At 36.8% G+C, this 57671-nt stretch carries 52 protein-coding genes (1 of these 52 cut by a window edge); 19 read left to right on the forward strand and 33 right to left on the reverse strand.

Features of this window, described 5'->3' with window-relative positions; translation table 11 throughout:
• Positions 1-1138, forward strand: the 3' portion of a protein-coding gene (locus FHT21_RS11945; RefSeq protein WP_167294881.1) for a long-chain fatty acid--CoA ligase. It extends 779 nt beyond the left edge of the window; the window shows 1138 of its 1917 coding nt (coding positions 780-1917); its start codon lies beyond the left edge, outside the window; it ends in the stop codon at positions 1136-1138.
• A 72-nt stretch (positions 1139-1210) separates the two neighbouring features.
• Here FHT21_RS11945 and FHT21_RS11950 read toward each other — a convergent pair whose 3' ends face one another.
• Positions 1211-1900: a DUF2461 domain-containing protein gene (locus tag FHT21_RS11950; RefSeq protein WP_167294882.1), complete on the reverse strand. Its 690-nt coding sequence runs from the start codon at positions 1898-1900 to the stop codon at positions 1211-1213.
• A gap of 223 nt (positions 1901-2123) precedes the next feature.
• Here FHT21_RS11950 and FHT21_RS11955 point away from each other — a divergent pair, with 223 nt between their 5' ends.
• The 3 genes from FHT21_RS11955 to FHT21_RS11965 all read left to right on the forward strand — a co-directional run bounded on the left by FHT21_RS11955 (position 2124) and on the right by FHT21_RS11965 (position 4789).
• Positions 2124-2450, forward strand: a complete 327-nt coding sequence (locus FHT21_RS11955; protein ID WP_167294883.1) for an MGMT family protein — start codon at positions 2124-2126, stop codon at positions 2448-2450.
• Positions 2451-2729: 279 nt separating this feature from the next.
• Positions 2730-4439: a lysine--tRNA ligase gene (lysS, locus tag FHT21_RS11960; RefSeq protein ID WP_167294884.1), complete on the forward strand. Its 1710-nt coding sequence runs from the start codon at positions 2730-2732 to the stop codon at positions 4437-4439.
• 137 nt (positions 4440-4576) lie between these two features.
• Positions 4577-4789: a hypothetical protein gene (locus tag FHT21_RS11965; protein ID WP_029275714.1), complete on the forward strand. Its 213-nt coding sequence runs from the start codon at positions 4577-4579 to the stop codon at positions 4787-4789.
• A gap of 79 nt (positions 4790-4868) precedes the next feature.
• On the opposite strand, the gene FHT21_RS11970 is transcribed toward FHT21_RS11965, so the two are convergent.
• Entirely contained in the window at positions 4869-5423 is a 555-nt protein-coding gene (locus tag FHT21_RS11970; RefSeq protein WP_167294885.1) for a pyridoxamine 5'-phosphate oxidase family protein, read from the reverse strand.
• Between the two features lie 173 nt (positions 5424-5596).
• On the opposite strand from FHT21_RS11970, the gene FHT21_RS11975 reads away from it, so the two are divergent.
• Positions 5597-6094, forward strand: a complete 498-nt coding sequence (locus FHT21_RS11975) for a YdeI/OmpD-associated family protein (protein WP_167294886.1) — start codon at positions 5597-5599, stop codon at positions 6092-6094.
• Between the two features lie 100 nt (positions 6095-6194).
• Here FHT21_RS11975 and FHT21_RS11980 read toward each other — a convergent pair whose 3' ends face one another.
• Both FHT21_RS11980 and FHT21_RS11985 read right to left on the reverse strand, forming a co-directional pair.
• Positions 6195-8213 (reverse strand): M3 family metallopeptidase, encoded by a 2019-nt coding sequence (locus FHT21_RS11980; RefSeq protein WP_167294887.1) that lies wholly within the window; start codon positions 8211-8213, stop codon positions 6195-6197.
• Positions 8214-8340: 127 nt separating this feature from the next.
• Entirely contained in the window at positions 8341-8880 is a 540-nt protein-coding gene (locus FHT21_RS11985) for a hypothetical protein (RefSeq protein WP_090496042.1), read from the reverse strand.
• 115 nt (positions 8881-8995) lie between these two features.
• On the opposite strand from FHT21_RS11985, the gene FHT21_RS11990 reads away from it, so the two are divergent.
• The 4 genes from FHT21_RS11990 (at position 8996) to FHT21_RS12005 (ending at position 11491) form a co-directional block, all read left to right on the forward strand.
• Entirely contained in the window at positions 8996-9514 is a 519-nt protein-coding gene (locus tag FHT21_RS11990; RefSeq protein WP_167294888.1) for a thioredoxin family protein, read from the forward strand.
• A gap of 170 nt (positions 9515-9684) precedes the next feature.
• Entirely contained in the window at positions 9685-10365 is a 681-nt protein-coding gene (ung, locus tag FHT21_RS11995; protein WP_167294889.1) for a uracil-DNA glycosylase, read from the forward strand.
• Positions 10365-11012 carry an alpha/beta hydrolase gene (locus FHT21_RS12000; protein WP_167294890.1) on the forward strand — a complete coding sequence of 216 codons (648 nt, stop codon included), beginning with the start codon at positions 10365-10367 and terminating at the stop codon, positions 11010-11012. Before ung ends, FHT21_RS12000 begins: the two co-directional genes overlap by 1 nt.
• Before the next feature lie 65 nt (positions 11013-11077).
• Positions 11078-11491, forward strand: coding sequence for a GxxExxY protein (locus tag FHT21_RS12005; protein ID WP_167294891.1), 414 nt, complete (start codon positions 11078-11080; stop codon positions 11489-11491).
• A 119-nt stretch (positions 11492-11610) separates the two neighbouring features.
• On the opposite strand, the gene FHT21_RS12010 is transcribed toward FHT21_RS12005, so the two are convergent.
• A complete protein-coding gene (locus tag FHT21_RS12010; RefSeq protein WP_025142637.1) occupies positions 11611-12081 on the reverse strand; it encodes an Lrp/AsnC family transcriptional regulator in 471 nt (156 codons plus the stop codon).
• Positions 12082-12208: 127 nt separating this feature from the next.
• Between FHT21_RS12010 and FHT21_RS12015 the strand changes: the two genes are divergently transcribed.
• On the forward strand, positions 12209-12871 hold the full coding sequence (locus tag FHT21_RS12015; protein ID WP_167294892.1) for a metal-dependent transcriptional regulator: 663 nt from the start codon (positions 12209-12211) through the stop codon (positions 12869-12871).
• Positions 12858-14723, forward strand: a complete 1866-nt coding sequence (locus FHT21_RS12020) for an Nramp family divalent metal transporter (RefSeq protein ID WP_167294893.1) — start codon at positions 12858-12860, stop codon at positions 14721-14723. The genes FHT21_RS12015 and FHT21_RS12020 overlap by 14 nt, the downstream gene beginning before the upstream one ends.
• An 84-nt stretch (positions 14724-14807) precedes the next feature.
• On the opposite strand, the gene FHT21_RS12025 is transcribed toward FHT21_RS12020, so the two are convergent.
• Positions 14808-15287, reverse strand: coding sequence for a redoxin domain-containing protein (locus tag FHT21_RS12025; protein ID WP_167294894.1), 480 nt, complete (start codon positions 15285-15287; stop codon positions 14808-14810).
• 675 nt (positions 15288-15962) lie between these two features.
• Between FHT21_RS12025 and smpB the strand changes: the two genes are divergently transcribed.
• Complete coding sequence (gene smpB / locus FHT21_RS12030) at positions 15963-16412, forward strand: SsrA-binding protein SmpB (protein ID WP_190328978.1); 450 nt, start codon at positions 15963-15965, stop codon at positions 16410-16412.
• A gap of 77 nt (positions 16413-16489) precedes the next feature.
• On the opposite strand, the gene FHT21_RS12035 is transcribed toward smpB, so the two are convergent.
• The 3 genes from FHT21_RS12035 to FHT21_RS12045 all read right to left on the reverse strand — a co-directional run bounded on the left by FHT21_RS12035 (position 16490) and on the right by FHT21_RS12045 (position 20104).
• Positions 16490-17146: a protein-L-isoaspartate(D-aspartate) O-methyltransferase gene (locus tag FHT21_RS12035; protein WP_167294895.1), complete on the reverse strand. Its 657-nt coding sequence runs from the start codon at positions 17144-17146 to the stop codon at positions 16490-16492.
• 91 nt (positions 17147-17237) lie between these two features.
• Positions 17238-19718, reverse strand: coding sequence for a primosomal protein N' (gene priA, locus FHT21_RS12040; protein ID WP_167294896.1), 2481 nt, complete (start codon positions 19716-19718; stop codon positions 17238-17240).
• On the reverse strand, positions 19718-20104 hold the full coding sequence (locus FHT21_RS12045; protein ID WP_167294897.1) for a DUF423 domain-containing protein: 387 nt from the start codon (positions 20102-20104) through the stop codon (positions 19718-19720). Before FHT21_RS12045 ends, priA begins: the two co-directional genes overlap by 1 nt.
• 90 nt (positions 20105-20194) lie before the next feature.
• Here FHT21_RS12045 and FHT21_RS12050 point away from each other — a divergent pair, with 90 nt between their 5' ends.
• Positions 20195-21763, forward strand: coding sequence for a hypothetical protein (locus FHT21_RS12050; RefSeq protein WP_167294898.1), 1569 nt, complete (start codon positions 20195-20197; stop codon positions 21761-21763).
• Between the two features lie 30 nt (positions 21764-21793).
• Entirely contained in the window at positions 21794-23203 is a 1410-nt protein-coding gene (locus tag FHT21_RS12055) for a DUF5723 family protein (RefSeq protein WP_167294899.1), read from the forward strand.
• Positions 23204-23208: 5 nt separating this feature from the next.
• Here FHT21_RS12055 and tsaB read toward each other — a convergent pair whose 3' ends face one another.
• The 8 genes from tsaB to FHT21_RS12095 all read right to left on the reverse strand — a co-directional run bounded on the left by tsaB (position 23209) and on the right by FHT21_RS12095 (position 28287).
• A complete protein-coding gene (gene tsaB / locus FHT21_RS12060) occupies positions 23209-23904 on the reverse strand; it encodes a tRNA (adenosine(37)-N6)-threonylcarbamoyltransferase complex dimerization subunit type 1 TsaB (protein ID WP_167294900.1) in 696 nt (231 codons plus the stop codon).
• A 217-nt stretch (positions 23905-24121) separates the two neighbouring features.
• On the reverse strand, positions 24122-24352 hold the full coding sequence (gene yidD / locus FHT21_RS12065; protein WP_167294901.1) for a membrane protein insertion efficiency factor YidD: 231 nt from the start codon (positions 24350-24352) through the stop codon (positions 24122-24124).
• A complete protein-coding gene (locus FHT21_RS12070) occupies positions 24336-24734 on the reverse strand; it encodes a ribonuclease P protein component (protein ID WP_167294902.1) in 399 nt (132 codons plus the stop codon). The genes yidD and FHT21_RS12070 overlap by 17 nt, the downstream gene beginning before the upstream one ends.
• Positions 24735-24801: 67 nt before the next feature.
• Positions 24802-24960, reverse strand: coding sequence for a 50S ribosomal protein L34 (gene rpmH / locus FHT21_RS12075; RefSeq protein WP_010601723.1), 159 nt, complete (start codon positions 24958-24960; stop codon positions 24802-24804).
• A gap of 428 nt (positions 24961-25388) precedes the next feature.
• Complete coding sequence (locus FHT21_RS12080; protein WP_167294903.1) at positions 25389-26123, reverse strand: response regulator; 735 nt, start codon at positions 26121-26123, stop codon at positions 25389-25391.
• Entirely contained in the window at positions 26101-27162 is a 1062-nt protein-coding gene (locus FHT21_RS12085) for a histidine kinase (protein ID WP_243853976.1), read from the reverse strand. The genes FHT21_RS12080 and FHT21_RS12085 overlap by 23 nt, the downstream gene beginning before the upstream one ends.
• Complete coding sequence (locus FHT21_RS12090; RefSeq protein WP_167294904.1) at positions 27152-27499, reverse strand: DUF4288 domain-containing protein; 348 nt, start codon at positions 27497-27499, stop codon at positions 27152-27154. The genes FHT21_RS12085 and FHT21_RS12090 overlap by 11 nt, the downstream gene beginning before the upstream one ends.
• A 23-nt stretch (positions 27500-27522) precedes the next feature.
• Positions 27523-28287 (reverse strand): LiaF domain-containing protein, encoded by a 765-nt coding sequence (locus tag FHT21_RS12095; RefSeq protein WP_167294905.1) that lies wholly within the window; start codon positions 28285-28287, stop codon positions 27523-27525.
• A 131-nt stretch (positions 28288-28418) separates the two neighbouring features.
• Between FHT21_RS12095 and FHT21_RS12100 the strand changes: the two genes are divergently transcribed.
• Positions 28419-29291 carry a ChaN family lipoprotein gene (locus FHT21_RS12100; RefSeq protein WP_167294906.1) on the forward strand — a complete coding sequence of 291 codons (873 nt, stop codon included), beginning with the start codon at positions 28419-28421 and terminating at the stop codon, positions 29289-29291.
• 43 nt (positions 29292-29334) lie between these two features.
• On the opposite strand, the gene mscL is transcribed toward FHT21_RS12100, so the two are convergent.
• On the reverse strand, positions 29335-29784 hold the full coding sequence (gene mscL, locus FHT21_RS12105) for a large conductance mechanosensitive channel protein MscL (protein ID WP_167294907.1): 450 nt from the start codon (positions 29782-29784) through the stop codon (positions 29335-29337).
• 168 nt (positions 29785-29952) lie between these two features.
• On the opposite strand from mscL, the gene rpoN reads away from it, so the two are divergent.
• Positions 29953-31425, forward strand: a complete 1473-nt coding sequence (gene rpoN, locus FHT21_RS12110; protein ID WP_167294908.1) for an RNA polymerase factor sigma-54 — start codon at positions 29953-29955, stop codon at positions 31423-31425.
• Positions 31426-31858: 433 nt separating this feature from the next.
• Here the strand turns inward: rpoN and FHT21_RS12115 are convergent, their stop codons facing one another.
• The 5 genes from FHT21_RS12115 to FHT21_RS12135 all read right to left on the reverse strand — a co-directional run bounded on the left by FHT21_RS12115 (position 31859) and on the right by FHT21_RS12135 (position 38238).
• Positions 31859-32869, reverse strand: coding sequence for a type IX secretion system membrane protein PorP/SprF (locus FHT21_RS12115; protein ID WP_167294909.1), 1011 nt, complete (start codon positions 32867-32869; stop codon positions 31859-31861).
• 1 nt (position 32870) lies between these two features.
• Complete coding sequence (locus FHT21_RS12120; protein WP_167294910.1) at positions 32871-36347, reverse strand: PKD domain-containing protein; 3477 nt, start codon at positions 36345-36347, stop codon at positions 32871-32873.
• 271 nt (positions 36348-36618) lie between these two features.
• The gene (locus FHT21_RS12125; protein ID WP_167294911.1) at positions 36619-36831 is read right to left on the reverse strand and encodes a hypothetical protein; all 213 of its coding nucleotides are present in this window, start codon (positions 36829-36831) and stop codon (positions 36619-36621) included.
• 58 nt (positions 36832-36889) lie between these two features.
• The gene (locus FHT21_RS12130) at positions 36890-37030 is read right to left on the reverse strand and encodes a twin-arginine translocase TatA/TatE family subunit (protein WP_029280163.1); all 141 of its coding nucleotides are present in this window, start codon (positions 37028-37030) and stop codon (positions 36890-36892) included.
• 353 nt (positions 37031-37383) lie between these two features.
• Positions 37384-38238 carry an HD domain-containing protein gene (locus FHT21_RS12135; protein WP_167294912.1) on the reverse strand — a complete coding sequence of 285 codons (855 nt, stop codon included), beginning with the start codon at positions 38236-38238 and terminating at the stop codon, positions 37384-37386.
• 225 nt (positions 38239-38463) lie between these two features.
• Here FHT21_RS12135 and FHT21_RS12140 point away from each other — a divergent pair, with 225 nt between their 5' ends.
• Both FHT21_RS12140 and FHT21_RS12145 read left to right on the forward strand, forming a co-directional pair.
• Positions 38464-39117 (forward strand): TetR family transcriptional regulator C-terminal domain-containing protein, encoded by a 654-nt coding sequence (locus tag FHT21_RS12140; RefSeq protein WP_167294913.1) that lies wholly within the window; start codon positions 38464-38466, stop codon positions 39115-39117.
• A gap of 7 nt (positions 39118-39124) precedes the next feature.
• Positions 39125-40429, forward strand: coding sequence for an AarF/ABC1/UbiB kinase family protein (locus tag FHT21_RS12145; protein WP_167294914.1), 1305 nt, complete (start codon positions 39125-39127; stop codon positions 40427-40429).
• A gap of 266 nt (positions 40430-40695) precedes the next feature.
• Here FHT21_RS12145 and FHT21_RS12150 read toward each other — a convergent pair whose 3' ends face one another.
• Positions 40696-41052: a response regulator gene (locus FHT21_RS12150; protein ID WP_167294915.1), complete on the reverse strand. Its 357-nt coding sequence runs from the start codon at positions 41050-41052 to the stop codon at positions 40696-40698.
• Positions 41053-41321: 269 nt separating this feature from the next.
• Here FHT21_RS12150 and FHT21_RS12155 point away from each other — a divergent pair, with 269 nt between their 5' ends.
• Positions 41322-41924, forward strand: coding sequence for a DUF2807 domain-containing protein (locus FHT21_RS12155; protein ID WP_167294916.1), 603 nt, complete (start codon positions 41322-41324; stop codon positions 41922-41924).
• Positions 41925-42071: 147 nt separating this feature from the next.
• Here FHT21_RS12155 and FHT21_RS12160 read toward each other — a convergent pair whose 3' ends face one another.
• From FHT21_RS12160 to FHT21_RS12200, 9 genes are all read right to left on the reverse strand, one after another.
• Positions 42072-44501: a GAF domain-containing protein gene (locus tag FHT21_RS12160; RefSeq protein WP_167294917.1), complete on the reverse strand. Its 2430-nt coding sequence runs from the start codon at positions 44499-44501 to the stop codon at positions 42072-42074.
• Between the two features lie 140 nt (positions 44502-44641).
• Positions 44642-48244, reverse strand: coding sequence for a BamA/TamA family outer membrane protein (locus tag FHT21_RS12165; RefSeq protein ID WP_167294918.1), 3603 nt, complete (start codon positions 48242-48244; stop codon positions 44642-44644).
• 163 nt (positions 48245-48407) lie between these two features.
• Positions 48408-49319 (reverse strand): SdiA-regulated domain-containing protein, encoded by a 912-nt coding sequence (locus FHT21_RS12170; protein WP_167294919.1) that lies wholly within the window; start codon positions 49317-49319, stop codon positions 48408-48410.
• 87 nt (positions 49320-49406) lie between these two features.
• Positions 49407-51446 carry a polyphosphate kinase 1 gene (ppk1, locus tag FHT21_RS12175; protein WP_167294920.1) on the reverse strand — a complete coding sequence of 680 codons (2040 nt, stop codon included), beginning with the start codon at positions 51444-51446 and terminating at the stop codon, positions 49407-49409.
• Positions 51446-52690: a Pycsar system effector family protein gene (locus tag FHT21_RS12180; RefSeq protein ID WP_167294921.1), complete on the reverse strand. Its 1245-nt coding sequence runs from the start codon at positions 52688-52690 to the stop codon at positions 51446-51448. The genes ppk1 and FHT21_RS12180 overlap by 1 nt, the downstream gene beginning before the upstream one ends.
• A 693-nt stretch (positions 52691-53383) precedes the next feature.
• Positions 53384-54349: an ROK family protein gene (locus tag FHT21_RS12185; RefSeq protein WP_167294922.1), complete on the reverse strand. Its 966-nt coding sequence runs from the start codon at positions 54347-54349 to the stop codon at positions 53384-53386.
• A 279-nt stretch (positions 54350-54628) separates the two neighbouring features.
• A complete protein-coding gene (locus tag FHT21_RS12190; RefSeq protein ID WP_167294923.1) occupies positions 54629-55555 on the reverse strand; it encodes a sugar phosphate isomerase/epimerase in 927 nt (308 codons plus the stop codon).
• Positions 55556-55776: 221 nt separating this feature from the next.
• The gene (locus tag FHT21_RS12195; protein WP_167294924.1) at positions 55777-56340 is read right to left on the reverse strand and encodes a porin family protein; all 564 of its coding nucleotides are present in this window, start codon (positions 56338-56340) and stop codon (positions 55777-55779) included.
• A gap of 257 nt (positions 56341-56597) precedes the next feature.
• Positions 56598-57566, reverse strand: a complete 969-nt coding sequence (locus FHT21_RS12200; RefSeq protein ID WP_167294925.1) for a helix-turn-helix domain-containing protein — start codon at positions 57564-57566, stop codon at positions 56598-56600.
• Between the last annotated feature and the right edge of the window lie 105 nt (positions 57567-57671).

Raw genomic sequence — 57671 nt, forward strand, 5'->3', positions numbered from 1 at the left:
AATTGCTTTTGCACAAAGTTTAGAGTTATTGGCTAAAAATATGGGAGAAGTTCGTCCTACGGTGATGAGCTGCGTTCCGCGCCTTTTAGAACGCATTCATGATAAAGCCATAAAAGGAGGAACTGCGGGAGGTGGTACAAAAGCAAAAATATTTACCTGGGCGCTGGAAATAGGCAACAAATACCGTGTAGCAAAAGAGGCGGGCAAAAATCCGGGTCTTATTTTATCCGCAAAAAAAGGGATTGCAGAGAAATTGGTTTTTAGCAAAATCAAAGAAAAAACAGGTGGCCGCTTAAAATTTATGATTTCGGGTGGAGCTGCACTTCCTAAAAATGTGGGTGAGTTTTTTGGCGATCTGGGTATTAAAATATTAGAAGGTTTTGGTTTAACAGAAACCTCGCCAGTAATGTCTGTTACAGAATATCACAGGCAGGTATATGGTACGGTTGGGCGTGTAATTCCAGGAATTGAAGTGGGCATACAAGATGTCGAAACTAAAGAAATGCTCAGTATCCAAACACACAATACCTTTAACGAAGAATTTGAATGCGCCGAAGGTGAAGTAATTGTTAGAGGCCATTGCGTAATGAAGGGGTATTTTAACAAACCTGCAGAAACTGCCGAAGCCATAGACAAAGACATGTGGTTCCATACCGGAGACATTGGCCGCTTTTATAAAGGTAATCTTCAGATCACCGATCGTTTAAAAAACATGATCGTAAATGCGTACGGCAAAAATGTTTACCCTACCCCGGTAGAAAATATTTATTTGAAAAGCCCAAAAATTGATCAACTTTTTTTAATTGGAGATAAACGTGAGTTTATTACGGCAATTATTATCCCGAACAGGGAAACTTTAGAAGAAACCTTTAAACTCAAACCATCGTTTTTTGAAGAGGCTGATCCTTTTATCCGCAACCCTGAAATTATTGAATGGATGGAGCAGGACATCAAAAAAATATCTAACGAACTGGCCAAATTTGAGCGCATTAAAAATTTTAAGATCAAACGTAATCCTTTCAATATAGATGAAGGAGAAATTACCCCTACCATGAAAGTTAAACGACGTATTGTAGAAAAGAAATATGCCGAAGCCATTAACGAAATGTATGAGGAAGGTATAGAAGCTGAATCATAATTAAAAAAGGGTCATCATTACAAAAATTAGTAAGATGACCTTTTATTTTTTTGCAGCAATCGTAAAAATCAATTACAGATCCATTCCATTCGCATCGGTTGTTAATATTTCGCTCATATAATCAAAGAAAGGACGCATATTTTTAAATTCCTGATTGCAGTGTCCTATGAATTCTTTACTTAAAACTTCCTGATCGGTAAATCGATGAATTAACAAAAATTGTTTATAGCGTAGCAAATCGATATCCTGATGATCTCCATCAAAGCCCTTTGGAGCTGTTTTCAATTGCTCGCCTTTCAAAGTCTCGAAAGAAGCAATAAAAGTTTTATCATTTAATATTGCTCTCAAAGGCTGGGCATCAAAACTTATATTTTCCCTTATCAATTTTAAATCTTGTGGGGAGGGGCCGAAAAAACCACCGGCTACAAAACTATTACCTGGTTCGATGTGAAAATAGTAACCACCTCTTCTTTGTTTACCTGCCCGTTTAAAACTTCCACTCCAATGTGTTTTATAAGGTGTTTTATCGTTTGAAAAACGGGTATCCCGATAAATCCGGTATAAACTTTTCTTTCCAGATGGTGTTTCAATTACATCATGGGTATTCATAAGATCTAATAAATCCTGTGCAAAAGATGCTATATAGGTATGTTCTTTCTGGTAGGCTATTTTATGGTCATTAAACCATTCACGTTCGTTGTTATTTTTTAATAAACTTAAAAACTCAAAACAAGAAGGTGGTATTTGCTTAATATTGGGCATATTTTTTTTGAATGGCTATTCACATCCAAACAAATATAACATCTGTGAAACACTAAATTCATATCGCTGAAAAATTTACTCGATGAAATACTTAAAAACTTCAGAAAGGTTAACCACCTATTAGACCAATGAAACTATATAAAAGCACTTAATAAAATAAATTCCCAAAGACGAATTATGAAATAGATATATTTAATAGCTTTATATATCATTTTCCAAAACAATGAAACACGATTTATTTTTTGAACAGGTTTGGGATTTAACCAGGGAAATACCCAAGGGAAGGGTAACATCGTACGGAGCAATTGCAAAAGCCATAGGCACGCCTAATCTATCGAGAATGGTTGCCAGAGCCATTGGCGCTTGTGGAGCAGCACAATCTCCTGTGCCCTATTATAGGGTAATCAGCAGTAACGGCTTGCTCAGCGGCGATCCATCATCTACAGCTAAAAGACAGGAACTCCTCGAACGCGAAGGCGTTGAAATTAAAAACCTGAAAGTTCAAAACCTTAAAAAGGTATTCTGGGATCCGTTGATTGATATGGAATAAAGTATCATAGGGTAAGCTTCTGATCATCCATTTTTTATCTCATTGGCTTTAACATGCTAAAATGCATTTTTATATCAAACAAAGCATTTAGTAATTACAATAGCTTTCTTATCTTTGCAACCATCTGTTTTAAGTGGATAGCTAATTGGTACTGAAAATTGAATTTTTTCCAATATTAATTCAAAATTTAATCAGCTAATTATTTCTTTTTCATTAAAGCACCAAAATTTAACAATAACAAAAAATGCAAGAGCATTACTTTTGCAAAAAATACCTGAAATGAGTATAGGATTATCAGAACAAGAAGTATTACGACGTGAGTCGCTAAAACAATTACGCGCATTAGGCATTGAGCCTTATCCTGCAGAAGCGTATGAAGTAAATGCATATGCCGCAGATATATTAGCTAATTATGAAGTAGATAAGACAGCATACAAAACCGTAGTATTAGCAGGTAGAATTATGAGCCGTAATATTATGGGCGCTGCTTCTTTTACAGAGTTACAGGATTCTACCGGCAGAATTCAGATCTACCTAAAGCGTGATGAACTTTGCCCTGGTGATGATAAAACCTTATACAACACGGTATTTAAAAAACTTTTAGATATCGGCGATTTCATTGGGGTTAAAGGATACGTATTTACGACACAAACAGGAGAAATTTCTGTGCATGTTACAGAATTTAAGGTACTTTCTAAGTCGCTACGTCCACTACCAATTGTTAAACGTGATGATGAAGGAAACGTATACGATGGATTTACTAATCCAGAGCTGCGTTACCGTATGCGTTATGTAGATTTAACAGTAAACCCTGATTTTAAACAGATTTTCATCAAACGCAGCAAGGTGATTAACACCATGCGTAATTACTTTGATAACCAGGGCTGGATGGAAGTTGAAACCCCTATCCTGCAGCCTATTCACGGTGGTGCTGCTGCACGTCCATTTGCCACGCATCACAATACTTTAGATATGCCGCTTTATTTACGTATTGCAAATGAGTTATATTTAAAAAGATTAATCGTTGCAGGTTTTGATGGCGTATATGAGTTTGGTAAAATGTTCCGTAATGAAGGGATGGACCGTACGCATAACCCTGAATTTACTTCAATGGAAATTTACGTTGCCTATAAAGATTATATCTGGATGATGGCCATGGTTGAAGAATGTTTAGAAAAAGTAGCTATTGCAACAACTGGTTCAGCTGTAGTTAAAGTTAGTGCCAACGAAATTAACTTTGAAGGACCGTACGAAAAACTAACTATGTACGAATCGATCCAAAAATATACCGGAATTGATGTTTCAGCAATGACCGAGGAAGAAATTGCGCAAACTTGTAAGGATTTAGGTATAGAAATCGATGATACCATGGGTCGTGGTAAATTAATTGATGAAATTTTCGGTGCTAAAGTTGAAGCGAATTTAATTCAGCCAACCTACATTACCGACTACCCTATCGAAATGACACCGCTTGCTAAAAAGCACCGTACCGCTGAAGGTTTGGTAGAGCGTTTTGAGCTATTTGTTAATGGTAAAGAGATTGCAAATGCTTATTCAGAATTAAACGATCCTATTGACCAAAAAGAGCGCTTAGAAGATCAGTTAAAGTTAGCTGCACGTGGAGATGATGAAGCTATGGCCATGGATGATGATTTCGTACGTGCACTAGAATATGGTATGCCACCTACTTCGGGTTTAGGCATTGGTATTGATCGTTTAGTAATGTTAATGACCAACCAAAGTACTATTCAGGAAGTTTTATTCTTCCCGCAGATGCGCCCTGAGAAAAAGAAAATAGAAATGACTCCGGAAGAAACAGAATTATATGCACTGGTTTCGGAAGGTGAGCAACACCTGTTAACTGAAGTAAAAGGGAAACTGACCGATTGGAGCAACAAGAAATGGGATACAACCTTAAAAGCTTTAACAGCAAAAGGAATCTTAAAAGTTGCTAAAACGGATGATGGCTTATTCCTATCGCATAAATAGTTAAATCCGAGTCCTGAAAAAGAGGATTAGGAATTTGATTTTAACACAAACATAACATAAACTTAAAAGGCTTGCTAGCAATTGTTTAGCAAGCCTTTTCTATATTTACGGCAATCGATAAATAAAATCATTGCGATATGAATACGTCAAGTTTAGAAATCAACGAAAGAGAATACTGCATTAAATTGAGCAAAGATGCTTTTGATTTAACGCTCGTACGTCAGTTAATAAAAAGAATCCAGGCCGAAGCTTTGTTCTTCTCAAGGGTACAAGCCGAAGAAGAAGATATCTTAAGCAAAAGAGCTCAAAGAGAAGAATTTGAGGGTTTTGATTATTTAGGAGATAAATAATCAGTTTGCAGTTGGGAATTCTCAGTTGACGGTTAATTGCAACAATTAACCAGTTAACCGATTCCAGTAGTTGCCCTTTTTAATCAACCTCCAAATTTCCCTCCACCGAGTCGTCCATGGTTTTCCCTGTAATTACAGATGCTGCCATTTTTAAAAAGGCTACAGCTGTACCATGTTTCGTATCCCAATAATATCCTTCTGATGGAATTACCTTGATTAAGGTAATGTTTGGGTCGTCTTTTCCACCCTGAAACCAGGTTTTGATAAAGGGACTCCAGAGCTCGTCAATCTTAGCCTGATCTCTACTGATTTCCGAAATTCCATAAATATTTACAAAACCTGCGTGCGCCCCGGCCTGAAACAACAGATGCGTAAAAGGATCAGTAGAAATCTCGTCATTTTTATGACTGTCTTTCATGCTCATAAACCAAATATTTCCCTCGTCATCAACCTGCTGAATGGCCATTGGCCTTACCGATAAAGGTACACCAGTTTTAATATTGGTACAGAAAAAACAGCTTTCAGACTTTTCTGCCAGTGTTCTCAGTTTTTCGATAGCTGCTTTACCACCTAAATCTTTAATGTTATTTTCTTCCTGAGTATTGTTTGTACTCCCTTCTTGTGATGTTGCCATAGTATTAAGTTTTATATAAACTACAATGAAAAATGGAATTTGGTTTTGAGTTTTTGTAGCGCGCGGCTGGCGCAAATCGAAAAGCGTTGGACGAAGCGCAAAGAGAGAAATTATGGTGTTTGATTTATTGGCCAAAATTATGGAGTTTTAATCAAAGACGATATCTTTAATTAATGGATAACAAGAAACCTGTATCATTTACTGCTGAAATTAAGATTATTGGGATTAATCCCTTTGTATTTGTAACAGAAGAAGCATTAAACTATGTTTTTCACCAGGCAGGGAAAGACAAAGGTCAGCTTCCAATTACAATGAAAATTGATGGACATGAGTTCAAGCAAACTTTGGTAAAATATGCGGGTGATTGGCGTTTGTACCTGAATACGCCTATGCGAAAAGCGGCAGGCAAAGATGTTGGAGATACCGCAAGCTTCGAAATTGAATTTGATACTGAAGAACGAACAATAAGGATAAATCCTAAGTTGGAAAAGGCTTTAATAGAAAATAAACAAGCTAAGGATATATTTGATGGCCTTGCCCCCCATTTACAGAAGGAAATTATACGTTATATTGCCAACCTTAAAACGGAAGAATCGGTAAACCGCAATGTAAAAAAGGCTATTCAGTTTCTTTTGGGTAAAGAACGGTTCATCGGCAGAGATGGAATTTAAAGAAAATAGTACCATAACTACAACGTCACTATCCTATACCTCGTTATTAATTATAGAACAAAGGACAATTATTAACGGTCCTTTGTTCTATAATGTTGTTTTACAACAATCCGCGTTTTTTAAGCATCGGTTTAATATCAGGATTATGCCCCCTGAAATTAAAAAACATTTTACCCAGATCTTCGGTATTTCCTTTTGACAGAATCATATCTCTAAAACGCTGGCCATTTGCCCTTGTTAACCCTCCATTTTCCTGAAACCATGAAAAGGCATCATTTTCAAGCATAGATGTCCAACTGTAGGCATAGTAACCTGCAGCATAGCCATTGCTCCAGATATGTAGAAAATAGCTGGAGCGGTAACGTGGTGGCACGTACGATAAATTTAAATTGGTTTTCTTTAAAGCCTCGGCTTCAAATTTGTCTACATCCTGTAAAGGTGAACCCGGTGAAATCGTATGCCACTGCATATCCAGATCCGCGGCTGCCAAAGCTTCTGTAAAAATATAGCCCTGATTAAACGAACTCGCCTTTTTAATCTTATCCAATAAAGCTTGTGGCATTTGTGCTCCTGTTTGATAATGAAGCGCATAATTCTTTAATATTTTTGGATCAGAAGCCCAATGTTCATTAAACTGCGAAGGAAATTCAACATAATCGCGGGCTACACTTGTACCCGAAAGACTGGGATATTGCTGATTGGCAAATAAACCATGTAAACCATGCCCAAACTCATGGAACATAGTTGTAACATCATCAAAACTAATTAACGCCGGTTTTCCCGCTTCGGGTTTCGCAAAATTGCAGACATTATAAATTACCGGTATCGTGCCGAATAGCTTAGATTGGGGAACAAGGTTATCCATCCAGGCACCACCATCTTTATTATCACGTTTATAATAATCACAATAAAACAAGCCTAGCTGTTTTCCATCTTTGTCTATCACATCAAAAACACGAACATCTTCCTGGTAAACTGGTAAATCTTTACGCTCCTTAAAAGTAATGCCGTAAAGTTGTGTTGCAGCATAAAAAACACCGTTAATGAGTACTTTATTTAACTCGAAATAGGGTTTAACCTCGTTTTCATCCAGATCGAATTTTGCCTTACGAACTTGTTCGGCATAAAAGTCCCAATCCCAAGGTTCCAGTTTAAAGCCACCTTTTTGCTGATCGATTACCGCCTGTATATCTGCCGCTTCACTTTTTGCTTTAGCGGTAGCAGCTGGAATAACTTTGCTAAAAAAATCTTCTACTGCTTCGGGCGTTTTAGCCATCTGATTTTGTAATTTCCAGGCTGCGTAATTTTTAAAGCCCAGCAATGCCGCCTGAGCAGAACGAATCTGTGCAATTCTTGAAATTATTTTACGGGTATCATTTGCATCACCCTTTTCTGCCCTGTTCCATGATTTGTTAAAAAGTTCTTCTCTTTTAGCACGATCGGTCATTGACTGCAATTCGGGTTGCTGAGTAGTATTTTTTAAACCTTTACCTGCTGCCTGTAACTGCGCGGTAAATTTTGCACTCAAGGTAGCTTCTTCTTTATTCAGCTCTTTAAGTTTGTCTTTGTCAGCATCAGATAGCTTTGCTCCTGCCAATTCAAATTTTTGGTAATAATACTCCAGTAAACGTAACGATTCGGCATCCAGTTTCAGCTGATCCTTTTGTTTATAAAGGATTTGCACCCGATTAAAAAGTTTGGTATTTAGATAAATGGCATCTGAATTTGCCGTTAATTTAGGTGCTTCCTCTTCTTTAACCTTTTGCAATTCGGGGTTTGTATTGGCTCCAGTAAGCAGATTAAAGACCATAGCTGTACGGCTCAATAATTGTCCGCTTTTTTCAATGGCCAAAATGGTATTTTCAAAACTTGGTGCCTCAGTCTGGTCAGCAATTTTCTGGATTTCATCCATTTGCTGTTTCATCCCTTCTTCCAATGCGGGTTTAAAATCGCTGTTTTTAATTTTGTCGAAGGCAGGAGCCTGAAAGGCAAGTTCGCTTGCTTTAAAAAAAGGATTTACCGATGAAAAGCTTTCGCTTTCTTCAACATTTTTTTTGTTATTGCAAGCACCTAGAATAGCTAAAAAAGCCAGCATGGGTAAATAAGATACTTTTTTCATGAATATTTAAAAGTTAGTTATCCATAAAAATAGTAATTTATAAGCTGCAATTCACAATAAACAAACTGAGCTGAAACAAAAAAGCCATCTCAATTCTGAAATGGCTCTATATATGATACGATTAATGTTATCTATAACGAACTTGCTGCTGTTTGTCCATCATGCCCATCTGATCTTTCATTTGTTTAATCTGATCGGCCAATAATTTATTTTTATCTGCTTTTTTCGCTTCAGCAAGATACATGGTAGCTTCGCGTTTGTTTCGCTTAGCCATTGCAATACCTGCTAAACTTAGCTTGGCCAAAGCAATATTATGGTCCATCTGCATGCCCAATGCAAGCGATTTTTTAAAATACTTCTCACTCTGCATCGGTGCTGTTCTGCTTTCAATTAACCCGATCAATAAGTTATAATAACCATGTTGAACTTTAATCAACTGCGTTTCATAATTGGTAATCCGGTCTAAAAACATTTTGGCTTTAGGCATGTTATCTTTTCTAAGAAACCATTGTGCTAAAAGCATGTTCTCATTAAAGAAATAAGTTACCAGTACAATTATCCCCAATAAAATGGCAATAATACCCCACGGCCAGAAACCGAAAATAAATAAAGCTACTGCGCCACCCAGTAAAGCAAACCCCGCAATTAATCTGATGATATTTGGCATAAATTTTATCCTAATTATTTTTTTTTGCAAATATCGTGTTTAAATGGCAGAAATTAGATTTTAAAACAATAATTTCATTAAAAATTTAAAAGCTCAAAAAAAACATCTCGTAAATATGAAAATCCTCTTATCTATAACCCTAATCGTACTTGCAATGAACGTTTCTGCACAAGAAGTGAATAAAAAAATACATGATCAAGTTCACAATAAAGATATATTAATTAATGCCTGTACACGCGAGGGTATTACCACTTTCCCTGAATTTAAAGAAATGTACGATCCACTTTACGCGGCATATGTTCCGGATGCAGCAACCATGATCGAACTGAAAACACTGGTTAAAAACGAAAAAATAAAAATTGTTTTAGGCACCTGGTGTGGCGACAGTAAAGCAAACGTACCGAACTTCTTTAAAATTTTAGATGCCTTACACTTTAAAGGGAAAAACGTAGAAATTATTGCGGTTGACGGCAACAAAAAGGCTGAAAACGGCATACTGGACGGCTTGGAAATTTTAAGAGTACCTACCTTTATTGTTTACGATAAAAAAGGGAAAGAACTCGGAAGAATTATCGAAGGGCCTAAAACAAGCCTTGAAGGAGATTTACTAGCAATATACAAGAAGAAATCTTAAACTTTTTGAGCGGTTTTTTGGTTTTAGTTTAATGGTTCACAGTTGATAGCCTGTTGGTTTATGCAAAACCATACAAACCATTAAGCATGATCTATCAAACCATTGACTAAAAATTCATTTACTAGACATACTCGAAATCCATTTTACATTATACATCTTACATCAATATTATGTCTGCAGCATTAGAACCAGGTTGGTTAGCCGTTTTAGAAGAAGAATTTGAAAAAGACTACATGAAAAGCCTTAAGTCTTTTTTACAGGAGGAAAAAAACAATGGAGCCACGGTTTACCCAAAAGGCAGTGATATTTTCAATGCATTAAACACCACGCCATTTGACCAGGTAAAGGTTGTGATTTTAGGTCAAGACCCCTATCATGGTGTTGGCCAGGCGCATGGTCTGTCCTTTTCAGTACAACGAGGTGTAGCCATTCCGCCATCGTTAAAAAATATATACAAAGAGCTGGAAACTGATATTGAAGGTTTTAAAACACCAAATCATGGCCACTTAACGCACTGGGCAGAACAAGGCGTTTTGTTGTTAAATGCCACGCTAACCGTTCGTGCTTCAGAAGCAGGCTCGCATCAAAATCGTGGCTGGGAAATTTTTACAGATGAAATTATTAAGGCTTTATCTCAGAAACGCGAACACATTGTTTTCTTGTTATGGGGTAAATACGCTCAGCAAAAGGCTGCGTTAATAGATCAAAAAAAACATTATGTGCTTACCGCTGCCCACCCTTCGCCATTTTCAGCCTATAATGGCTTCTTCGGATCGAAACATTTTTCCAAAGCAAATCAGCTTTTAATACAAAATAACTTAGCGCCTATTGACTGGAACTTACCAGCATAATGAATGCTTATTTTATTAGCGGTTTAGGTGCCGATAAAAGAATTTTTTCGAAGCTAAAGCTTAATGAAAACATCAATATCATTCATATAGATTGGATTACTCCGAACAAAAATGAATCATTAGCATCATACGCTCAACGATTAAGTAGTGCAATAGACTTAACCCAACCTTTTGCCTTGGTAGGCGTTTCTTTCGGAGGAATGATCGCAGTAGAAATTGCTAAAATATTAAAACCTGCAACAACGATTATCATTTCGAGCACCATGTTAAGTACTCATCTGCCAGCATTATACCGCTTTGCAGGGACACTTGGCTTGCTAAAATTTATTCCTGCCAGGCTTTTAAAAGCATCAAACAAACTTACACAGAATTATTATTTCGGCACACGCTCGAGCGGCGAAAAAGCATTACTAAGTAGGATTATAAAAGATACAGATCCTCATTTTCTAAAATGGGCAATCGGGAGTATTTTAAGCTGGAGAAATAAAACCAAGCCGAAAAACACCTACCATATCCATGGTACCAACGATAAAATTTTATATTCAAAAATTGCTCAACCAGATTTTGTGATCCAAAATGGCACCCATTTTATGGTTTATCAAAATGCTCAGGAAATTTCGGGAATTATTAATAAATTGCTCTTGTAATTCTACCAACTAACGAATTACTTAAAAATCATCCCAAAAACATTATTAACTAATTAATGGATTTTATGGTGATCAATAAAGTTTTTCTCGACCAATTAGAATACAAGGTTACAGGTGCTTGTATAGAAATAAATAGAATTCTCGGCCCTGGCCTTCTCGAAAGTGTTTACAAGAAGTGCTTAATGAGAGAACTACAGCTACAAAACATAAATTTTACCGCTGAACATCCTATTGTACTTTCTTATAAAGATGTGCTACTAAATACAGAGCTCAAGGTAGATTTGGTGATTGAAAACTGCCTGGTATTAGAACTAAAAGCAGTTGAGCGTATATTACCCATTCATGAAGCACAGATTTTAACCTATATGAAATTATTAAAAATACCAAAAGGATTGTTGATCAATTTCAATTCAGCCAATATAGTGCATAACGGAAAAAAGAGTTTTGTTAATGAATTTATGTATGATATAAACCCTTAAACATAAAAGCATGAACTTCCAACTTAGATGATCTCAGGTGGCTTAGGTGGTAAAAATTATGGACCACCTTAGTCACCTTAGGACACCTTAGCATTTTAGGTTGCCATAATTACTTAGTGTTAATACTCTAAAGGCACAATCGGTTCTTTTTTCGTGGTCGACATGATCATCATCGTCTGGAAAGTTTTAACCACAGAAATCTTACTGATTTTATCCATAATTAAACGTTCGTATGCTTTAATGTCTTTCACATAAACCTTTAACAGAAAATCGGCCTGACCAGTAACGTGGTGACACTCTGTGATTTCTTTGATTTGATTTACTTCATCCAAAAAGATCTGGATGGTATTATTTTTATGAAAATCAAGTTGAATCTGAATAAAGGTTTTTATACCTAAACCTAGTTTTTCTTCATCTACCAATGCATGATAACTTTTAATATATCCTGCCATTTCAAGCTTGCGCACACGTTCTAAAGTTGGTGCAGGTGATAGCCCAATTTCTTGGGATAAAAGCAAGTTGGTAATTCTTCCGTTCTCTTGAAGAATTCTTAAAATTTTAAAGTCAATTTTATCTAATTCAGATGCCATATGGTGTTAAAGGTATTTGAGAATACAAACATAACCAAATTATATTCTAAATTTTAACATAATTTATCATATATATTTTAAATAAAAATTTTTAGATTTACCTAAAAATAAAATTAGATAAATATAAATGCAAAGTTACACGGAAGAGAACTATCTAAAGACTATTTATCATCTGGCAGAAAAAACAATAAACGTTCAAACCAATGCTATTGCAGAGCAAATGCAAACCAAACCAGCATCGGTTACTGACATGATCAAGAAATTAGCCGATAAAGGTTTGGTTGATTATATTAAATACCAGGGCGTTACTTTAACCGAAATAGGCAAAAATACAGCGATAGATATTGTGCGTAAACATCGCTTATGGGAAGTTTTTTTGGTTGATAAATTAAACTTTAAATGGGACGAGGTACATGATGTGGCAGAAGAGCTAGAGCATATTAAATCAATTGAGCTGATTGAAAGGCTTGATGAGTTTTTAGGCTTTCCTAAAGCCGACCCTCATGGTGACCCCATTCCCGATAAAAACGGAAGATTTGCCAAAACCCAGTTTATCAAATTAATCGAACTAAAAATAGGCGATCAGGGCACCATTACAGGTGTTACCCAGCATAGCTCGGCATTTTTAAAACATTTAGAAAAACTAGGCTTAACCTTAGGTAAAAAAATCCAGATCAGCGATGTGACCGATTTCGATGGTTCAGTAGAAATCCTGTTAGCCGATAAACAAGTTAATATTAGTAGAGAAGTTGCAAAACATATTTTAATCAGCAGTAATGGCAAAAACTGAATCGCTAAGTGAAGTACATCAAAGTGTAAATACAGATAAAAGAAAGGGCTGGAGAAGAATTTTAGCCTTCATTGGCCCTGCATATTTAATTAGTGTTGGCTACATGGATCCGGGTAACTGGGCTACCGATTTAGCGGGCGGTAGTAAATTCGGTTACCAATTAATTTGGGTTTTACTAATGTCGAACCTCATTGCGTTGCTGTTACAATCGTTAAGCGCCCGCTTGGGCATAGTAAGGGGGCTGGATTTAGCACAGGCCTCAAAACAAGCTTACCCGCGTTGGGCCAATATTCCATTATTCGCTTTAGCACAAACGGCTATTATTGCATGCGATCTTGCCGAAATTATCGGGATGGCCATTGGTTTACAGTTACTTTTTGGATTACCGCTAATCTGGGGCATTTCAATTACTATTTTCGATACCATTTTATTACTCTTTTTACTTAATAAAGGTATGAGGGCCATGGAAGGCTTTATCGTTTCGATGGTTTTTATTGTCGGGATTTCCTTTCTGGTTGAAATGTTTATTGTAGAGCCCTCACTTAAAGAAGTAGCCAAAGGTTTTGAGCCTTCTATACTAAATGGCGATGCACTTTATATTGCCATCGGGATTATTGGTGCCACGGTGATGCCACATAACCTTTATCTGCATTCATCTTTAGTACAAACCAGGAAGATTGAGCGTAGCAATAAAGGAATTAAGGAGGCCTTAAAATTTAACCTCATTGATACCACAGTTGCATTAAACCTTGCTTTTTTTGTTAATGCTGCCATATTGATCCTTGCAGCTGCTGCTTTTTATAAAAATGGATTGCACGAGGTGGCCGAAATTCAGGATGCACATAAACTACTTTCGAACATTTTTGGCAATATTGCCCCAACCCTATTTGCCATAGCATTAATCGCCGCCGGGCAAAGCTCTACCGTTACCGGAACTTTAGCAGGACAGATTATTATGGAAGGCCATATTAACCTAAGAATACAACCTTGGTTACGACGCATGATTACACGTCTTTTGGCTATTATTCCGGCATTTTTCACTATATTACATTATGGCGAAAATGCACTTGGCGGCTTGTTGGTATTGAGTCAGGTGGTATTAAGCTTGCAATTGGGTTTTGCCATTATTCCATTAATTCATTTTACATCAGATAAAAAACTGATGAAAGATTTTGCAATTAAACCCTGGGTTAAGGTATTGGCTTGGGCAAGCGCTTTAGCTATTATCGCATTAAATGTGAAACTGGTAATTGAAGAAATAAGCGGCTGGGCAAAAGAAGCCAACAACTGGTGGATTTATGTGATTGTAATACCAGCATTAATCCTCATCGTTTTGCTCCTGCTTTATGTTTTCTTCCATCCGTTAATAGAAAAGAAAAGGAATGCTTCAAAACAGCTTGTACCCCATGGGAATGCTTTGGATATTGGAAAAATAGACAAAATCAGTTATAAAAGGATTGGAATTGCTGTAGATTTCTCTAAAAACGACAGAAATACTATCCGGCATGCTTTAATTCAAGGGGGTAAAGGTGCACACTATTACCTGATCCATGTTGTAGAAACTGCTGCTGCCCGTTATCTTGGTAATGACGTAATGGACCATGAAACGCAGAGCGACGCCGCTAATCTGGAGAAATACCGGGCCAATCTCGAAGATCTTGGTTACGATTCTACACCTTTTATCGGTTTTGGAAGTACTGGTAAGGCTATAGCCGATATCAGCAACAAAAATGAGATGGAGCTATTGGTAATGGGCGCCCATGGCCATAAAGGATTAAAAGACCTTATTTTTGGCACCACAGTTGATTCGGTACGCCATAAGGTAAATATTCCGGTATTGATTATCAGATAGGTTATTTAGCTTAAACATTACGCTTAGCTAATAAGTTATATCCACACAGCTAAAGGAATCAGTGTTGACCTGGCGAATATTGGATTATTTATTTACTACAGTTATAAGTTTTTTAATGCCACCATCACCAGACTGATACATCAGCAATTTACCGGTTGAAGAATATAAGTACATGGATGGGTATTGCTTTGGCAAAAAGGTTGGAATAAACAGGCGTTTTTTATCCTGTAATACCATTACATTAGGCTTGGTATTTAATCCTTTGGCATACGAATTGAAAAACTGTGGAATGATATAAGCTTCATCCATAGTAATCATGTAGATATTAACATCTTTAAACTTGGCGTAATTGGTATTCAGGATTTTACTTTCCCGCTGGCAATGCTCACAGGTACAATCAAATAAGATAAATAGGTTCTTTTTTCCCAGTTTAATATCATTATTTGAAAATGGTTTTCCATCCAGTTTGTAAAAGGTGAATTGTGGCAATAAAGTAGGTTGCTGTGCTTCTACCTGAAAAGTAACGGCTAACAATAAGATTAAAAGTAGGTTCCTGAGTTTCATTTTTAAGATTTAAAGCCCAAACTTAAACGAATAAATACGAACATAATAATATATCCTTAGCTTTTACAAACAGATGAACATTTTTATTGATCAACATTAGTTACCTGCAGCTTAAAATATCATTGAAATATTTTGGAAATGAAAGCCAGTTTTTCATGGGTACTGTTGTCCCGCCATCCGCTTTATCACGATGAAAAATCGGGATGCCCGCTCCTGTTTAGGGTTTAGGGAACAAGGGTTTTGTAAGCGAATGAAAGGTCAGTTTCCTTGCAACAGCCCGTGTTAAATAAACCCGAATGAAGCGGAAACCAAAAGCTTTTTCTGCTTTTGTTGCAGCAAAAAGCGGGACTGAGGCTGCCAAATGCTCCTTCCGTACATTTCCAAACATAAAAGAAATCAATTTTTATAGCGATTTAACCATTCAAACTTGGCTTCTTTATCCGTACAATTAAAAATTAAAAAAAATTATCACATCAATTTTTAAGATATTTGCAACCGTTTGACTACAAAATCGCATAAACGGCCGTCATCCTGATTTTATTTCAGGATCTTTAGAGTTACCAAGATGCCGAAACGAGTTCAGCATAACTTGACGGTGTTTTAACTGCATTTGTGATCTTACACTATACTTTATATACAATTGTATATATTACAATAACATATTTTATTACAATTTTGAAAAACGACATCAACATAAAGAATAAAAGAGCATATTTCGACTACAATCTTTTAGATAAATACGTAGCAGGTATTGCACTTTTAGGAACTGAAATAAAAGCAATCAGACAAGGTAAAGCCAACATGACCGATGCATTTTGCATGTTTATTGGCGGCAATCTTTTCGTACGTAACCTTCATATTTCTGAATATAGCCACAGTTCTTTTTATCACCACGATATTAAACGCGACCGGGCCCTATTACTGCAGAAAAAAGAAATTAGAAAATTAAAACTTAAAGGCGAAGAAAAAGGTTACACCATAGTTCCATTACGCATTTTCATCAACGAAAGGGGTTTCGCTAAAATAGAAATTGCACTGGCCCAGGGTAAAAAAGAATTCGACAAACGCGACAGCATTAAGGATAGAGATACCAAACGTGAGCTGGATAGAGCGATGAAGCGGTAGTTTAGTCGACAGTCATGAGTCTTATGTCCTGAGTCCGAATGACTAGGGACTGAAGACTTTAGACTAAAGACTAGTAACTACCACGCCTGGTCGCCCACTAAGGGCACAAACCTAAATGTGTCTAAGACAATTTTTTCGTAGTCTGTTTCGCTTACGCGGATAACGGTAACCATTTTCTGGGTTTTCTCATCTCCTACCGGGATAACCAGAATGCCACCTATTTTTAATTGTTTTAATAATATCTCTGGAACCAAAGGAGCGCCAGCAGTAACGATTATTTTGTCGTATGGTGCATGGGCAGCAATTCCTTTCGAGCCATCGCCACAATAAAAGGTAGGCCGGTAGCCCATCCCTGGCAAAACCTGAATCGTCCTGTTGTAAATGTTTTCTTGTCTTTCTATGGTAAAAACATTTGCGCCCAATTCCATTAAAATACAGGTTTGATAGCCTGAGCCCGTTCCAATCTCAAGTACCTTGTCTCCTTTTTTAATGTGCAGCAGTTCACTTTGGTAAGCAACGGTGTAAGGTTGGGATATCGTTTGCCCATCACCTATTGGAAAAGCAATATCTTTGTAGGCTTGGTTCCAAAAAGTTTCATCAAAAAAGAAATGACGTGGAACTTTACCTATGGCCGTTAACACATTATCATCTTCAATTCCGCGAGATTTTAACAACTCAACCAGTTTTTTTCTCGCTCCACGTTCTCGGTAATTATCAACAAATTTATACGCCATGAGCCTCAAAATTAGCTTTTTTTAACGGTGATACAAGATAAAGAAATCCACATTACCGTAAGTAACACTAAATCAAAACTTAAATTAGTAATTAATACGGATCTACATCTATTTGCGTAAAAACGCCTTTAAATTCCTTGGCTGCATTAAATTGGGTCAGGGTTTCTCTCAATGCATCTTTAACTTTTTGAATGGCAGTATGCTTATCGGCTTTGATAATGATCTGTTTGATATAAAGATTCCGTACGCGACTTACCAAAGGTTGTTCGGGACCTAAAACGCGTTTACCAAATTTTGCTTTAAGGATATTTGCGAGTGTAAATGCCGCGTGATCTAGTACATGAGAATCTTTATGTTTTACATATAGAAATATCATCCTGGAAAAGGGAGGATACAAGAATTTCTCCCGTTCTACAATTTCGTCGTTGTACATGCCCTCATAATCGTTGTTCACCACCTGCTTGATAATACGGTTTTCAGCATCGTAAGTCTGGATACAAACATTACCCTGATCGGCCCTTCTGCCTGCCCTACCCGCAACCTGCGCCAGCAGCTGGAAGCTCCTCTCGTAAGCACGAAAATCGGGGTAACCTAAAAGTGTATCGGCATTAATCACCCCAATAAGATTCAGGTTATCGAAATCCAATCCTTTAGCCACCATTTGTGTGCCGATTAAAATATCGGTTTTCTTTTCTTGAAAGTCGTTTAATATCTGTTGAAGTCCATTTTTTGTCCTTGTACTGTCCATATCCAACCGGGCAATGGTCACTTCTGGATAAAGTAACCTGAGTTCTTCTTCAATACGCTCTGTACCAAATCCTTTTTGCTCTACATGCACCGAACCACAGGCCGGGCAGATATTTACACTGCTCTGCTGATAACCGCAGTAGTGGCAATGTAATTTACCACTGCTTTTATGATAGGTTAAACTTACATCGCAGTTTACACATTTTGGGGTATAACCACAGGTTGCACAGATTAGAATAGTGGCATAGCCCCTCCTGTTTTGAAATAACACAATCTGCTCCTTTTTAGAAAGTGCCAGATCGATATCTTTGATCAACACGCTCGAAAAATACGAACTCATTGTTTTTTTCTTCGTTTCTTCCGAAATACTTACCACCTGCTGATTAGGAAGCTGAACCCCGCCAAAACGCTCTTTCATCTCTACAAGACCGTATTTACCTTGTAAAGCATTATAATAACTCTCTAAAGATGGTGTAGCTGACCCCAAAACAACCTTAGCTTGGTGCAGATAACCAAGATAAATGGCAGCATCCCTCGCCTGATAACGTGGTGCCGGATCATATTGTTTGTAAGAAGACTCGTGTTCTTCATCAACCACAATCAGTTTTAAGTGTTCGAAAGGAAGAAAAACTGCTGAGCGGGCACCAAGAATTACTTTATAAGTACCTGTACGCACTTTATTCCAGATTTCTACCCGTTCGCTATTATTAAATTTGGAGTGATATACCCCTATTGCATTACCGAAATAGCGTTTTATACGTTCTACAATCTGGGTTGTTAATGCAATTTCTGGCAACAGGAACAATACCTGGCCATCTGTATTTTGAATAATTTTTTCAATCAGCTTGATATAAACCTGTGTTTTTCCAGATGCGGTAACACCATGCAACAAAACCACCTCTTTCTCTTCAAAATGCTGGTTAATCTGGTTTAATGCTTTCTGCTGACCTTCATTCAGCTCGAAATTCACACTGAACTCCTCATCGTGGGCAGCTAAACGGCTAACCGGCCTTTTCATCACCACAAAAATATCTTTGTCGGTTAAGGCTTTGAGCGCTGCTGGTCCACAATTACTTTCTTCTAAAAGCTGTTCTTTGGAAATTGGCAGATTTGATTTTTGCAATTTTAGGTAAGCCAGTAAAGCGTCTAATTGTTTAGGTGCCCGATCTAAAACATTAAAAAGCTGTTTCAGATTTTCCTCATCGCTATAAAAATCATTTAAAATAATGAACGACTTAAGCAAAGGTTTATATTTCTGCACCACCTCTTCTGCCACCAGCACCAGTTCTTTATCCAGCAAATGATTGATGATCGGATACACGGTTTTCTGCCCAAGGAGCTTAGAAACATCATTAACAGTAAGTTTCTGCTGCTGTTTCAGTGCATTGATAATGATTTCTTCCTTATCGGTAAGTTCGGTATCTTCATTATAATCATCGCGAAGAATTAAGATCGTTTCGCTGGCCAGTTTTAAACTTGCAGGCAAAGCCGCCGCCATTACATCACCTTCATTGCACATGTAATAATTAGTCATCCATGTCCAGAATTTAAGTTGCATGGGTGTAATTACAGGCTCATTATCAACTACATCAATAATGTATTTTGCCTCATAAACTGTTGGTGGTACGGTGCTAATTCCACTAATTAAAGCGGTATAAATTTTATGCTTTCCAAATTGCACCACCACACGTTTCCCGACAGCAATCTGGTCGTTTAAATCAAAAGGTACCCGATAAGTATAGTTTTTCGCCAAAGATAATGGCAAAATAACTTCAACAAAAAGTGTTTCTCTTTCTGCAAAAATATCACTTTCGAAAGTATTCATTATTTATCTTTAAATGCCGCAAAAAAGAGCATTATCCATCCCAATACAAATAAAAGCCCACCAATTGGCGTTACTGGGCCAATAAATTCAGTAAATCCTAAGTGTGATATGTTTCGTGTAGCCAATAAATATAGCGAACCTGAAAAAAGAATAATACCAAATGTAAAACAGAAATAGGCAATATTGATCAGCTTGTTCCGGTAGCGGGCAAAAGTAGAAAGGTATAATAATGCAAAGGTATGATAGAACTGATAATCAACACCTTTTTGCCAGATTTCCAATGATGGCCCGTCAATTAAGGCCTTTAAACCATGAGCGCCAAATGCACCCAGCAAAACAGCAACAGCACCAAAAAAAGAAGCAGTAAGAATTATTCGTTTATTCATAATGATTTGCTAGTAGCAATCGCTAAATTAATAAATTGACAAAGAACTTCTCACTAATCAATGTAATAAATTAAATTTGTTGCAAAGCAGATGAAAAAAATCGTAATTCTAACAAGTGCATTATTTTTGGGTGTAGCCTTTATGGCTTATCTCTATTTTTCAAAATTGGGTACAGATAATGATGCGAAAGATCTGGCGCTGCAATCGGCAACTAATAATGCAGCTTTAGTGTTTTCTTTCCAGAACGATAAAAGTTTTTACGATATCATTGAAGGGCAGCAACTTATCCAGCAGGTTTTAGGGAAAGATAAAATGAGCCTTTTAAAACAGCTGAAAGCAAGCATTATCGACGATAATCTGATCAACAGGTATTTAAAGGATCAGCAGGTTTATATTAGTGTATTACCTGATTCGAATAAAACCCTCAATTTCCTCATCACCTTACAAATTCAGTCTGATAACGACATCAAAAAATTCTACGAACAGCTAAAACTAAAAAAAGTAATTACCGAAAATTCGAAAGAGCTTTATACTGTGAGGATAAACGACAGTTTACGGGTTTATTTAGGCATCCATAACCAGGTATTAACGGTTTCAACTTCATTGAAACTGATTAATGATGCTAATATTCGTTTAACGGAGAATCCTTTTACGGAGTACATTAAAGAGAACAAACACCAGATCAAAAATGTACTGGCCAATATTTACATTAATTTTAACCAGGCCCCATTACTACTTAAAAATATTATTGCAGGTAACATTAATGGCGAAATTGCCCTATTTAACCAACAAAACAGTTTCGCTGTACTCAATTACAATTTCAGTAAAGAGAAAATTCTTTTCAGCGGAAGTACCGAATTAAAAGATCAGCACAATTACCTTAAATTATTCGAAAACACCGCTGCACAAAATACATCAATACAAAATATCCTGCCCGATAATACAGCAAACTATGCGCTTTATGCTTATGATGATTACGGTAAATGGCTTAAAAAACTAAATAATTGGCAGGAACAAACGAAAATACTTTCAAAAACCAATGCCGTGATAAAAAAAATAAAGGATGATTACAGAACAGATTTAGATTTGATATTTACCACTTATACCAAGAATCAGTTTATTCTTTTTCAGTTAAGCACCAGCGAAAAACTAGGCGCAATTTCATTATCAGATGGCGAAAAAACAAAACAGTTGCTGCTTGATGTAAGTGCAGATTATAGCGAAGACATTAAGCTCTTTAAATCGGCCGATATCCTGTACAGTTATTTTGGGGAGCCTTTTAAAAAATTTGCGCGGCCATATTATACCATTGTAGATAATAATTTAATTGTAGCCAATAATGCGAGCACAGTGCAATCATTTTTAAACGATTATAAAAACAACAGGCTGTTAATACAAACACCACAATATTTAGATGCGGTGAACCAGATTTCGACCACTTCGAACATAAGTTATTACATCAATACCAAAAATTCTGCAGATATTTTCAGACACAATGTTCAACTGAATTTCTATAAACATTTGCGGGCAGACAGTGGTTTAAAAAGTTTCGATACTTTTTGTTACCAAATGAGTGCAGACAAAAACAAATTCATCACTAACTTGCTTTTAAACAAATATTTACAACCAGAAATACCAGATTCATTAAGTAACCGTTAATAAAGAAACCATCCCAAGAAACTATTTTACATGAAGAAACTTTTACTTGCGTTACTGGCAATAGCTAGCTTCGGGGTTGCAAATGCACAACAATATGCGCTTTTTGGCACTAAAACCATGTTTGATGCATTCGAAAATCCATCTCAAAAATCTTTCACCTTAGATTCATCACGAAGATTTTCTTCCAATTTCTTCCTACCTTATCTTGGAACAAACGCCATTAATAAAGGAAGCTCTAAGTTCGCCATAAGAAGATTAACACAGGAAGGTGTTTTTGATACAAGAAGTTTACCTATTGGTACTGGAGAAGTGAATCATTTTTTCGAAAACAGTAATATCTATGTAGCAGCATTCAGGCTTTTCAAATCTTATAAATATCAAAAAGAAATGGGGTTTTCGTGGCAGATCAGATCCGATGCGCATATCGATTACACCAACGAAACAATGGCTATTTTTGATTCGTTCGAAAGGTTTAATACGAATCAGCAATATACCGGGATTTTTGATACCAAAGGCTACGAACAAAGTTACCATCAATTTAGCTTTACCTATCGCGAAAACTGGAATAAAAGACTCGCATTTGGTTTAAAAGCAAGTTTACTGAGTGGAATACTTTATAACAAATTAAATGTTTCCGACTCTTATTTATATATCGATCCTGAGTCTGATGCCCTGTTAATTGGCCTGAAAGGAACCTATTCCAGCAATTTTTCTGATTTTGATGAGGTAAATAAGAAAAATTTTATTCCAAACTTTAAAAACCCAGGACTATCATTAAGCTTTGGAAGTAATTACACCACTAAAAAAGGTTTGTTCTTAATGGCCAATATAAAAGATTTAGGTTTTATCTGGTGGCGAAGTAATTCGCAACGCACTATGGTAGATCAATCAAAAATTATTGAGAATATAGAAAATAACCAATCTAATACCAATCAGGAAATAAAAGACATTTTCCTCCTTTCGGAGCAAAGCAAAAAGTTTTTAGCGCCTACCAATGCTAAACTTGATGTTTACCTATCTAAACGATATGGCTTTTACAAACCAGGCCTAGCTGTTTCGAAAAACTTGTTTTATAAAGGCGGAGATATTGCTTTGGTAAACACTTTTATTGCCAACGATTTTTCGGGAAGTGTTACTCCCTTATACAACTTAAATGGTGTTTTTATGGTTGGATTGCAAGGAAAATACCAGACACCAAATTTTGAATTGTTTATGGGTACAGATAATTTAGTGGCTACCAGTTTTCAAACTTATGGAATGATTAAAAATGATGCTACTGTAGGCAGCGGCCCTAATGGTGCTTCTTTTTACATGGGTGTAGGCATTAAATTCGGTAATGTGGTTAACCATCCACAATTTGCCGATGTAATACCAGGCATAAATGACAATGAAGGTGGGAGTTTCTTTAAAAGTTTGTTTTCAATTTTTAAAAGAAGATAACCGGTCTAACCCTGCGCTTGTTGCTTTTTAGATTGGGTAACTACAAAATCTTTCAGGTAAAAAGGTTCGAAATAGGCTACATCTTCAAATCTATTGTTGCTGAAAGCTTCGTTTGCTAATTGCGACATGTATGTCGCAGCATTGAAATTGGTCGTATCGAATTTTGCATTTAGATGTGTTAAAACTTCAGCACACTTAGCCGCTCCATCGCCTAAAAAAACAACAGCTTGTTGTGTGAGATAATCTGTAAAACTTGTCTCATCAATAATTTTTGCTTCGGTTGGCATGATTACGTTTAACGAGCGATCGAAAATTGCGGTATAAACTTCCATTCGGCGGGCATCGATCATTGGGCAGATTAAACCTGAATAACCAGGATTTTCTGTCAAATAACCAGCAGCCATCATTTCTAAGGTTTCGATGGCAATTAAAGGTTTATCTAATGCATAACATAACCCCTTCGTTGTAGAAACACCAATTCTTAATCCGGTATAAGACCCTGGCCCTTTACTTACCGCAATGGCATCTAACTCTTGGTAATTCAGTCCTGCAGTTTTAAGCACTTCATCTATAAACAAAGTTAAATTTGCTGCATGTAGGTTCTGCCCCTTCTCTTCTTTAAATGAAAATGTTTTGCCGTTTATGGATAGTGCTACAGAACAAATTGCAGTAGCTGTTTCTATTTGAAGTATCTTAGCCATTGCGCAAAGATATAGTTTTTAGCCTTAAATTAATTCAGTTTAGCGTTTGCGCTTCGGCGTTTGGAGTCAAATTATCCCTGGTAGTGTATCATCTCGTAGTATCATCTTGATCGTAGCCGAAGGATTTTTACTTCAATCTTTCAAATGAATTAGCTAGAAGTTTGGAGTCGATTAACCAATTAATAATAAAAAATGGCTAGTGAACCAATGAACCCTTCTACGGAACCGGATCATGCCCATGTTTGCCCCAGGGGTGACAACGGCCTATGCGTTTCAGCGCCAGCAAGCCGCCTTTAAATGGTCCGTGCTTTTTAATGGCCTCTATCCCATATTGCGAGCAAGTTGGCGTAAACCTACAATTTGCCCCCAACATTGGCGAAATGGCGTATTGATAAACTTTAATTAAGCCTAAAAAAAACCAACCGAAAATTTTATTGATGAATTTCATTGGGCTGGATTAAATTTTGGAAACGCTTAAAGCTAGCGATCAGTTTTTTCTCGATAAAAGCAAATTCATACTTATCCTTACCTACAAACTGGATGGAAAACAAAAGCAATCCCCTATCAGTAGGTAAAGGCATGTATAATTTATCTTGTTTATTTAGGCGATAAGCTTCGCGTATGCGGCGCTTGAGCAGATTGCGATCTACTGCCCGTTTATATCTTTTTTTAGGAACATTAATGACCACCTGCGCTTGTACATGAGCTGGTGCATCAACAAAAAGATAAGAAATTCGAAAAGGGTATAATAAAAAAGAAGAACCGTTCTTAAACAACAGGTCTAAATGTTTCCTGCTGCATAACCGTTCTTCTTTCCTGAATGTGTACATATATTTTTGATTGATAACTGCAGATTTTGATCTGCCGATCCCGAATGAACGGAAAAGCAATCAAAAATTATGCTTTATGCTTGCGTTCGTCAGAAACTGTTAATCTTTTTCTTCCTTTAGCACGACGTGATGCTAATACTCGTCTGCCGTTAGCTGTTGCCATTCTTTCGCGGAAGCCGTGTTTGTTTCTTCTCTTTCTTTGCGAAGGTTGGTATGTTCTTTTCATGACTGTATATTATCTATTGTAAAATTAAGAGGTGCAAATATAAAGCGATTTCTCTACAAATGCAAGAGTGATTAATTATTATTTTTTCTATTCAAATGCAAATGTAATAATTCTTTTGAAAAAGAGACCCTGTGGCCATTTATAAATATCTGTTTGTATGTTTTATTGTTTCACCAAACGTTCCTGCCCGTGATCCTTTTCGATGGAACTAGATAGAATTATTTTGGTATAAGACGCTAGAAAGAACCAAGCCATCAATAGCAGCACCTACAGCCACAAAACAAACCTGATTGAAGTGGTAATCCTTTACAGGTATGACACCGACCGCTAGACTCAAAAAGCCTAATGACTAACCTAATGGTTAACATTTTTTCTACAATAAAGACCCTGAAATAAACTCAGGGTGACGCCTCTTTGAGAATCTATCTTTATAAACCTAATGCCGCTTTCAGCTTCACATAACCCGTTTTACTCACCGGCAACCAGATATCAGACTTCAACAACACTACATAGCTATCTTTCTCTTTTAGCTCTATTTTGGTTACCTGGGCCAGATTAATGATGTAAGACCTATGTATGCGGATAAACTGACTCACATCCAATGTTTGTTCGAAATAAGCCATGGTTTTGTTCTTATAGAAAGCACCATCAACGGTACTTAATTTTACATAATCATCATCGGCTTCTAAATAGTTGATATCGGCAACAGGGATAATCTTAATTACACCGTCTTTTTTAACTACTACCCTATTATTTTGTGCCGGACTTAAAGCTGCTGCATCCAAAACAGCCTCCGTATTTTCCACATGGTTTAATTTGCCGGGTAACTTTTTAATAGCAGCATCGAAGCGCGATTTATCAATCGGCTTGAGCAGATAATCTACTGCATTAACCTCAAAAGCTTTAATAGCATATTCATCAAAAGCTGTGGTAAAAATTACTGCAGGTTTATCTTCCACCAGCTCGAGCATTTCGAAACCGCTAATTTTAGGCATCTGTATATCAAGAAAAATTAAATCAGGCTTATGCAAGGTAATGGCTTTCAAACCTTCGAACCCATCACCACATTCTGCTACAATCTCTATTTCTGCATGATCTGAAAGGTAATATTTTACAATATCTCTCGCTAAAGGCTCATCATCAATTAGTATTGTTCTGATCATTTTTTTGTGGAATTTTTAGGGTGGTAATATATAAATTATTTGCCTCAATATCGGTTTGTAACAGATGTGTATTCGCAAATAATAAATATAACCTGCGTTTAATGGCACTTAAACCAAACCCAGTTCCTCCAGCAGCCTTCATTTCCGGATCGAAAGGGTTTTGTACTCGCAATTGTAAAATATTATATTCAACAGTAACATCTATCTTGATTGTAATGCCTGCTGAAGTATTATAAAGTCCGAATTTAATGGCATTTTCTACAATAGGTTGCAATAATGTACCTGGCAAACAAAGATTTAAGGTATCTTCAGCAACATTAACCTCAATGTTTAACCTATGGCTAAACCTTACCTTTTCAATATCGAGGTACAATTGGATGTACTCCATTTCTTCCTCAACCGAAACCCATAATTCATCATCGCGTTTTAGGGTGCCACGAAGAAAAGAAGCCAATTTTGTAATCATTACGCCTGCCTCTTTTGGGTTAACCATGGTAAGGGCAAATACCGAATTTAAACTATTGAAAAGAAAATGCGGTTGTAATTGGTGCCTTAACTTATTCAACTCAGCCTCTTTCGCTAAACTTTTAGCTGCCGATAATCTTTCATGTGTTTCTGATTGTTCTTCTAACCTATACCATAAAATATTAGCAAGTGCACACCATGCCAAGCACATAAAAGAAATGAGGCCTCTGAAGGCGAAAGAAAAATTGTAAAAATCCTTGTACTCTTTGTAATCAGAAAAAATATAGAGCACCACATATTTTGAAGCAAAAATAATCACAAATGTAAGCGCAAGGCTAATGATCAGCATATACAGTATACGTTCATTCTTCGGCTGGTAATACCCAAGCATATTACTGATCCCAATGCAAGCCAACGCCAGCAAAAAGTTATTGGTTAAGCTATCAGTTATCGATACCCACCAAGAAAAATTAACTACGTAATGCAATCCAGCAGCGCACATTACAGTCCACACTATTGCAATGGTAAGCGATATTTTCTGTATCTGCGGAACGGATAAAGGTCTAGTTGTCAAAATGGTTTTGATTAGTTAATGATTTATTGCGGTGTGCTAGCTTTTCCAGGTATTGTGTAACCGATTTGGGTTCAACAATCCTGGAACTTACCTCTACACCATCGGCGAGTTCTTCTATTGCCGATATTCCACCTACACCTATAAACTTCCATACTACTTTATCGCCATTACAATTATTAAAAGAAGGGTTAAAATGTATGGCATTCAATTTAGCTTTGCCTAAAGCCTGCGCAATCCCATCTGCTTGGATTAAACGCGTTTGTTCGTTAAACTGGGGTGTATGTTTTCCTTCACCACAAATTACCTGATAGATACAATTTACTGCAAACCATTTCATAGGCGATGTTTTATAATAAATGTTTAGAAACTTTTAATTTCGATCCCTCCAAATAAAGCCGTTCCATCTAAAATCAATGTTTTTTTCATCTCTGCCACTGGCATTACATGCGATCTTTTATCTTCAACGCTACCAAATAATGCCGTTACGTTCGATTTTATTGCCCAGTTTTGTGGCACAATTAGTTTAATTCCTCCAAAAACGGCTGTTACATCAAGCGATACCGTTTCAGGGAAATCGGCCTGGGTCATTACAATATCTGCTCCACCGAATACAGCCGTAATATCGCCCCCCTGAAAGTTTTTAGAGTAAACGGTTTGGTTACTTCCTCCAAAAACGGCCATTACTTCAATAACATCATTATTATTTACAGTCTTTTTATCGGTAGCTTCGTCAAAATCAAAATCAGCCTTGTTCTTATCCTTATATCTTTTTCTAAAAGTCGGAGTGCCCTTCGGTCTGAAGATTAAAAAGCCGCCTACTATAACCAAGCCAACACCTAAAGCGTATTTAGATAAATCAAGATCTAACCCAGGTATGTTTTCTAAGGTATTATAAGCGCCAATCAAAATCAGGATCAGCCAGGCTATTCCTTTAAAGTTACGACGAAGACCGATAAATACACCCAGTACAATTAAAAAATTAGACCAACTGAATATCCATCCCGGAATATTTAATCCCATGTTGTTCAATAGAAATGCAAATCCGATGATGGCTATGATGAAACCGCTCCACACCCTTCCTGAGTTTTTAAGCTGGTTGTTATCGTTATTATTAATATTTTCCATTTGTGTTCATATTTAATACCCAAAAGTATTGATAAGCATCCGATCGTAATAGATGAGACTTGCTAAAGCTCGGCAAAAGGCGGTAAGCACCCTTATTTTATCGGTGAAAATTATTTTGTTATTTTCATGCCATGAAATTTCCCCTATTAATGTTTGTTCTTACTATTTCTACTGGCTTGTTTGCACAGGGAATAAGTAGCCATTACAAGATTTATGATGTTAAAAAACAGAAATCCATATCGATAGACGACATTGTTGCCGATATGGACCAGGCAGATGTTTTATTCTTTGGCGAAGACCACAACGATTCTATAGGGCACTATCTGGAAGCGGAGCTTTTTAAAAAACTCCATTCAAAATATCCGTTAAAAACCGCATTATCGTTAGAAATGTTCCATACCGATGTACAACCTGAAGTAGATGAATATCTAGCAGGATTAATATCAGAAAAGAACTTTGTTAAAGAAGGCAGAGCCTGGGGTAATTACAAAGATTACAAAGCTTTAATAGAATACGCAAAACAAAACAAGTTAAAAGTTATTGCTGCAAATGCGGCTACACGTTACAGCAATGCCGTTACCATGGGCGGACTTAAAATTTTAGAAAACTTCCCAAAAACTTCATTTAATTTTTTACCACCCCTACCAATTGATACGGCCCAGGGTAGGTATTATGAAAAATTTACTGAAACTTTGGGTGGCCACAGTATCGGCGCAATGAAGATTTACCAGACGCAAAATTTATGGGATGCTACCATGTCATGGTCTATAAATAAGTTTCTTAAGGCAAACAGGGGCTTTAAGGTTTTTCAGCTTAATGGACGTTTCCATAGCGATGAAAAGCTGGGAACTTTAGCAAAACTGGCTCATGCCAATCCAAAATTAAAAATCCTCAACATTTCTTCATTTTCGGATGAAAGCTTTGCGAATCCCAATTGGGAGAAATTTAAAAATCTTGGCGATTATATTATAATAACAGATCCTACAGTAAAAAGAAGTTATTAAAACGAAAATCCGCCCTGATTTTACATCAGGACGGATATGGTTATTATGCCTTTGTTTTTAACAAATCTCTGATTTCTGTTAAAAGTGTTTCTTCCGCTGTTGGCACTACTGGTGCTGCAACTGCTACTTCTTCTTCTTTCTTTTTCATTCTATTAATTGCTTTAACCATTATAAAAACAATCAAAGCCAACAATAAAAAATTAATGGCTACTGTAATAAAATTACCATAAGCAAATATAGATGCATCTGGTGCCGCTTTTTTAGCATCTGCCAGTGAAGCGCCCTTCGGAATCAGTTCAGCGCCTTTCCCCATTGCGAAATAAATGCTGCTAAAATCTGGTTTACCTACCATTGCAGCTACAATCGGCATCACTAAATCGTCGATTACACTGGTAACAATTTTACCAAAAGCGCCACCTATAATTACTCCGACTGCTAAATCGAAAGCATTACCTTTAATGGCAAATTCTTTAAATTCTTTTACAAAGCCCATGTTTTATTTAAGTTTTAGTTTATTTATTTACTAAAGTAGCAAACATTAAACTTAATACAAATGTTTATGAAATAATTTTAAAACCAAACATATCGATAGCATTTAGATCAAATCAGCAGAATATCTGAAATCTATTGTTTATTTTTGCCCTATTCTTTTATATTTACTATGCTAAAGCAACACTTACAACAAAAATTATTACAAAAGTTATCACCACAACAAATACAGTTTATTAAACTGTTGCAGGTGCCAACCGTTGCTTTAGATACCCGTGTAAAAGAAGAGCTCGAAGAAAACCCTGCACTTGAAGATCCAAGTTTAATGACTCAGGATGAGCCAAAAAGCGAATATGATGATTTAAATGACAGGCCTGAAGATTACGAACAATCATCAGAAGATACCAGCATGGATGAATTTAATGTAGATGATTATTTACAGGATGATTCTGCCAATGATTACAGCACCAACTACAATAATGGCGACGATGATGAGGAGAAGAAAGAAACACCAATTGCCATTGAAAGTACTTTTTTTGAAAGTTTGCAAGAGCAATTAGACCTTATTCCGCTGTCCGATCAGGATTTTATTATTGGCAAACAGATTATCGGCAGTTTAGATGATGATGGTTATTTACGCCGTCCGTTAGGCTCCATGATCGATGATCTTGCTTTTTCTCAGAATGTTATGGTGGAGGAAGATGATGTATTGGAAATGTTAAAACTGATCCAAGGCTTCGATCCTCCTGGTATTGGCGCAAGAGACCTGAAAGAATGTCTATTGATCCAGTTAAAAAGAAAAGATCCGAACAACCCGATTATAGTTAAAGCAATGAATGTTGTAGAAAACTATTTGGATGAGTTTACACGTAAACATTACGATAAATTAGAGAAAAGTTTAGGCTTAGATAGTGAAGAACTTAAAGAGGTAGTAAACGAAATTTTGCGTTTAAACCCCAAACCAGGGGATGCCAATCAGGTTACAACCAAACAAATGCAGATTATTCCTGATTTCCACATCAGCAATAATGATGGCGTATTGATTTTGACGTTAAATTCGAAAAATGCCCCTGAGCTAAAGGTAAGCAGATCTTACCAGGAAATGTTCGAGCATTACGATAAAGCTTCTTCAAAGGATAAAAAGCTGAAAGAGGCCGTTCAGTTTGTTAAACAAAAATTAGATTCTGCTAGATGGTTTATAGATGCGATTAAACAAAGACAACAAACTTTGTTAAAAACCATGAATGCCATTATGCATTATCAATATGAATATTTTTTAACAGCAGACGAGCGCAAAATGCGTCCGATGATATTAAAAGATATTGCTGATAAAATCGATATGGATATCTCAACCGTATCGAGGGTTGCTAACTCTAAATATGTACAAACCGAATTTGGCACCTTCCTGTTAAAATCTTTCTTCTCAGAAGCAATACAGACCGAAAACGGTGAAGAAGTTTCGAATAAAGAGGTAAAAAAAATATTGGAAGACTGTATCGGAAATGAAGATAAACGCAAACCCTTAGCGGATGAAAAATTAACCGAAATTTTAAAAGAAAGAGGTTATAACATTGCCAGAAGGACTGTCGCGAAATATCGCGAGCAAATGAATATTCCGGTAGCAAGGCTAAGAAAAGAACTTTAGAACAGTTGGCGGTTACCAATTGCCAGTTTACAATTCGAAGTTTATAGTTACTTATCTAAAATATAGAATTGTAAATTGCCAACTGAAAGTATTGCGCTCCAAATATAAATGGTGTATTTATTTTGATTCGGAAATGAGCAGTCCTGTGTACTTGGCAGCTTCAGTCCCGCTTTCCATTCCAAGTCCGCACTCGTTCCTCGCTTACGGGCTTTGCATTGCAATCGGGTTTAAGAACATAGTTTGTGCGCCCTGCAATCTCAAAAATAAAAAACTGGTGTAGCCATCTAGCCCCGGCTGAAGCATTACCCTGCAGCAACGAGGTACGAGGAAGCGAAGCGTAAAAGCGAAAGACGGGAGGAGACTTCCTATTCTATACAGGTTTTGCGCTCCAATCCATAAGCCACACACTTATACAAGACTGAATACCAACAGATTACCACATCTTAATGTACGATGGCACCTTATAAATATTATTTAGCAATAGGCCCAATACAATTTCGTGACTACCATTACTTACCTGATTCAGTTGTGAAGTGGTAAAATCGTAGGAGTAAGTTAAATTAACCATCTTTCCGATATTGAAACCTGCCATTGCGGCAAAAGAATCATCTTTACGATAGCTTCCACCCAACCAGATTTTATCTTTAAAAGCCAGTTTCATGTTTATGTCAACCGAAACAGGTGCCGGCGATACATACTTTACCATTACCGATGGTACCGCGGCAATCTCATCATCTAAGAAAAATTTATATCCTGCGGTTGCAAAATAATGTGGTGCTTCTTTACCTAAATTATAATTATTATCGCCTGTGAAGCTTAATTTTTGGGGTAAAATCTGTTGTACAGATAAACCTGCAAACAACCTTGCACCGTATAACCACAAACCGATATTTAAATCGGGTTTAACCTGGTTAATCAGCGCCCTGTTCATAATCGGATCTATTGGTGTATCAAAGGTTAGTGCATTTAAATCTAAAGAAATGCTCGAAACCCCTGCTGCAACGCCCGCTGATAAATTAAAATCATTGCTCAATTGCAGATGATAAGCATAAGTCACATTCGCATCCAATCTTTTTATCGGACCAGTTTTATCTAAAACAGCAGTTACCCCCATTCCATGGTGAGATGGCGACGACATATAGTTTTGCATATAATTACGGTCCATCGGATTACCTGTTTGCTCCGGGAAAGCGGTTAGCGCATTACTCCATAACTGATTATCGCCCAGCGCCCAATGTGCCGATACAAATGAAGTTTGAGGCGCATCGGTAATACCCGACCATTGTTTACGGTAACCAGCTTTAAAATCAAGGTAATTTTCAATTCCGGAGAGCGCCGGATTTAGCAGGTACTGATTAAAAATATATTGGGTATACTGCGGCTTTTGTTGCGCAAAAACCTTAAATGTTGCAAAAAGTGCAAATATGATGATGAGCTTCTTCAATTTATCTGATTATGGTGAGCGGTCCTGTTATTGTTTTTCGTCCGTTACGTGGGTTAATGATATAATAATAAACACCTACCGGAAGTGGTTCATTTTGGTAATTCCCATCAAAAGGAATTTTATAACCATTGCTAAAAAATACCCTATTCCCGTTTCTGTTAAAAATTTCGACAGTAGCATTTGGATAAGATTCTAAGTATTTAATGATCCAGGTATCGTTTACATTATCGCCATTTGGCGTAAAGGTATTGGGTGGATTTATAGCTTGCAATACCTTAACCAATACTTTTGAAGTTGTTACGCAACCTTCTGGCTGTGTAGTGGCCGTTAAGGTATATTCTGTGTCCTCATTTGGTGAGGCAATCGGATTTAAGACATTGGTTTTGTTCAAGCCAACTGCTGGCGACCATTCGTATTTTAAATTGGTTCCTTCGGCAGTTGCCGGAATTTCGATCTGCCCGCCTGCTAAAATGTAAATTAGCGTGCCCGCATCTGCCACAGGGGATTTATACACTGTAATGGTATTGGAAATGGAATTAGGACAGCCATTATCTCCTGTAAATGTATAAGTGATGGTATGCGGCCCAAGCCCGGCAATTTTAGGATTAAAGGTACCATCTGCCCTCATACCATCGCCACTATATACACCTGGCGGCCCATTCATTTCTTCGCCAACCTTTTGTTTGGCCTGTGTAATTAAAACTGTTCCATCTGCGTCGCAAACTGGAGCCATATCATCAAACACCAGTTGCGGAACTGGTTTTAAGGTAAGTGTTTGCGATTCTGAATATTTAAAACAATTTTCTCCAGAATAGGCAACAAGCCTGATGTTAAAGGTTCGGTCGGTAGTGCCTCCAAAAGTATTGTAGTTAAGTATAAAAACTTCGTTATTATCTGGATAAGGAATTGTTTTATAAATAGAACTTTCATTACCAAAATCTCTATAAATCTCAATCTTAGTGATTTTACCCGTAAATACAGTAGATGTATTTTTAATCATGATATTTTCGCTCACACAGCTATGGTCATTGATAATCTCAAAATCAGCCGTTTTAACATCACCATTAACGGTGAAGGTAAGTGTTTTTGACATTTCACAACCATCTCCATTTTTAACAATTAAAGCCGCTATATAATCACCTGTGGCTGTAGGTGTAAAAGAACCATCAAAATCAGTTGAGGTTGCTACTATAGCATTATTAAAAGTAAAGGTCCACTGAGCGGTCAAACCCGTCGTACTTCCGTCTGCATTTTTGGATGTATTTTTAAATCTGGCCACGCCATCAGCCAAACAAAAACCAGGGAGTTCGAAATCAGCAGATTGTGGATCAATTACAGTTACCGTTTTAGATTTCACTACACTCACACATCCTTTATCACTTTCGGTTGTTAGTGTAATGGTATAAGATCCAGTAGCACTATATTGATGAATGGGGTGCTGTTCAGTAGAAGGAGTACTTCCATCGCCAAAATCCCAGGTCCATTTCACAATAGTTCCGGGGTTTTCTATTGTTGATTTTTCAATTATTTTGATCAATTTGCTGGTGCATAGTCCGCTTACATCAAAATCGGATATTGGTTGAGGGTTTATATTAATTTCGACTAATTCTGATGTGTTGGAGCAATTGTATTCGGTGCTAACCGTTAATCTTGCAAAATATTTACCAGCTTTTGTATAGGTATGCAGCGGGTGCTGTTCAGTGGAAGGAGTACTTTCATCGCCAAAATCCCAAAGCCATTTTGTAATCGTCAGATCCGAATTGGAAACACTTAAATCGGTAAATTTCACATCCGTTCCTGCGCAGCCAACCAACGGGTCAAATTTAGCCGTAGGAAGATCGTAAATATTAAAAGTATAATTTGTTGCGACTTCGCCTGATATGCAAGAGGATGCATTAGGCAGAAAAGTTATTACGTCCAAGCTGTGTTTACCTTTTGTTGTATAAGATTTGGTATATGGTGATTCGTAGGTATATACACTGGTTCCATCAGGCAAGTTTTTAGTTTCCAACAATATGGGAGCATTCTGAAGGATGGTAGCTTCATTATCAAGCGACCAGCTAATCTGGTTAGGCTGGTAAGGAAGAGTAATCTTGATGTTGTAAGTTTCGCCAACACAACCATTTTGTCCCTCTTCATTTTTCGTAGAGTTAAAAACAGTAACGTAGTTGTTCGACGATAAATTTGTACCGGCCGAATAAGCATAAGATTCGTGATCTCCAAAACCATAAGCAATAGCATTGAAGCCATCGTCGGCAGTTAGTGTTACGCTTTCATTATCAACGGTAATCTGTGTATACGAATAAAGCGGATTGCCACTTAAAGGTATCCAGGCAGTTGTTGGTACTACACCATTATACCTAAATCCCGAAATTTTATCTGTTTTGATCAGCACATTAATGTACTTATCCTGAATAGCTTCCAAATTGGAAGAGAATACAGTAACGCCTCTTATATTGAATTCGATCGGGTTTAATATTACCATTTCTGGATCTCCAATAATCCCTCCGCCATTTGCAGACGAACAATCCTGAGACAGTGCATATTGCGCTACACTAATCAATTTATCAGCAGTAATAAAGGTTGAGCCAGTTAATGTTCCACTTTCAATAAAAAATCTCCCTTTATTGATCACTTGGGTAATACCATTATAGGTTACACTAGTATTATCTTCTTGCGCAAGTATCCGCAGAATATATTTCCTGTTGATAAAAGGCACCACTCCATAGTTTTTGCCCCAACTGTTTGTTGGATAAAGCTGCTGAAATAATGGGTCTTGCGAATTATTACATACAATTCCGATCACGGAAGATCCAGAAAACGCGGCAAAGCGCTTACAGGAAGATGTTTCAGGATCAGTTTCAACATAAATTCCGGTTAAATCTTCTGTTCCAGAAGCCAAATATTCGTAGGCATCGCCTGCTTTGCTTAAGGTAATGGGTATTTTATTCCCATTTTTCTCATGCAGGATAATTTTGGTGTTATCTTCTACCGCAACCAATGTCAAAAAATTATTCCCCCCGTTAGTTTGGGTAAAATTCATGGAATAATATGTCTGGCCCAAAGTTTCAAATGGTAAGATCAGGGAAGCTGCAGATCTCGCTCTGCCATAAATATGGGCATAAACAGAAACTTTAGGTTTACCATCGGCAACCTTAATATGTATTCCCCTGTTTGTAAGCACCCGGTTTGCATCGGTTACCCTATCAATATAAGCGTCGGCCCGGGGTACATCAAACCTAACGGCAGTATTAGCAGGAATAGTTTTAGTAATGGGCGTGGCGCTTCCACAGGTAACGGTAACTTCAGAAGAGGATTTTGAAGTCACAAAAATAGCAATATTTCCATTAAACCCTCCAGATGGTACATGTGTAGGAAAAACTGCCCAAAAGTCGTTTCCCTCATTTGAAACATTTTGTCCGAATGTTTTAGTAAAAAACAAAGACACTAACAAAACCAATAACCAATGCCTGCTCATCACCTATCGGTTTAGTTTGAAAACGTTATACATGTTTGTTTGATTAGATATGCAATATACTATTAATCAAATCACAAGAAAAAACAATTATTAGAATTTTAACAATTTTTAAGCAGAAAAACCACCTTTCGTGTAATAAAATAGAAGGGTTGTGTAAAAAAGTTTCACATACAAATGTATTGCCTTATGAAGAACAGAATGGAGAGCCATGAATATAATAACATGCAAAACAAAAAAGCCACTTTATAAAAAGTGGCTATATGATAAATATTCAATCATTACCTTGGTCGGACTGATCGCCGCTACCGTATTTTGCAGAGAAATTTTTGGCTTTTTCATCTGCAGCACTATCGTTATGATCTTCAGGCTCCAGATTTTCGTCTAAGCGTTTGTTCCAATTGTCCAGTCCCTGATTAGGGTGTTTTGCATTTTCTGCTGTGAAATCAGATTTTGATTTGGACAGATCTTCTTTTTTATTTTCCATTATTGGCGTTTATTTTAATTAAAACAGCACCATTAACAGAAAGTTTTATTTACCGCAATTATTTAACAGGCGGTTCATCCTTGGCGTCTTTAAATTCTTTTACACTCTTCCCTATCCCCCTCATTAATTCTGGCAACTTTTTACCACCAAAAATAAGCAGGATAACCACGCCGATTAAAATAATTTCTATTGCAGACATATCTTTATATTTTTCACAATATACGTTAATTCCTCTGAAATGGTTTGTTAGGGAATGGTTAATTGGTTCGCTGACAACAAATGCTCAATTCCGAACCTCAAAGGTTCTATTGTATTCAGAATGCCTAATATTTCCCTCTACTCCTGCTAGCATTAACACTATTTTACAAGTCATTACTAATCAGCTTCTTAACAACTTTCGCATTTCCATCCAGCTAGGCCATAGACGATACTTGTTTCTGTGTCTCCATGAAAAACTAGTTCATTGGTACAATTACAAGAAAAGATCATGGAACAAGTTCAGGAGGACGAAAAGAAGGAGCTAATCGCCTCTAAACACGTACCCCCTTGGCGCTAAACCAACAAAGCATTTAAAGTTCTTGTTTTGATTTTAGGCACCGCGCCATGGCGCATAAATTCGGCAAAACCTTTTAACTGTTTGATCGACTTAATGGCTTCATAGCCTTCAAATGATGTTCTAATTTTGTTTAGCAGCATGGTATCTGTTTTAAACAGATCACTTTCAACCAATATCCCTTTATTCAGAAATTTTTTAATTAGTTCGGCCATTCTGCCATTGGCATATAAATGAAGCGGTAATTTAAACACATCATTGTTCAGCTTCTCGAAAGCTTCATTAATCCAAGCCACCTCAGTTTCTGCATTCACTGCTATTTTTCCATCTTTCAAAACAATGGAAGTCAAAAATTCGCGGGCACGCTGACGGGAAATTACCCCACCATGAATACCATCACGCAAAGTATAATCCAAACGATCGGCACAGAGCGACGGCAAAGGTTGCTCTAAAATATCAAAAGTACCATACAGAATCTGGTTAACATTATATCCATAATTTAACAACACATCAGGTACTTCCGATTTATATAAAACTTCGGCAAAAACCTTTTCATGGTAATCTTCATCTGTATTATCGAAAACATAATCGCCCACATGAGAAAAAGCGGTATGCGAAATATCGTGCAGCAAGCCTGCAATTTGCTCCAGTTCTGAACCACCAAGCATCCTAATCAACATGGTAACCCCAATGGCATGCTCCAATCGTGAATGGCAGATATCTGGATTGACCAAAAATATAGCACCGCTTTGATGTATCCCGCCTAGCCTTTTTAAAGCATCAGTATTTAACAGATCAGAAAATACCATTGGCAGTTCCATTTTGCCGTATAAAAAATCGTTTACCTGGATCATATTGCTGTGCTTTAATTAAAAGAAATAATCAGAAACAAAAATACTAATAATTTTAGTTTTATCATAAAAAATTATCAACATTAAAACCCCTTAAAACTAATATAATTAGCCATAAAACCGCTTTCAAATATTTTGAAAGCTATTATTACAATTTCATGATCAACAAAAAACCTGCAATAAAAACAAGCCAATAAATTAAACGTTATACTTGTAAAAAACTGGTATATGGCAACTGCTCAGCAAATTAGAAAAGCATATTTAGATTATGTTCTAACAAACAATGAAAAACCAAAATCGGTTTACATTTTCGTAAAGAAGCTTAAAATTACCGAGACCGATTTTTATCAGTTTTTCTCTTCTTTTGAAAGCATAGAAAAAACAATCTGGTTCGAACTTACTTTCGAAACCATAAACAAAATCAAAGAGCAGGAAGTTTGGCCCCAGTATACGGCCAGAGAAAAAATACTTTCTTTCTTTTACAGTTATCTGGAAAACCTGAAGAACGAACGCAGTTTTGTGATTTACAGCTTAAAGAATCACCGGGGTAAATTTTCTACTCCTGATGTACTGGCTGGTGTAAAACCTATTTTCGAAAACTTTGCACAAGAAATTATTGAAGAGGGATTAGATAGTGGAGAACTTGCCGAGCGCCGTTTTCTAAGCAAAAGATATAAAGATGCCTTATGGATCCAGTTTGCTTTTATTGTTAATTTCTGGATCAACGATGATAGTGAAGGTTTCGAAAAAAGCGACGAAGCCATAGAAAAAGGCATCAATGTAACCTTCGATCTTTTCCAGCATTCGCCAATCGACAATTTATTGGAATATGGGAAATTTTTATCCAGAAATGGAAAATTTGCAGAAAAGATGAGGTTTTAAACACCAGATGAAAACACAAAAAAGTATTCCAACTACCAAAGTAGAGCGTTCAGCAAAGTTTGTCAAAACAGGTATTCAGATCGGGGGCAACTATATTAAACATTACTCAAAAAAGCTGTTCAACCCTGAAATGGACCGAGAACAGCTTAACGAGGATAATGCAACCGATATTTATAAATCGCTAAGCGAATTAAAGGGCAGTGCCTTAAAAATCGCACAGATGTTAAGTATGGATAAGAATATCCTGCCGAAATCTTATGTCGATAAATTTACCCAATCTCAATACAATGCTCCTCCCCTTTCAGGTCCGTTAATTGTCAGAACTTTCACCAAAAATTTCGGTAAAACACCTGAAAATATTTTCGATAGTTTTAACTTAAGCTCCAGCAATGCTGCTTCTATTGGCCAGGTGCACCAAGCGATGCTTAATGGTAAAAAACTCGCCATTAAAATTCAATACCCTGGTGTGGGCGACAGTATTTCCTCTGACCTGAAACTGGTAAAACCTTTCGCTTTCCGTTTACTGGGCATGTCGGAAAGGGAATTGAATATCTATATTAAAGAAGTTGAAGAACGTTTGCTAGAAGAAACAGATTACGAACTGGAAGTTAAACGTTCTATCGAATTTTCAGAAGCCTGTAAAAACCTCGATCATGTTGTATTTCCAAAATACTACCCAGCATTATCCGGAAAGCGCATCATTACCATGGACTGGATTGATGGTTTGCATTTAAAAGAATTTTTACAAACGAATCCTTCACAGGAAGTACGCAATAAAATCGGGCAGGCGCTGTGGGATTTCTATAATTTTCAGCAACACGAACTCAGAGCTGTACATGCAGATCCGCATCCAGGGAATTTTATGATTACACCGGATGAAAACCTTGGAGTAATTGATTTTGGCTGTATTAAAGAGATGCCGGATGATTTCTACTACCCGTTTTTCGCCTTAATTTCTACTGATGTAATTAATGATAAAAATAAAACGATAGATGCATTTAGAAAACTGGATATGATCCATACTGACGATTCTCCTGAGCAGGTTGAGTTTTATTATAAATCGTACAGGGAGATGATCAGTCTCTTTGCCAAACCCTATACCAGTAAAACTTTTGATTTTAGTAAACCTGATTTTTTTGAGCAGCTATACGCCTATGGTGAAAAGATTTCGAAAATGCCAGAATTTAAACAGGCCCGTGGGGTAAAACATTTTATTTACGTTAACCGAACTAATTTTGGTCTGTATACGATATTACATGAATTAAAAGCAACGGTTAAAACAGATACTTTCAAACCCAATGTAACTGCCTAGAGAAATTCATTTCGATAAATCGTTATTTCCAACCAGATCGGGAATCTTAATACAATAAGATTTAAGATTAGCTTCGCTGAGCACTTTATGGTTCCTGCTTGCACGGGAATGACTACTGCCCTAATAGAATCTATAACAGATCGCGTAAACAGGAAATGCTTAGGTTATATCAATAAAAGTATTCTTGTAGATTTCTCTCCCGAAAGTTCGGGATTGCACTCCATCCGATAGCTATCGAATCGAAATGACAATCTTTCGATAAAAATCTAGCTGTTTTTCTTTACCACTTCAACCATATGATCAATATCAAATGGTTTTTCGATATAATCATCAGCTTTGCATTCTTCTGCCTGTTGTGGCAAGTTATTTGAAGTTGAGGTTAATACAGCCGATACATCCTCTGTTTCGGGGTCAGATTTAAGCTCTTTAATTATTTCCGAGCCCTTCTTTTCTCCCTTAATGTGATCATCCACAATCACAACATCGGGTTCAATTTCATCTATTTTATCTATAGGTTCGGTTGTTAATGATGCCGTAACATCAAATCCCTCTTCTTCCAATACATGGTCCATTATATCGAGGATATCTTTATCATCCTGAACAAGCACAACCTTTTTCTTCATAAACAAACAGACTAAATTCTCATTAAATATAAAAAAAAAGACCAGATCAATAAAAGATCTTAAAATATTTTACAAATGCTTGGTAAAAGTTTCAAGTTTTCGTCTTGAATTAATGCCTGTTCGTCGAGTATTACCTATCGGTTGTATAAAAACGCAATACTGCCTGCAACGTTTTTCATTTCACTGCGTCTTATCATCAAAACTACAGCAAAAAGACTTAAACATTTAAATAACAATTAATTAACATTTAATTATTAAATAAAAATATTATGAAAACCTCAATCAAAACCCTAATCGCAACTTCATTAACAGCAATCGTTTTATCATCAGCTTTATTTACTACAAACGCTTCTGCAATGGAAAAAGAGCCTGATGCAATTTTAAAAATATCGGCTTTTAAAAGAATTTCTGTTAAAGGAAATGTAGAAGTAACCATTATCCAGCGAAGTAATTCTGGTATTTCTTATGCTGATGATAACACAGGAACGGCAAAAGTTATGCAAGATGGCGATAATTTAAAAATCACTTCAACCAGCACCGAAAAAACAAAATTGACTGTTTATGTAAACGATTTTTACAGAATTGAGGCTTCAGAAAACGCAATTGTTAAAACTGAAGGAAAACTAAGAACTAAATATCTTCAGATCTTTTTAAAAGGAAATGCACATGCTGAGATCAATACCAGTTCAGAAGGTTTATATACCGTAATTTCAGATCAGGCAGATTTAAAATTAAGTGGTTCTACTGATAGCCATACTTTGGTAATGGGTAAATCGCAAAAGTTAACCATCGATAGATTTGCAGCTTTAAAAACCAACATCAGTTCTATAGAAACTGTTGCTGTTGAAAAAGAAATTGCCGCAATCAAATAATTATAAAACACACCAATGAAATAAGGCTTTCTGATTCGGATCAGAAAGCCTTTTTGTTGTATGGAAAATGTAAGATGGACTTCGCTGAGCAATCGTGGTTCTCGGCTACGTTGCAATCCGCTCGAAATGACGAACTCTTACGGATTATTAGTGCTGAAGCACCTTCGCAATTTCCTTCTCGATGGATTTGATCTCCTTAGGTTTAAGTTTTTTAGCAGCATCTGCTTTACCTGCTGCTACTTTACTTTCCAGATATTTTACGCCTACCCTTAAAGCTTTTAAGCCAGAAACACCTTGAAGTTCATCTAGTTCCAATTGCTCTAAATCGTCATTTAAATACCCTTGAACCTGCATATATTTAATATACTCCATATATTCTTTGGCTTCTTCAGGATTGAAATAAACCATTGCAATTTTATGGGGCTGCGTTAAACGTTCGGTTGTACCTTTAACCAATACTTTATCAATACGTTTTTTAACTACTTCGTAACGGATATTATAAGCACCTTCTACATCAAAACGGCGTTCGTCGTTCCTAAAGCTAATATCAATTGCATTAGAATGGATAAAGATCAGCTGTGTGGTTTCTAATGCACGGGGCATTTCGCCAATTAATCCTTTCGATAAACGCGCAATATCGACCATTGAGGTTAACTGCCATAAACGGATATTTTTAAGGTACAACAAATCAAATGGGCGGTCAGGTGCAATTTCCTGTCCGATGTAAATATCATACTCCACTCCATCAGTTCTGAATTTGGCAAAATAACAAGGGTATGAAGCCTGTAAATTAGCCTGCGATTTCTCCAGGTATTGACTCACTTCGGTATTGATCAGCTGCATCGAAATTTCCAACTGCCTGCGATTTGCAAATGCAGCACCAGTTTCTGGAACAATAACTTCGAAATAACGATCTACAAACTCAGCTGTTATCGGGTAGTTTCCTTTTATAATTGATAAGAAAGGATAAACTTCTATTTCTAAAAACTCGTTCAGTTTGTTTTCTTCGTTTGATGAAGCAAAATCGCCGATGCGTTTAATCCAGTCTTTACAATTGAATAATAGTTTATCGGTAAGTTCTAAAGAAACATGCTTACGGATGGCTTTTAAAGTATCAATTAAACTGTTCAACTGTACTTCCATATCATCTTTTAAAGCTTTATTCCGCTCTATGGTAGAATTACGGATATCAATTGCCCCAAATAGCGGATACATGTGTTTAAAGGTGATCGTTTCGATTTCCTTTAATTTATGGTAACTGTTATTCTGCTGAAGAAAGTGCCAAACAGCCTCGTTAAACTTCCATTGTACCGATGGCTGTAAAGCGGTAAACTTATCCATCAGCACTTCATCCATTTTAGCATCAAATTCTTCGATACTGTATTGGAAAAGCTGACCGATTAAAGGCATTGCCGGACGTAACCTCGATAAAAGTTTATCGTCAACCAATACTTCCTCACTCGAATAAACCTCTAAAACACCTGCCAACTGCGTATTATAATATACAGGCAGTACTGAATAAGAACAAACACCAGCAGCTTTTAAAACCCTTAAAAAAGGATCTTTATCGATCTGATCGTCATTGATTGAGCTTACAAAAATTGATCGTGGGTTTTCTTTATATTTATCAACCAGCGAATAAAAAACCTCTTCTTCGAGATTGGATGATTTTGCTGAATTAATCAGCATACTCTGCGAAAATTCCCGATTATCGAAAACCAACTTATTGTTAACCGTTAAAAATGGCATTAGGCCAAATTCAAGTTTTCCGTTTCCGCTAAGCGTTTTTAAGGCATGGATGACATGCGTATAGGCTTCCGTTTGATAATTGTGGTTAACCAATGCATCGCGGATACCATCAATGGCATGTTGTAAGGTTACATCTGTTATAGAGATAATACTGAATCCTTCGAAATGAAAATTTTGTAATGGCAAATGCTCTACCAGGTACTCCAATTCAGTTTCCTCTTGAAAATGCTTGCCCAGTTCTTCAAAATTAAGTTCAGGCAAATCGCCTTTATGAACAATATCTACAAACTTGGTATCGGTTTGGATATTATAGTACTGCGTCAGTTTTGTTTCCTGATTAATATGCGCATAAATGATCTCATTCTTTAGTACCGAGGTAAAATTATAAAAACGGCCTAAAATAACATTATAGATAAACTTAAGTTGTTTTTTCTCAACAGGCTCGTTGTCTTTGGTTACCTTATTTTTAGGATCATGATCCTTAAAAAATTTATAGAATGCATTGGTGCTAAAGAAAATCTGATCTGGAATTGGGGTACTTAGGGCCCAAAATAAATCGTCTTCATTATCCATTAAAGGGGTTAGAATAGTAAAAATCAATTCTAAAGTATCTTTATATTGGGATAATTCTTCGGCACTGATGTTGCCAAGCAGCACATCGTCTTTTTCAATTTTTTGAAGTAAAAACCTGTAAAATTCAGATTTTACCGATTTTTCTGTTTTCAATCTGCCTTTCAAATACTCCACAAGGGGGCGGAAAGACAGAGATGATTCTACCTGGCAATGTATACATTCGTTTTTATGTATCTGTATTACATTGGTATTCATTGTATAAGTTTGCTATAGTGTAAAAATTATAGTTATCTATTTAATTACTAATTCTTTGCAAAGATACATACTCATTAAAGCAATGTTCGTCTGCTGAACGTAATACTTGGATATTACATCTATTAATATGTTACACAAATTTAGTACCTAAAATTAAGCGATACATATGGATACCAACCATCAGACGAGTGCCCCATTACAAATCGGACAACTGTAAGTGATGCCGGAGCGAAGTAAACGCCCCCTCCTATACCATGGTGCCATAACGTAGAGGCTTCATCTCTTTTCCATACCCTGCCTACATCATAAAAACCCAGCAAGCCAACTTGTCCGGGTAAAACATAACTTACTAAATCGCCAAGTTTAGCGCGCAATTCTAAATTATTATAAAACATATGTTCGCCGGCAAACCTAAACTGACGATAGCCCAAAAGGTTCCCTTGTCCACCTAAAAATAAAGCCTGGTAAAATGCAGGTTTACCAATGGTTACTCCCCCGCCGAAACGATCAGCCAAAATGAAGTTTTTTCTACCATCGAGGTTTTTATACAATGCTATACTCGCTGTAAATTGTCCGTAAGAGTTAGAATATTTATTAACACCTTTATATCCCAGCAGTTTGAAATCTACAAAACTACCCAAGGTTGGTAATAAATCATTATCACGCGTGTTGTTGGTAAAATTTACAAATGCCCCTGCAAACATCTTTTCGTTCCGAAAGGTAAGCGAATCAGAAGAATGTAATTGTGAAGGATTTTCGATAAAACGGCCTATGTTATCTTCCTGGTTAAATTTATAATATTGATAGGAAGGGCCTACACTAAAAGTAGATTTAGGGCGGCGCCATCTGATTGAGGCATCAATCTGGTATAAATTAAAACGCGCACGATAATAACTGATGTTGTCGTTATCATCAAAAGGTGTTTCATTTCCCATACCAAAGAAATTCTGTGTATTATTTGGCGCAAAAGCATCAGCTTTCAACACAAAATCGCCCTTACCTAAAGCTTTTAACCATTCACCTTTATAGTTAAACCTAAAAGCTTTGGTCGAAAATGAATGCAAAAAGGAAATAGTCTGCGAATTGCCATAAGGCTGTTTTCTGAAACCAGGATTAGTCTGCTTGTAGATCAAGCCCAATAAAACACCATCATCATTATTGTAACCTGCGTTTAACAACCACATATTCCGGCGGTACATATCTTTTGGGATATAGCTGAAATTAGAAGTATCGTTAGAGATTATTTTTCTGATTTTATTGGCATCCGCTCCATTATAAGTTGCCTTATCGGTTCTACCGTATAACTTTACAGATCCGTTACTGTTTGCAAAATCGTAAACTTTAGTCCCCTTGCCACCAATAATCCGCAATTTAATATTCGAGTTTTTATTGTTCAGAATCAGGCTGTCGTTACCATTGTGCATGTACACCCTGATCTCTTTGGTTACTTTCGGATCAAATTTCCGGTCGAAAAGCTCGTCTTTGATATTACCCTCTTTTGAAATTTTATTGATTTTTACGCGTAATCCATTATTATCTGCATCAGAGATCCGGATCAGCTCATTTTTATTGGTCACCTCGATATCTACAATGCGGTTAAAGAAATGATAATACTGGTTCATTAATTTTGGCAAAGTGGCTATCCGGTTGCGCAACTGTGCTAAAAAGGCATCGTGATGTAATGAGTAACTTGGTTCAGGGAGTTTTTTCAGTGCTTTTTCGAAAACAGCATCATTATAATTTGCGCAGAAATCTTTCACAATTTTATCAAATTCCTCCTCGTCTACATTGGCGGTCCAGCGGCTACTGATTTCCCTTCCCTCCCATAAAAACCAATTGATATCTTTTATACCGCGCTCATAACCCTGCATCATAGGTAATAATGATGAAGTTTGGGTGTAGCGCTGTAAAAGGCCATCTGATCTAAAAAATACCTGGTCACGATCTCTTGGCACCGGCGAATAAATGGAGCCATCTTTGGTTTTGGTTTCTTTCCAACGCCATTGGTCTTCATGCCTGTCCCAATCGCCCAACAACACATCAAATGCCCTGGCCTTTACCCAGGCAGGACCATCTAATCTATTATCATTATCGTCGGTTAGTTTTTTATCCATTTTCGGAGAACTGCTCGATTCTCCCGTTGGTTCTCTTTCTTCGAACAAACACAGGGTATTGGCAAAAACTGGTTCAAATTCTCCAAGATTATCATCAGGCGAAACCCAGCCAATAATTGGGTTGCTATGCGGGATACCGCTAGCTTTAGCGAGTTCGGGCACAACCAGCGCCGAAAATGGATGTTGTGCCGACATATTATCTTTTATAACATCCTTAGCAAAGGTTTCGCGCAATGCTGCAGGTAGCAGCACTTCTGGATATTTCTCTACACTACGCAGCACATATTCCTTGCCGTTTTTATCTTCTAACCGTAGAGAACGCGATTGATTGCCCCCACCGCGTTGTGTTGCTTTTAAACCACCCATCATCTGAGAAATCCTTAACACCGGAACCTTTGTTCTTGCTGCATATTCTTTACGGTAATTCTCGCCAAAAATAGTGCGGTGAAAATGGCCAACGCTGTCATACTCGGGTTTAATGCGTACAAAAATGCTATCAGCGGTAATTGGTTTATCCCTATTTCTTACTTTTTGAGGAATGGTTTCGAACTTTTTAATGTAACTGTAAACTCTTTTAACACTGGTATCCGAATAAATATAATATTCGTAGCGCATATCGTTGTTTTTCAATTGATCGGCCACCACATAACCCTGCTGCATTTCGTGAAACAACGAAGTTTTACCTTCTTTATTTGGCGATACTTTTGATCCCGAACCACTGATAATCTGCAATTGTTTTCCTTTAATTAACTGAAGACCATGTTCATGTCCCGCAACATAAGTTACATTAGGATAATCGCCAAACACACCGGTTACCGATTTAATCATATCCTTATACGCCGGGTGATTTAAATCTTCGGGACTCAACAAAGTGGAACGGAGTAAAGGATATACGGAGCCCAAAACAGGTAAAGGGATGTATAAATTTCTATCCAGCGATGTTAGCGGAAAAATATGGCTCCTTAAGTTGAAATAACCGCCATGTGGGCCATAACTCTGAAATGGATGGTGCGAAGCCAAGAGAATAACCTTGTCTTTGTTCTCTTCAAGCAATTGTTCCATTTTTACCAAAACCTCATCTTTAGTCCTGCATTCGCATTCTCCATTTGGATTTGATTTATTATATGGAAAAAGCCACCATTCGCTATCGTAGGCAATAATGGTTAATTTGTCGGTTAATTTAATCGCTACCGGATCGGGGCATCCGTTTTCCGGTATTAATCTTAATAGTGGGTCATTCTGCGCCTTAAGAAAATCATCTTGTGCTTTGATTTTGGCCAAACCCTTAGGGCCTGATTTATCCCAATCGTGATTACCGGGAACAAAATAAACCGCAGCGCCCATTTTACGCATAGGTTCGAACTGCGAACGCAGAATCTTTTTGGTTGTATCCTCTTCTACACTACCCGGCAGGCCCATGCCTGTTGGATAGATATTATCGCCCAGGTATACAACGGTTGTTTTTTTTGGAAGAATTTGCTTGGCAGCATTTTTTAAATCATGCATTTGCGCAGGATTCATTTCGCCTGCATCGCCAAAAAGAATTACACGATATTTTACATCATCCTGAGCAAAGGCAATGAAGTTGAATAAAAATAAGATGGTAAAAAAGGTAAATCTTTTAATCATAGACTCAGCGTTTGTATAAAGATAGTTATTTTAAAATTTATTTTATTTCTTGGGGAATTTTCCCATCCGCGTCGCTATGCTGAATTTATTTCAGCGTTTATAACAGGAAAGATCCTGAAATAAATTCAGGATGACGACCGCATTGGGACACCATTACCAAAATCTACTTTTTCAATTTAAACATTAAAATATTTCCGGCAGCTAAAGTTCCGCCTTCGTTAGAAATGTAAAGGTTATTATCACGGTCAAAAGCAATACCTTCTGGCTGATTAAACAAGCCTGGGTTTAATGGGTATGTAACTTTAACCTTGAAATCGGTATCAGTAACCACAAGTAATTTGTTTACAGAAGAAAGCACATACCACTCATTGGTTTTTGGATTTTTAGCCAATGCTGATGGACGGAACCTTGATTTTGAACTTCCAGACAATTTTTCAATGTCTTTGTGCGACAGGCTAAACTCTCCGCCAGGTGTTAACGAAGCGTCAGCACCAAACTTAAAGGCATAAATGCTTGATGCTTTTGCTTTCGAATCAGGCTTGCTATCCTTAGTCAAAACATAAACCATACTGTTTTTTTCATCCGCAGCCAGTCCTTCATATTCTGCCTTTGGTACCAAATCTTTGGTTTTAATCACATTGGCAACTTCTGGCTTGTTTATTTCCGAAATCGGGAAAGTGTGCAGTTCGCCATTGCTTTTTAACACAATGAAATAATTTTTGATGATGGTTAAGTCTTCATAATCGCCTTTACCTCCAAATTTGGTAAATTTCGATTCTTTATCATTTAAACCTAAATGAAAGAGGTCTCCATCTTCATCCTGAATTGCAAATACTTCTTTCGGATCGCCATTATGAAATACAATTCCAGAAATTTCGAAAAGATTTTGCGGCATATTGTATTTTACCGGATTTGCCAAATCATAAGGAAGCGTTGATTTTTCTCCCCCGCTATTGGAAACAGTTTCTGTTGAATCATTCTTTTTATCATCGCGGTTAGCATTTACGCACGAAATGCCCAAAAAGGCAACTGAAATTAGCAAGCTAGAGGCGAGGAAAGTTTTATTGTATTTCATAAGGGTAAATTTAATGTCCATGGTCTGTGTCCCCACAGACCATCAATAAGTAAAATCATGTGGTCTGTGAGGACACAGACCACGGCATTATTTATTTTTTAATAGCTCATAAATATCGTGTTGAGACGCAACAAGGGGTTCACTTCTTTTAACAGGAATATTATTCATGTTTTCATCTATACAAACCGCCTGTACGTTATCTTGTTTTTGGATTTCGATAATATTTATCATTTCTTGTTTAATCTGCTCATTATAAATCGGAAAGCAAACTTCAATTCTTCTATAAATATTCCGGTTCATCCAATCGGCCGAGCCCAGGTATACATCATTCTTTCCTAAATTATGGAAGATAAAAACACGTCCATGCTCCAGATAACGATCGACAATGCGGGTAACCTTAATATTTTCGCTCATTCCTGTTACGCCTGGAATTAAGCGGCAAATGCTTCGTACAATCATTTCGATCTTTACACCTGCCGATGATGCCTCGTAAAGTTTGTTAATTAAAACTTTCTCTTCGAGATTGTTCATTTTAATGGTAATACCCGATGGTTTACCTTGTTTGGCGTGTTCAATTTCTCTATCTATCAAATGAAGAAAAACTTGTTGTAAATTAAACTGAGCCACCAATAAATGATTAAATTTAACCTGGTCGGGAGCGGTAGGTTTAACCCTTTTGGCCAGAAAAATAAAAAGTAGCTCTACCTCACGCAGCATTTCTTTATTGGCCGTCATTAAAATATGATCGGTATAAAAGGCGGCTGTACTTTCGTTAAAATTTCCGGTTGCAAACAAACCAGAATAATGCATCCGATCACCTGTCTGTCGTTTTACCAAGGCTACTTTGGCATGTACTTTTAAAGCGGTAACACTGTAAATAATATCAACGCCAACCTCCTTCATTTTCTTGGCCCATTTGATGTTGTTGGCCTCATCAAAACGGGCTTTAAGCTCAACCAAAACCGTAACTTTTTTACCATTTTTTGCAGCGCTGATTAATGCATTTACAATTTTCGAATCGCTGGCTACACGATAGAGCGTAACGTAGATCTCCTTAACTTCGGCATCAATAGCAGCTTCATTAAAAAAGCGCAACACGCTATCATAACTCTGGTAAGGTGTATGTACAATAATATCGTTTTTATAAATAGCCTCGGTTAAAGATCCATCTATCAAATCTGTATTACATAGTTTTGGCCAGTTTTGGTTGGATAATTTAGGGGAATTAACCGGAAAACCCATAAAATCTTTCAGGTTATGGTACTGGCCGCCTTCTATCCTATTTGCTTTTTTAAGGTTGAAAAGCTTTTTGAGTAATTCGAAAACGTTGGCCGGTATACCTGGTTGATGGAGAAAACGTGTGGCTAAACCAGAGTCGCGTTTTAACAATTGTTTTTCCAGCTGTTCTGATAAACTGCCTGAATATTCATCTTTCAGATCTATTTCGGCATCCCTGGTAATTTTGAAACTATAACATCCGGTAACTTCGCCTTCCGGAAAAACACGGTCTAAATGAAACCGCACTATATCATCCAAAAAAACGATGAAGGTTTCATCAGCTGTTTCTACCTTGTAAAAACGGGCTAACTGGTTGGAAGGGATATTTAAAATAACCACCTCTGCATCTTCTTTCTTTTTTAGCGTAATCAGAAAATACAGCTCATTATTTGAAGGAAAGAAATTGGAATTGGCATTAATATAAACAGGCTGCAAAAAGGCCATTACCTGGCTCAAAAAATACCGGGTTATACTTTTCTGAATTTCGGAGGGGAATGGCTGTCCATAAATTAAGTTAATCTTATTCTCTTTGAGCAACGGAATAAGATCTGATTTAAGTACCTTCCCATAACGTTGTTGCTGTTCAAAAATAAGCTGATTGGCCGTGTTGAGCAGATTATCATCAATACGAATATCATTATCTTCCTTATTGCTCAATTTCTCTAAAGCGAGTAACACTGGCATCCTTACGCGATAAAACTCATCAAGATTGGAAGAGAATATAGATAAAAATTTAATGCGTTCTAAAAGCGGAACAGTGTTTCGCTCTGCTTCCATTAAAATGCGCTCGTTAAACTTTAACCAACTTAAATCTCTGTTAAAAAAAGAGGTTTCTACTATCTGTTCCATTAAAGTTTACCGTAAGCTGCGTAAGCAATCACAAATGCAAATACTGCTGCAATTAAACCAAACATGAAAATATTATAGGCCAGGCGGATCAGTTTATACTTTCTACCCAAAACTACGCCTTGCGAGTACACATCGGTAATTAATGTTCCATATAAAAAATCTTTATCATTCATTACCTTAATCATGCCATCGGTATAGCTTGGTAAGCTCATTTTATAAAAGTTACCGAAAAACAATAAGTTCACCTTTTTATTATCCATATCTTCCTGAGTGAATTCTCCCTTAGGAATAGACGGCCGGGTAGATAAAATGGAAACCACCACGCAGGTTAAACTCACCAATAATAAAATAAATGTGGGGATAATCAGGTTGCCGTGATCTTCCAACCGCCTTAACAATAAACTTACGATTAAGGAAAGCATGATCGAATTTACCGTAATCAGGATATGCGCCTTGTTATCGGCCATATCGCTTAGGCGTTGGTTATTGGCAGAGGTAATCCTAAACATCGTTTCAATGCCTTTATCAGGCCGATCGTCTTTATCTTTCTTTTTTTTGTCTTTGTCTTTCTCTTTCTCTTTCTCTTTCTCTTTTACAATGGCTGGTGCAAAATTTACGGGTTCGGCCAATTCGGTACTAATTTCTTCCTGTGCTGTTAATTTGCTTTTCAGTTTTTCGATATTTTTTTGTTTCTGATCGTTTAACAGCAGATTGGCATAATCGGTATGGTAATGATGCGATTCCATAAACTGGATATCCTTTTTACGCCAATCGAGCTTACTGATATCTTTTTTATAGATCAGTTCATTTTCCTTATGCATCAATTTCCCTTTTGCTCGGAAATCGGGCAGACCTAAATGGAACAGATCTGCATCGCAGATAATTCTATCAATTTCATTTTTAGGTTTCTGGGGAATTTTAGTGGCCAGTATTGCGCTTTTAACATGATCACGGATTTCTTGATTAACCTGATGCTTTGCTAAAAAAGCATCAGCCAGCTCTGCTCCTTTTGCTTCGTGGTTTAATGCATCTTCAAAATAACCAGTATCATGAAAATAGGCCGCTACCGTTACAGAAAAAAAATCCTGCTTATTCAGCTGGTAATGATTGGCAATTTGCTGCGCAGCATTTACCACTTCTTGCGTGTGTTCCAGGTTATGATAAACTAAGCGTGGATCGTTATGGGTATGGAAGTAATGGCTAACATGCTTTTCTACATCTTCCTGCAATTGTTTATAGTTCATGAGCGTATTGGGGTTACGATAATTTAATATGATGAAGGAAATGCATTTCTTGAAAATCTTTAAGTCTAAAAATTATATTTTATGAATATAAAATTACGCTAATTTTTTAAAAACAATACTGATCTCTTCCTTAACAATAATAATGCCTTGTTTATTTTACAATAAGATTTAGAAATGGTTGATTTTTAAACTACAAATTATATGCAGTTAGGCCTATTCTCGTTCAAAAAAGTTTATAACCTGATATACACCTATCCATATTTTTGGTTCAATGTTTTAAACCTTTTAAGGTTTGTTTAGTCTGTAAGCTTCTAGGAAATTATATGTGGAGATTATTTTCCGCCGGTCAATCGCCATTCATTTTACTGTACTGATTTAGCACGAGGAACAGAAAAAGCGTTTCAGGTTTGACTAAAATACCATCAAATTTGGCTAACACACCCTAAACGGGTTATTTCAGCCTTTCAGAGGGTTATTTTGAACGAAATAAAAACAAAATAAGCAAGATAAATGGCCGAAAATTTTGATCGAATTATATTTTCCTGTAAGCGGTATCCTACATTATTCGACAGAAAAAAGGATATTCTAATTATTTAGAATATCCTTTCTGTTTAAATACAATATTTTTCGTTTCCTGCTGATCCGCTGAAAAGGATCTGGATTTAGATGAGTACCTGTTATTTTTCCGATGAATTATTTTACGGCATAATCAAAAGCCTTAAATTTTTGAAAAACATTAGCCGCGCAACCCAATAAACCGGCCTTATTACCTAACTTGGCGGCAACCACCAATTCATTGCCAGGCGCAACCGGCACTGCTAAAGTTTTTATCCTTCTTTCTATTTCTCTAACATAAAAAGCTCCAGATTCACTTATGCCCCCACCAATTACAATCTTTTGCGGACTAAATACATTTATAAAACTAATGATGCCCGTAGCCAGATAATCAAAATGCGATTCCATGGCTTCAACTGCATATTCTTCTCTAGCCAGGTATTTTTCTACCATATATTTACCATCAATCTCTTCTGGTGAATTAGGGTTGATAGCATGATAATGGTTAAGCAGAGCCGATACCGATGCATACGCTTCTAAACAACCGCTGCCTCCGCAGGCACAGGCAGCCCCACGGTGTTGCACAACAATATGCCCTAACTCTGTACCTCTATTTCTAAATCCTCCGTAAAGCTTGTTATCAATCATCACTGCGCCTCCTATTCCCGTACCCACTGTAAGAAAAACCACATCACTACAATCTTTGGCAGCGCCGTAAGTCATCTCTCCTAGCCCCATTAAATTGGCATCGTTATCCATTACAATATTATAACGTGTTACTTCCTGCAGAATTTCGCCTAAAGCCAATTGTTTAAACCCTGGTAAATTATCTGCACCAGCAATAATCTTATTGTTGTAAATAATCCCCGGAAAGCCAATACCCACTCCAAGAATAGGATTTTTAAATTTTTTAGCACAGGTATTAATCGCCTCTACAATAAGTGCAATAATAGCCCCTTGCGTTTTCGCATTTTTTAACGATACAATAATGGAATATAAAATTTCGCCATTTTGATTTACTACTCCAAATTTAAGCGAAGAGCCACCAACATCAATTCCGATAGCATAAGATTGTTCCACGTTGAAACTATTTAAATTAACCATATACCGAACTTAGTTTAAATCTTTTTTGCATTACTTTAATAAATATGTTTTTATCATTTTTCAATTCAGCATTTAAATATAGAATAAAATAGAATTAATGAAGCCATTAAACAACATATTTTCAACTAAAAACCTTAAATATTGATAAATTTTCAAAAAAAACATCCTAAAAACTATCAATAAGCATAAAAAATATCCACTGAATTAAAATATAACTTAACCAAATACAAATATCTCCACTAATAATAAAAACATTTGCACTGTTATAGGCTAAAAAACTTATAAATATCTTTTTCTCCAAACCTGCATCATATATACGTTTATTGCCCATTGGTCGGCAACTGGAAGATTAGTAAACGGAATGGTTGGCATGTAACTGGGCGGGCCAAATTCAGTTAACATGGTCAGGATTTTACCTTGTTGTTTTTTTATGGCAACAACTTTATCCCACCAGGCAAAATGCGCTTCAACTGCTTGCTTCCATTCCGGAGCTCTTGGATCGCTTACTTGTGGCCCTTCTGCATGGCCAACCCTGGCGTGAACATGATCGGTACGTGAAATGGCAAGTTCCACGGTTTCTGGTTGATCTTCGAGTAAACTTTCGCTCACATTACACCAATGAGAAATATCGAGGGTTAGCCTTAAATCAGGGTTTTCCTCTAAATATGGTAATGATGCGGGAGCCGAATAAAGCATACGCGACCGATGGGTTTCATGATAAATTGGAACACCCGTTTCCTGAGCATACTGAACTGTAAAATCAATGAATTTTTTGTTGTCTTGATATTGAAAAAAGTCCTTTCCGGAATGAACATTTATATACAATGGCTTTTGATATTGATGTTCAATGGCTTCTTTAAGTACTTTTTTAAATGTTGCAAAATGTGGTACCGGAAGGGTTTCATCTCCACGGCAAAGAAAACCCACTTCTAATTGATATTTTTTTAATGCTTTAAATAATTCTTCGGCAATTTCTGCCGACCAAAGGATTTCTATTCCATCATAACCTGAGTCTTTAGCCTTTTTGCAAAAATCGGTTACTGAGCCATTAAAGCCCCAATAAGGCGCCATGATTTTTAGTGCGAAACCATTTGTCGATTTCTCAGATCCAGAAAAAGGCATACTAAATGTTTCCATTGACGTTAAAAATAAAGCAGATGTGAGTGCCAGGCTACCACCAATAAAATCGCGCCGGTTATATTTCATTTGATATATCTTTTAGAGGTTTAAGTTACACATTTTTAGTTTTTGAAAAATTTAGTTCATTTTGAAAGATGGTTTCATTTATACATTTATAAATCAATGGAATAAGAGCAAAAAACACCATTAATACAAAAAGAGGTTGTATCATAGGTAAAAATGATCAACCTCTTATGTACTTTAAATATTTAAACTTATTAATTTAAAATAATAAGTTTAGATGTACCCTAAAACAATTTAAATCCGACAGATAGATTAAACAGACCACTTTTTTCACCTAGTCCCTTATTAATTTTAGTAAGGCCCCTGCTGTATCTGGCATCGATACTGATGTTGCCAATATCTACCCCGGCATTAATCACCCCGCCAAAATTAAGTTTTTTATAATCAAAGCCAACTGGCCCTTTTGCTTCGTTAAGGGTATAATTAACATCAGGGCCCGCAGAAACCCTGAAATTTAAGGCTTCGGTATCGATCAGTTTGTAACCCACCATAAGGGGTAAATTAAGTTGGTTAAATTTTGGTGTATAAGTGTTAGCTGCATAAACATAGGAACTCTTAAAGCTAACATAGTTCAATTCTGGTTGAAAATATAGTGATTTACCAACACGTGCAAATACCCCCAAATTATAACCTACCTTTCCTTTTTTATCCGTTATAGCCTTTAAACTTGTTGGTAATGTTCCATAGTTTACACCAGCTTTTACGCCAAATACCAGGTCAGAATCTTGTGCCTTTACCGCCCCTGCTGTAATAACCATAACAGCAACTAATAAATAAAACTTGTTCATTTTCATACTTTTTTGTTTTTAAATAATTGAATATTTATTGTGTTTTGAAAGTATGACAACAACATTTGTATTTACCCCTACGCCAATTTTAAAAAAATATGAATTGATCTTATGAAGACTATACCCCTTAAAATTGTCTATGTAGCACAAAACAAACAGGCTGTTATAAGTCCTGAAAAAATAGTTATTAGGCAAATAGACTCTTATTGTTGATGTAGGTTTATGGTTCTCTCCTGCATATCTCGCTAATGGATGATTTAAGCCCGCGCATATTTTCGTTTGTATTCTACAGGGGATAGCCCCGTAATGCGTTTAAAGATTTTCCTGAATGCTTTCAAGTCGTTGTAGCCTGTATCTTCCATAATAAATGGCAGGTCTTTATGGTTCATTTCGATGGCTTTTTTGGCTGATTCTATCCTTACCCTTTGCAAATATTCGAATGGTGTATTATTAGTGGCGGCTTTAAACCGACGAATAAAATTACGTTTTCCCATATTCACCAGGCTGGATACCTCATCCATTGCCATATCGTGCCGGTAGTTTTCTTCCATGTACCGTTGGGCTTTTAAAATGTCTTTATCATCATGCTGATGCTGGCCAGTAAATACCTTAAAATGTGCCTGACTGGTCCTATCCATCTCAATAGCAAACATCTTGCTGATCCATAAAGCAGCTTCGCGGCCACAAAATTTCTCGATCAGATAAAGGATCAGTTTAAGTGAAGAGAATGCCCCACCACTGGTATAAACGCCATCCTGATCAGTAGTAACCAAATCGCTTTTCATCCTGATTTTAGGGTAACGTTTCTGCATATCGGCTGCTACCGCCCAGTGTGAGGTTACTTCCTTACCATCAAGCAAACCTGCTTCGGCCAAAAAGTAACTGCCAACGCATAAACTGGCCACCTCAGTTCGGGAGGCATAGCTTTCCTTGATCCACCCGATGGCTGCTTGATTTCTGTCTAAAACGCCTTCATTGCCTACGCTGAATGAGGGGATTATAATCAGGTTAACCTCTTGCACCTCCTCATAATTTAACAACTGAATATTGGCATTGTTAAAATGAAAATGGATTTCGTGGTCTTTCTCTGCCACCAAACTTAGCGCAAATACAGGCTTTTTACCAGCACGTTCCATATAACGGTTGGCACCACTCAATAAATCTACCACACCTGTAACCGATGAAGGAACAGCTTCATCGAAGATATAAAGGCAAACATTTAACATAATAAATAGTTATTTTAAGGATACCTAAATTAGGCATTTTTTTTGGCACTTTCACGCCCCTAAGTTGTCATTTATGCCACCTAAATGGTATCCATAATCCGCAGA

This window comes from Pedobacter sp. SG908, from assembly GCF_011759615.1.
GTDB lineage: Bacteria > Bacteroidota > Bacteroidia > Sphingobacteriales > Sphingobacteriaceae > Pedobacter > Pedobacter riviphilus.

What these genes read in the sequence shown, in the direction of transcription:
- FHT21_RS11950 (WP_167294882.1), bottom strand. Translation starts at nt 1,900, where the DNA reads ATGCCCAATATTAAGCAAATACCACCTTCTTGTTTTGAGTTTTTAAGT.
- FHT21_RS11955 (WP_167294883.1), top strand. Translation starts at nt 2,124, where the DNA reads ATGAAACACGATTTATTTTTTGAACAGGTTTGGGATTTAACCAGGGAA.
- lysS (WP_167294884.1), top strand. Translation starts at nt 2,730, where the DNA reads ATGAGTATAGGATTATCAGAACAAGAAGTATTACGACGTGAGTCGCTA.
- FHT21_RS11965 (WP_029275714.1), top strand. Translation starts at nt 4,577, where the DNA reads ATGAATACGTCAAGTTTAGAAATCAACGAAAGAGAATACTGCATTAAA.
- FHT21_RS11970 (WP_167294885.1), bottom strand. Translation starts at nt 5,423, where the DNA reads ATGGCAACATCACAAGAAGGGAGTACAAACAATACTCAGGAAGAAAAT.
- FHT21_RS11975 (WP_167294886.1), top strand. Translation starts at nt 5,597, where the DNA reads ATGGATAACAAGAAACCTGTATCATTTACTGCTGAAATTAAGATTATT.
- FHT21_RS11980 (WP_167294887.1), bottom strand. Translation starts at nt 8,213, where the DNA reads ATGAAAAAAGTATCTTATTTACCCATGCTGGCTTTTTTAGCTATTCTA.
- FHT21_RS11985 (WP_090496042.1), bottom strand. Translation starts at nt 8,880, where the DNA reads ATGCCAAATATCATCAGATTAATTGCGGGGTTTGCTTTACTGGGTGGC.
- FHT21_RS11990 (WP_167294888.1), top strand. Translation starts at nt 8,996, where the DNA reads ATGAAAATCCTCTTATCTATAACCCTAATCGTACTTGCAATGAACGTT.
- ung (WP_167294889.1), top strand. Translation starts at nt 9,685, where the DNA reads ATGTCTGCAGCATTAGAACCAGGTTGGTTAGCCGTTTTAGAAGAAGAA.
- FHT21_RS12000 (WP_167294890.1), top strand. Translation starts at nt 10,365, where the DNA reads ATGAATGCTTATTTTATTAGCGGTTTAGGTGCCGATAAAAGAATTTTT.
- FHT21_RS12005 (WP_167294891.1), top strand. Translation starts at nt 11,078, where the DNA reads ATGGTGATCAATAAAGTTTTTCTCGACCAATTAGAATACAAGGTTACA.
- FHT21_RS12010 (WP_025142637.1), bottom strand. Translation starts at nt 12,081, where the DNA reads ATGGCATCTGAATTAGATAAAATTGACTTTAAAATTTTAAGAATTCTT.
- FHT21_RS12015 (WP_167294892.1), top strand. Translation starts at nt 12,209, where the DNA reads ATGCAAAGTTACACGGAAGAGAACTATCTAAAGACTATTTATCATCTG.
- FHT21_RS12020 (WP_167294893.1), top strand. Translation starts at nt 12,858, where the DNA reads ATGGCAAAAACTGAATCGCTAAGTGAAGTACATCAAAGTGTAAATACA.
- FHT21_RS12025 (WP_167294894.1), bottom strand. Translation starts at nt 15,287, where the DNA reads ATGAAACTCAGGAACCTACTTTTAATCTTATTGTTAGCCGTTACTTTT.
- FHT21_RS12035 (WP_167294895.1), bottom strand. Translation starts at nt 17,146, where the DNA reads ATGGCGTATAAATTTGTTGATAATTACCGAGAACGTGGAGCGAGAAAA.
- priA (WP_167294896.1), bottom strand. Translation starts at nt 19,718, where the DNA reads ATGAATACTTTCGAAAGTGATATTTTTGCAGAAAGAGAAACACTTTTT.
- FHT21_RS12045 (WP_167294897.1), bottom strand. Translation starts at nt 20,104, where the DNA reads ATGAATAAACGAATAATTCTTACTGCTTCTTTTTTTGGTGCTGTTGCT.
- FHT21_RS12050 (WP_167294898.1), top strand. Translation starts at nt 20,195, where the DNA reads ATGAAAAAAATCGTAATTCTAACAAGTGCATTATTTTTGGGTGTAGCC.
- FHT21_RS12055 (WP_167294899.1), top strand. Translation starts at nt 21,794, where the DNA reads ATGAAGAAACTTTTACTTGCGTTACTGGCAATAGCTAGCTTCGGGGTT.
- tsaB (WP_167294900.1), bottom strand. Translation starts at nt 23,904, where the DNA reads ATGGCTAAGATACTTCAAATAGAAACAGCTACTGCAATTTGTTCTGTA.
- yidD (WP_167294901.1), bottom strand. Translation starts at nt 24,352, where the DNA reads ATGAAATTCATCAATAAAATTTTCGGTTGGTTTTTTTTAGGCTTAATT.
- FHT21_RS12070 (WP_167294902.1), bottom strand. Translation starts at nt 24,734, where the DNA reads ATGTACACATTCAGGAAAGAAGAACGGTTATGCAGCAGGAAACATTTA.
- rpmH (WP_010601723.1), bottom strand. Translation starts at nt 24,960, where the DNA reads ATGAAAAGAACATACCAACCTTCGCAAAGAAAGAGAAGAAACAAACAC.
- FHT21_RS12080 (WP_167294903.1), bottom strand. Translation starts at nt 26,123, where the DNA reads ATGATCAGAACAATACTAATTGATGATGAGCCTTTAGCGAGAGATATT.
- FHT21_RS12090 (WP_167294904.1), bottom strand. Translation starts at nt 27,499, where the DNA reads ATGAAATGGTTTGCAGTAAATTGTATCTATCAGGTAATTTGTGGTGAA.
- FHT21_RS12095 (WP_167294905.1), bottom strand. Translation starts at nt 28,287, where the DNA reads ATGGAAAATATTAATAATAACGATAACAACCAGCTTAAAAACTCAGGA.
- FHT21_RS12100 (WP_167294906.1), top strand. Translation starts at nt 28,419, where the DNA reads ATGAAATTTCCCCTATTAATGTTTGTTCTTACTATTTCTACTGGCTTG.
- mscL (WP_167294907.1), bottom strand. Translation starts at nt 29,784, where the DNA reads ATGGGCTTTGTAAAAGAATTTAAAGAATTTGCCATTAAAGGTAATGCT.
- rpoN (WP_167294908.1), top strand. Translation starts at nt 29,953, where the DNA reads ATGCTAAAGCAACACTTACAACAAAAATTATTACAAAAGTTATCACCA.
- FHT21_RS12120 (WP_167294910.1), bottom strand. Translation starts at nt 36,347, where the DNA reads ATGAGCAGGCATTGGTTATTGGTTTTGTTAGTGTCTTTGTTTTTTACT.
- FHT21_RS12125 (WP_167294911.1), bottom strand. Translation starts at nt 36,831, where the DNA reads ATGGAAAATAAAAAAGAAGATCTGTCCAAATCAAAATCTGATTTCACA.
- FHT21_RS12130 (WP_029280163.1), bottom strand. Translation starts at nt 37,030, where the DNA reads ATGTCTGCAATAGAAATTATTTTAATCGGCGTGGTTATCCTGCTTATT.
- FHT21_RS12135 (WP_167294912.1), bottom strand. Translation starts at nt 38,238, where the DNA reads ATGATCCAGGTAAACGATTTTTTATACGGCAAAATGGAACTGCCAATG.
- FHT21_RS12140 (WP_167294913.1), top strand. Translation starts at nt 38,464, where the DNA reads ATGGCAACTGCTCAGCAAATTAGAAAAGCATATTTAGATTATGTTCTA.
- FHT21_RS12145 (WP_167294914.1), top strand. Translation starts at nt 39,125, where the DNA reads ATGAAAACACAAAAAAGTATTCCAACTACCAAAGTAGAGCGTTCAGCA.
- FHT21_RS12150 (WP_167294915.1), bottom strand. Translation starts at nt 41,052, where the DNA reads ATGAAGAAAAAGGTTGTGCTTGTTCAGGATGATAAAGATATCCTCGAT.
- FHT21_RS12155 (WP_167294916.1), top strand. Translation starts at nt 41,322, where the DNA reads ATGAAAACCTCAATCAAAACCCTAATCGCAACTTCATTAACAGCAATC.
- FHT21_RS12160 (WP_167294917.1), bottom strand. Translation starts at nt 44,501, where the DNA reads ATGAATACCAATGTAATACAGATACATAAAAACGAATGTATACATTGC.
- FHT21_RS12165 (WP_167294918.1), bottom strand. Translation starts at nt 48,244, where the DNA reads ATGATTAAAAGATTTACCTTTTTTACCATCTTATTTTTATTCAACTTC.
- FHT21_RS12170 (WP_167294919.1), bottom strand. Translation starts at nt 49,319, where the DNA reads ATGAAATACAATAAAACTTTCCTCGCCTCTAGCTTGCTAATTTCAGTT.
- ppk1 (WP_167294920.1), bottom strand. Translation starts at nt 51,446, where the DNA reads ATGGAACAGATAGTAGAAACCTCTTTTTTTAACAGAGATTTAAGTTGG.
- FHT21_RS12180 (WP_167294921.1), bottom strand. Translation starts at nt 52,690, where the DNA reads ATGAACTATAAACAATTGCAGGAAGATGTAGAAAAGCATGTTAGCCAT.
- FHT21_RS12185 (WP_167294922.1), bottom strand. Translation starts at nt 54,349, where the DNA reads ATGGTTAATTTAAATAGTTTCAACGTGGAACAATCTTATGCTATCGGA.
- FHT21_RS12190 (WP_167294923.1), bottom strand. Translation starts at nt 55,555, where the DNA reads ATGAAATATAACCGGCGCGATTTTATTGGTGGTAGCCTGGCACTCACA.
- FHT21_RS12195 (WP_167294924.1), bottom strand. Translation starts at nt 56,340, where the DNA reads ATGAACAAGTTTTATTTATTAGTTGCTGTTATGGTTATTACAGCAGGG.
- FHT21_RS12200 (WP_167294925.1), bottom strand. Translation starts at nt 57,566, where the DNA reads ATGTTAAATGTTTGCCTTTATATCTTCGATGAAGCTGTTCCTTCATCG.